Consider the following 57,671-nt stretch of genomic DNA (forward strand, 5'->3'; position numbering starts at 1 on the left):
CCATCCCGAACCCGGAAGTTAAGCCCTTCAGCGCCGATGGTACTGCATGGGAGACTGTGTGGGAGAGTAGGACACCGCCGGACATATATTAAGGGAAAGGCCCCGCCAGAAATGGCGGGGCCTTTCTTATTCCCCTGGCAGTGGTATTCCTGTAACGTCCTGAGATCTGGTGATTTCGTCATCGGACCGGGTGCGTGAACGGAGAAACATGGACAGGCGCAAGAGGCTTGTCGCGTCCATAACGGTGACCGCCCTGGTCACTGCGGGTGCGGTTACGTACGCGGTCGGTGGCGATTCGTCGGTCGAACCTGCAGCGGCAAAGCCTCCGCCGCCCGGGAAGGTCGTTAATCACGCCCTGCGTGACCTGCCTGGCGCTCCCGCCGGCAAGAAGGTCCTGGGCCTGCCCGCCACCACTACGGCTCCCTTCAGCCTTATCGGCGTGACGTGGGAGAAGCCGCGTTCGGAATTGCGCGGCACGGTCAAATTGCGCTCTCGCGGTGCGAAGTCCGGCGGTTGGTCGGCCTGGCGGTCCATTGAGCCGGAAGCCGTTGATGTCCCGGACTCCCGTGAGGCCTCCGCCGAGCGGCGGCGTGGTGGCACCAGCGGGCTGTGGGTGGGCCCGTCCAACGGGGTCGAGGTCCGGGTGACCGGGATGGGGAAGACGTTGCCCGCCGGCCTCCGGGTCGAGCTGGTCGACCCGGGCACGAGCACCACGACGACGGTCGGAGACTCGTCAGGCCCACGCGCCGCCGGTGAGACCGGTGAGGCGGGCGGGAACGCGCGCTTGGCCGCCGCCGCGGAGCCCATCGCGAGCCCGAGTCCCGGGACCACTCCGGCCGAGACGCCTGGTGCGACCGCGTCCCCAACGGAGTCCACCCCTTCCGCCTCCGCCAGCCCGGCACCGTCCACGAGCGCGCCCGCGTCGCCAGCGCCGTCCACGACGCCCGGCGGGGCGACCGAGAAGCCGCGCCTGAAGATGAGCGCGGTGACCGCACCCAAGCCGGCGATGGTCTCGCGTGCCGGATGGGCCGCGGACGAGTCATTGGTGAAGGCTCCGCCGACGTACGACACGACGGTCAAGGCCGCGTTCGTCCACCACAGCGCGACGGGCAACTCCTACACGTGCGCCGAGGCGCCGTCCGTGGTCCGCTCCGTCTTCCTGTACCACGTGCAGGGCCAGGGCTGGGACGACATCGGCTACAACTTCCTGGTCGACAAGTGCGGCACCGTCTACGAAGGCCGTGCGGGCGGCGCCGACCGTGCGGTGCACGGCGCGCACACCTACGGCTTCAATACCGACACCACCGGCATCACCGTTCTGGGGACGTACACGGCGGCGAACGATGCCAGTACCCCCGGTGTCGCGCCGTCCCAGGCCTCGCTGGACGCCGTCGCGAAGGTCGCGGCATGGAAGCTGGGCCTGTCCGGTGTCGATCCAGCGGCGAAGACCGTCCTGACATCGGCGGCGCCCAACGGGACGGGCGGGAAGTACCCGTACGGCCAGGAGGTCCAGCTCAACACCATCTCCGGGCACCGTGACGGATTCGCCACCGCCTGCCCGGGTGAGCAGCTGTTCGCGAAGCTGGGCGCCATCCGTGCCGCGGCCAAGGAGGTCACCTCGCCCGCGCTCGCCGCCACGGTGACCGGGGCGGAACTCGTCGGTGGCCGCTACTACACCAGGACCACGGCCACCGTGGGGTGGCAGCCGGAGGAGTCGGCGACGTACGAGGTCCTGGTGAACGGGGTCGTGGCGGCCAAGCCGGCGGCCGGAGCCTCCAGCGCCACGCTGACGCTCGCGCAGGGCACCCACGCCGTCAAGCTGCGGGCCACCGTCGGCGGTGCGATCGCGGAGTCTCCGGTTTTCACGGTCGTCGCCGACACGACCAAGCCCGTGTTCAGTACGCCTCCGGAGATGTACTTCAACCGCGGAACCACCGAGCTCGGCAGTGTTCCGATCTTCATCAAGTGGAAGGCCACGGACGCCAGCCCGCTGAAGTCGATCGGGGCCACATCACCGGCGGTCAGGACCTTTCCGCCCAGCACGACGCAGTGGGTCGGCAGGGCCAAGCCCGCGCGGACATGGACCTGGAACCTGAACGCGACGGACATCCTGGGCAACGTCGGGACCGGGTCCGTGTCCCGCAGCGCCTACCTCGTCTCGGAGTTCTCCGCCAAGCGCAGCAGCGGGTGGAAGAAGTCGGGAACGAAGTCGTACCTCGGCGGCGCGGGCCTCTACAGCGGCACGAGGGGCGCCAGCGCGACCTTCACCTGCACCTGCCGCCAGGTGGGGCTGATCTTCAAGACCGCGTCCAACCTCGGCGGCGTGTACGTCTACGTGGACGGCAAGAAGATCGGCCTGCTCAACACCTACTCGGCCAAGACCCTCTACCGGCAGCTGATCTGGAGGAAGGTCTGGTCGGGCAGCGGGAAGCACACCGTCAAGGTCGTGGTGGCCGGGACCTCCGGCCGTCCCCTGATCGGCCTGGACGGCCTCGCCTACGCCCGCTGAAGAACCTCGTCACGCCCCGCTGAGAACCTCGTCCGCGTTCGCTGGGCAAAGGTGACGGACGACAGGAAAAGGCCCCGCCATCGACCTGGCGGGGCCTTTTCCAATCGGTGAACCGGAACAGCGGCTACATCCGGCCCAGCGCGTCGGCGACGGCATCGGCGATGACGTTGAGGCCGGCGTCATTGGGGTGCAGGCCGTCGCCGGCGTTGTATTCAGGGTCTCGCAGATGGCCGTTCTGGTGCGGGTCCGGATCGAGCAGGGCGCGTTCCGGGTCGGCGACGCCGTCGAGCTCGCCGCTCGTTCTGATCCACTGATCGAGCTCGGCGCGGGTGTCCTCGCGAGGCGTCAGGCACCACCCCGGGAATCCCTTGAACGGGGTGACGGGTACTCCGATGACCTTGATATCGCGAGCGTGGGCGGCTCGGACGAGCTTGCGGTACGCGTCGATGAGCTGGGCGGCGCTCACCGGGTCTTCGACGGCCTCACATGGGTTGAAGAACGCGTCGCATCTGGTCGCGAGGATGTCGTTGACGCCGAGCAGGACCACGACGGCGCGTACGCCCGGCCGGTCGAGGGCGTCACGGGTGAAGCGTGCCAGCGCCGCCGGCCCACCGCACGTGGTCGGGCTGAGCATCTTGTTGGCGGCGATGCCGGTGTTGAGGACGCCCATGGGCCGTCCCTCCGCGGCGAGGCGTTCGGCCAGCTGGTCGGGGTAGCGGTTGTCGGCGTCCATGGTCGAGGAGGCGCCGTCCGTGATGGAGTCTCCGAAGGTCACCACCGCACCGCGCTGCCGTCCGCCGGTCACCTCCACTCCGGTCAGGAAGTACCAGGAACGGCTCGTGTCCTGCGCACTCGTGGGGAATGCGCCGCCCTGGTCGAACCGCTGATCGCCGGAGGCCCGGTAAGCGGTGGTCTTGGCGAAGGCGTGGAATGTGGCCGGCCCTGTGGGCTGGGCGAAGTAGAGGGTCACGGTCAGCCGTTCCAGCGGCGCGGACTTCATCGGGACCGCGTCGCTGACCATTTCACGGCCCGGCGCGATATGTGTTGAGGCCGACCGGTGGAATCGCAGGGGGAGCAGCGTGCCGGGACGTACCGAAGCCCCTTCCCCTGCCTTTCCGATGGTCGCACCGGTGATCTTCAGGGGCGTTGTGCCGTACAGGTTGGAAAGGCGGACGCGGAGTCTCGTTCCTCCAGTGGAGACCCGGATGACCTGCCGCACCGACTCTCCGGCGAAGCCTTTCTCCGCCCAGGTCGGCCCCTCGAAGGTCTCGGCGTAGGGCTGCTGGACGGCGGTCGCCCACGCGCCCACCCATCTGGAGTCGGGCGTCCGTTCCGCGGAGGCCGGAGTGACCGTTCCGGCAATGACCGTCCCGGCCAGGAGTGCGACCGCCACGGCCAGGATCGCCGGCGTGCGACCGCTCCTCTTCGTTCTCATGTGATGCCTCCGCGCTCGTCCCTCGTACGGGAAATGAATCACGGGATCTCCCCAGGTCAGGTGCCCCGCGACCGACCGGCCGCGGTTGCCATGCCTGAACAGTAGAAGCCCATCAGGAAGAGAACGTTCCTAATGAAACCCGGACTTGGAAGCGCGCAGAATCTGCGGATCTTGCTCGCGGACGGACCTCAGCCCGCCTGCTCGGCCCGTGCGGACCTCAGGCGTTGCGAGCGCGTCCGAAGGCCGGCCTGGGATCAAAGCCGAAGGCGAGACCCCAGGCTGATCGCGGAGCGATGCCAGCGCTCGCCGCATTCGCGACAAGCGACGAGCGCTAGCGAGGAGCGCGGCTCGCGAAGGCAATGAACGCGGTTAGATCTCTTCGCCGGTGAGGACCGCGTCGGCGTCGACGATGCGGTACGCGTAGCCCTGCTCGGCGAGGAAGCGCTGGCGGTGGGCGGCGTAGTCCTGGTCGAGGGTGTCGCGTGCGACGACGGCGTAGAAGCGGGCTCCCTGGCCTGAGGTCTTCGGACGCAGGAGCCGGCCGAGACGCTGGGCCTCTTCCTGGCGGGAGCCGTACGCGCCGGACACCTGGACGGCGACCGAGGCCTCGGGGAGGTCGATCGAGAAGTTGGCGACCTTGGAGACCACCAGGACGCTGATCTCACCGGTACGGAACGCGTCGTACAGGCGCTCGCGTTCCTTGACCCGGGTCTCGCCCTTGATGACGGGGGCGTCCAGCAGTTCGCCCAGCTCGTCGAGCTGGTCGATGTACTGGCCGATGACGAGGGTCTGCTCGCCGCGGTGCCGGTCGACCAGGGCCTGGACGAGGCGGGTCTTGGTGTCGGTGGTGGCGCAGAAGCGGTAGCGCTCTTCGGGTTCGGCGGTCGCGTAGGCGAGGCGTTCGGAGTCGGTGAGGGTGACGCGGACCTCGACGCAGTCGGCGGGGGCGATCCAGCCCTGGGACTCCATGTCCTTCCAGGGGGCGTCGTACCGCTTGGGGCCGATCAGGGAGAACACGTCGCCCTCGCGGTCGTCCTCGCGGACGAGGGTCGCGGTGAGGCCGAGCCGGCGGCGGGCCTGCAGGTCGGCGGTCATCCGGAAGATCGGCGCGGGCAGCAGGTGGACCTCGTCGTAGATGACCAGGCCCCAGTCGCGGGCGTCGAAGACCTCCAGGTGCGCGTAGGCGCCCTTCCGCCGCGTCGTCATGATCTGGTACGTCGCGATGGTGACCGGCCGGATCTCCTTCTTGCCGCCGGAGTACTCGCCGATCTCGTCCTCGGTGAGGGAGGTCCGCTTGAGGAGTTCCTGCTTCCACTGGTGCGCGGAGACCGTGTTGGTGACCAGGATCAGCGTGGTCGCCCCGGCCTTGGCCATCGCGGCGGCGCCGACGATGGTCTTGCCGGCCCCGCAGGGGAGGACGACCACGCCGGAGCCGCCGTACCAGAACGCGTCGGCGGCGTCCTGCTGGTACGGGCGGAGCGTCCAGCCGTCCTCGGCGAGCTCGATGGCGTGGGCCTCGCCGTCCACGTAGCCGGCCATGTCCTCGGCGGGCCAGCCGATCTTGAGCAGGGCCTGCTTGAGGGCGCCGCGCTCGCTGGGGTGGACGGCGACGGCGTCGTCGCCGATCCGCTCGCCGAGCATGCCCTTGATCTTGCGGGCGCGCAGGACCTCCTCCAGGACCGAGCGGTCGGTGGAGTGCATGACGAGCCCGTGCGTGGGGTCCTTCTCCAGCCGCAGCCGCCCGTACCGCGCCATCGTGTCGGCCACGTCGACCAGCAGGGCGTGCGGGACGGGGTAGCGGGAGAACTTCAGCAGCGTGTCGACGACCTGCTCGGCGTCGTGGCCGGCGGCGCGGGCGTTCCAGAGCGCGAGCGGGGTGACCCGGTACGTGTGGATGTGCTCGGGCGCGCGTTCGAGTTCGGCGAACGGCGCGATCTCCTTGCGGCATTCGTCGGCCAGGACGTGGTCGACCTCCAGCAGCAGGGTCTTGTCGGACTGGACGATCAGCGGTCCGTCGGACACGGCAGGCAGCCCCCATCAGGAGATCGGCGGTGGATGGCCCGTACAGCGGTTCCGGCGCCAGGTGGTGCAGGTTACCCGAGGTGAGGGGATCCGGCGGGACGCCGCTGAGGCGCTCTCCCTACAACGGCGCGGACCGCCGCACTCTTCCCTCGGGATCAGTAACCGGAGTAGTCCCTCGGTATCAGTAACCGGAGTAGTCGTCGGGGGAGTTGACGTCGATCACGATCATCACGGCGACGAACGCGACCTGCAGGACCAGCGCCACGGCGAAGATCGCCCAGCTCCAGATGGTCAGCGTGCGGGCGGACCGGGGATCGGTCTTGCTGCGGCTCATCGCCATGGCGGAGGTCACGATGCCGGGGATCGTGAAGACGTTGCAGCACATCGCGACGGCGACGCTGTTGCAGACCAGCGCGGCGATGGTGGATCCCTGGGTCTGGCCGCCGGTGTTGGGGACGCCGGGCGGCCCGTAGCCGTAGCCCTGCTGCCCGTAGGCCCCTTGCTGCCCGTACTGGCCGGCGGTGTCCCATCCCTGGCCCTGCGCTTGGCCGTACGGGTCGTTCCAGCCGGACGGATCTCCTCCGTACCCGCTCATCGGCCACCTCCACGAAGTGTTCGGAAGCCACCGGGTACCCGACCGGTGTACTGACATTTGACTGAGCAGGCTATCCGTAGGTTCATGCCCGGGTCATACGGAATAGCCACGGTTTCGTCCCGGGGGCTCGGGGTGCTCGGGCCACCGGCGCTCAGGACGGCTTCTCTTCGTCATCGAGCTCGGCGACGCCGGTGATGCGGTGCAGGGCGAACCGCTGGACGGCGGCGCGGGTGGCGTCGTACCCGGTCAGGAAGCCGCCCTCGACCCGTACCGGCTCCACGATGCGGCTGGACGAGCCGCCCTGCTGGTCCAGGTAGCCGATCCAGACCCGGATCCCCTGCTCCACGGCGGCGCGCAGCCGGTCGACCGTGGCGGCGGCGGGGGAACGGGGCGGATCCCCGGCCGGGGCGCCGGCGCGCAGCCGGGCGTGTTCGGCGCCGTGCCGGGCGGCCTCGTCCCCGGCCCGCAGCGCCCGTACCGCCGCGGAGATCATCGAGGCGTCGGCCTGCTCGGTGCCGACCCGGACCCGCATGATTTCGGCGGTCGGCGGCGGATCGGCGCGCAGCACGTCGGGCCTGGTCACGATGATGCCGCCGCCGGGCGCCTCGGCGACGGGGGCCAGGCCCATCGCGCGCAGCGCGGCCAGCAGCTCGGCCCGTTCCAGCCCGGAGGCCAGCACGCTCGGTGCGAGCCGGTGCAGCCGCAGCGCGTCCGAGCGCCGGTCGGCGAGGATCTCGTCGAGCGTCGCGGGCGAGTCGGAGCGGACGTAGGAGGACAGGGCGCCCACCCGCAGATGCCCGTGCCGGCGCGCCACGTCCTCGATCAGGTACGTGAGCGGCTGCGGCAGCGGGGTCGCCGAGTGCCGGGCCAGCAGCTGGGCCAGCTCCCCGGCGGTACGGCCCGCGTCCAGGGCCCGCCGGACGGAGGTGGGCGTGAAGCGGTACACGGTCGCGCCGCCGGTCGACTCGACCTCGGCGGCCAGCGACAGCTCCCGGGCCAGCTCGGTGACCAGCGGACCGGGCGCGATCGCGGTCAGGTCGGCCTGGATGAGGATCCGGTCCACCGGCTCGGGCAGGTACTTCTCCAGGGCCGGCTCGGGATCGCCGCCCTCCAGCAGGTCCCGGGCGTACGGAACCAGCTGCCCGAACCCGGTGATGCCCAGCACCGCCGCCTCCCGCAGCGTCCAGCCGACCAGCCGGTCGCGCAGCGGCCCGGCGCGGCGCGGGTGCAGCCAAGCCAGCCGGGTCGTGATCGCCTCGGCGTCCGCCGCCAAGCCGGGGTCGGCGTCGGCGAGGACCCGCAGGATCGCGGCGCGGGTGGGGGGCGCGCTGGTGCGCACGACCGCCTCGCTGAGCGCGTTGATCAGCCGGTCGCGGTCGTCGCGGCCCCCGGCCAGGCCGGGGGCCCGGTCGGTCTTCAGCCAGCCCCGGGCGAGCTCGGTCCAGCGTCCGGCGGTGTCGCGCATGAGCCACAGGTCGTACGCGGGCGTGGGCAGCCACTCGCCGTCCAGGTCGCCGCTGCGGGTCAGCAGGCCGGCGGCGTAGGCCACCTCGGCCAGCAGCGCCGCGTGCCACTCCTCGACCTCCAGAAGCGTGGCCGTCCCGCGCAGCTCGCGTACCGCCAGGCCGCCGCTGCGCAGTACGGGCGGCGGGTCGGTCCCCCAGCGTTCCAGCAGCTCCTCGGTGAGCCGTACGGCGGTGAACGCCTCACCGGCTGCGGTCCGTACGGCCAGATCATCCGCCGCACCGCTCCGCGAGCCGGAGGCGGAGCCGGAGGCCACGGCGGATCGGCCGGGCGTGAGGGCGCGGCCGGTCAGGGCGGGCGGCTGCGGGCCCACGTTCCGGAAGAGACGGCCTTTGCGCAGGTGGAGGGCCACTTCGCGGGGGAGGGTGACGGTGCGGTCGTCCTCGGCGGCCAGCAGGCCGCGGGCCAGCAGGCGTTCGATGGGAGTCGTGGCGGTGGCCACCCGTACGGGGCGCCTGGCATCGGCCACCCGGCCCACGGGAGGGCCCCAGGCGAGCTGCTCCAGAGCGGTCCTGGCCTCCGGGCCCGCGTCCTCGATCAGGGACTCGGGAGCCGACAGTACGGCGGCGAGGCGTTCCAGGAAGCGGCCGGAGTCGGGGAAGCCGCGCGGCTCCCGGCCGTCCAGGTCGATGATCAGCGTGGTGAGCCGGTCGAGGGGGTAGCCGGCGAAGGCCTCCTGGACGGGCGGGCCCAGACCGGCCGGATGCGGCAGTCCTTGCCGGACGCCGGGGGCGACGTTGTCGGTGTCGTCCCCCCAGACCAGCGCGTACCGGCGGAGCCGTTCGACGGAACGGGCCACCTCGCCGGCGGCCGTCCCCATGGCCTCGGCCAGGGCGCCGGGCGCCAGCGGGCGCGGCAGGACGAGCAGGGCCTCCAGTACGGCCAAGGAGAAGCGGTCGAGCCGGTCCAGGGCACGGGAGACGGTGGCCGGGGTCGAGGCGCGGGCGGCGAGGGCGGTCAGGTCGGCCGGGACCGGGCTGACCAGTTCCGGACGCGCGGACAGCAGCGCGCGCAACGCCTCGTCATCGCGTGCGCGCAGCCAGTCCGCGAACGTTTCCATCCCTCTCCCAACCTCAAGAGCGAGCGCGTGTGTTCCAGCACGCGCACCCATCAGCGTAGGAGTCCGTAGAGGTACCCGATGCGAGGTGGGCTATGAATGCGGGCGGTAACCACTTGAATCCACCTGTATGACCGGCGAACCGGCCGGCAAATCGACCGGCGGCCAACCGGCGAATCGGTCGGTGGCCCACCCCCGAACCGACCGGCGGCCGATCCGGCACGGAGCGCCGGTTCAGGTGGCGGGCGTCCGGTCCAGATGGAGCAGGCCGAGGCCGAGCCGGGCCCAGCCCGCGACGAACCGCTCCTCGTCGATGCGCGAGGGCGGCTCGTACATCGACTCGTTGGCCAGCCAGTAGTTGACCACCGCGCCGCCGAGGATGGCGGCGATCGTCGGCCAGTCCTCGTCGATGCCCTCGAACTCCGGCTGCCGGCCGAGCCACAGGGCGATGCCGTCGTACAGCGGGTTGACGATCCCCTCGCGCATCTCGGCCACCAGGTGCGGGAACTGGTCGAGATCGCGGAACAGCACCCTGATCAGGTCCTGCTCCTCGCGCATCTTGGCCAGGCCGACCTGGCAGGTCATCCGCAGCCGGACCTCCAGTGGCCGGTCCTCGAAGGCGGTGGCGTGCTGGAGCACCTCGCTGACCTGCCGCCGGGTGCGTTCGATGTGCTCGCGGATGGCGGAGGCGAGCACCTCTTCCTTGGAGCGGAAGTGGCGGTACAGGCCCCCGGCGCCGGGCGAGAGCCCGGCGGCGGCCTCGATCTCCGCGACCGAGGTCGCGGCGTAGCCGCGGTCGGCGAACAGCCGAAGCGATTCGCTCACGATCCGCTCGCGTGTGGATGGCGTCATGTGGTGTGTTCCTCCGCAAGAACACTAAGGCATGTTCGGCGGGCCTACCGGGCCGCCGGTCCCGGCACGCCCGAATTCGTGATGCGTCTCGCACCCGGCGGCGGGGGACTAAAGTTCATTCCTCCGCGCCCCTGTCGCCGGAGGGGGCGTCGCCGGAAGGGTCGACGATGTTCGTATCGCCGCATGAGGGGTGCCGTGGCGCCTTCCTGCCGGACAGCTTCGTCGTCCCCACTCTCGTCGCCGGGCCGCGCTTCCGGATCCGCCCCATCACCGTGCACGACGTCGTGAAGGACTACGGCGCCGTGATGGGCAGCCTGGACCGGCTGGCGGGCCGCTTCGGGCCGGAGTGGGGATGGCCGGACCGCGAGTTCACGTTCGAGCAGGCCCTGATCGATGTCGCCTGGCTGCAGAAGGAGGGCCAGCTGCGGCGCTCGTTCAGCTACGTGGTGATCACCCCCGACGAGGAGCGCCAGCTCGGCCGCATCCATGTCGCCCCCTCGGACGCGCCCGGGGCCGACGCCGTCGTGGTGTTCTGGGTACGCGCCGACGAGGAGGACTCCAGCGTGGAGAAGGAGCTGGAGGAGTTCGTCCGGGAGTGGGCCGTGACCGCGTGGCCGTTCGAGACCGTGCGCTTCCCCGGGCGCGACTGAGCGCCCGGGGGCGTCCACCGCGTCCGGGGAAGCGGGCCAGTCAGGCGAGCCGGCGGATCAGTCCCACCACGATCCGGCCGATGATCAGGTAGACCAGCGCGGCCAGCCCGTAGTTCACCGCCACCTCGAGCTTGTGGTCGGCGGGCTGGAACACGTCCCGGAACTGCCAGGCGAGGTCCCCGGCCCAGCCGGCCACCGTCCTGACCAGCTCGTTGGCGGTGTTGGCCTCGAACGCCACGAACACGATGTGCACCGCGAGCACCGCCACGACGACCGTGGTGAGCACGGAGACGATCGTGGCCAGCACGCGGGCCACGCGCTTGCGCGCGTCCGTGGCGAACCGCGGCATCCGGGACGCGCGGTGGTGCGAGGTGCCACCGGGCTCGGTGGTCGTGCCGGTCATGCCGGTCGTGGCGGTCTGCTGCGCGGGCGGCTTGTCGGGGGCTACGCGTTCGTCGGCCATGGCGCCCTCTCTCTCCGGGACGGGCGATGTACGGGGCGTGGTGCGGGGGGCTGGTGCCAGTGTGCTGCTTTGACGCGTCGTGGCGCATTCCATCCTTGTGTTTTCCCTGGTCGCAAGGTTCGTGGCGGCGGGCCCGGGTATATCGGGATCAAGGAACGCAGGTGCCAGGCGGCAGGACATTCCAGTTCTGATCCCACAGCTGGCAGCGAGACCATCGCACAGCGTTCGCGCACAAGACTCCCGCGCTCTCCTACTCGGATCCCGTCGCATCGCCACTACCGGGGGAGCGCGGGTGTGCGTGCGCCCGGGGATCACCGGGCGCCCCTCCCGCTCGCGTGGCAGAACCGCCATACCCTTCCCTTTACCCTGTGGAACGTGCTGGAGCCAGACGCCACGCGATTCGCCGGACCCGGTCCCGAGGGGGCCGGGCGTCCCGCGATCGGATTCGACCTTGATCTGACGCTCGCCGACACCCGGGCGGCGATCAGTGCCGTGTACGCGGCGCTCACCGCCGAGACCGGCGTGCCGATCGACACCGCCGCCGTGGTGACCCGGATCGGGGTACCGCTGGAGATCGAGCTGGCCTACTGGTTCCCCGCCACCGAGGTCCCGGCCATGGTCGAACGCTTCCGCGCGCTGTACGCGGGCATCGCCATCCCCGCGACCGTTCCGATGCCCGGGGCCGCTGCGGCTCTGGCGGCCGTACGCGAGCACGGCGCCCGTGTGGTCGTGGTGTCCGGCAAGAACCAGGTCGACACCGAAGGCACCGTGCGGTTCCTGGGGCTGGCGGTGGACGAGGTCGTGGGCGGACTGTTCGGCTCGGAGAAGGGTGCCGCGCTGCGCCTGCACGGTGTGCGCGCGTACGTCGGCGACCACACCGGCGACGTCGACGCCGCCCGGGCCGCCGCGGTGACGGCCGTGAGCGTGGCCACCGGCCCGTTCGATGCCCAGGCCCTGAGCGCGTACGGAGCGGACGTGGTGCTGCCCGATCTGCTCGCCTTCCCGGAGTGGCTGGAGGGCTTTGCGCTTGATCTTGCGGAGGGGGCCCGTTCCGGTGGATATTCGGGTGCCGCGAAGGCCCCGCGCCGGTAACTTCTGGGCCCCGAGGCACTAATCTTTACCCCAATTCAGGACGAGAGCTAACGAGGTCTCCCCGTGCCCACTGGCAAGGTCAAGTGGTACGACGCCGACAAGGGATTCGGCTTCCTCACCCGTGATGACGGCGGTGAGGTCTTCGTGCACTCCTCGGCGCTGCCCGGCGCGGTGGCGGGCCTCAAGCCGGGGCAGCGCGTGGAGTTCGGCGTGGTCGAGGGGCGGCGCGGGCAGCAGGCGCTGTCGGTGCAGGTCCTGGAGACGCTGCCGTCGGTGGAGAAGTCGGTGGCCAAGGCGCGCCGCAAGAAGCCCGACGAGATGGTCATGATCACCGAGGACCTGATCAAGCTGCTGGACGTGATCTCCAACACCTACCGCCGGGACAAGCATCCGTCCCCCGCCGAGGCCAAGAAGATCGCTACCGTACTGCGCGCGGTCGCCGACGACCTGCATCCCTGATCGGGCCGTCCGGTGGGCCGCCGGGCCGGGGACGGTGGTCCTTCCGGCCCGCGTGGGACGCGCGGGCACGGCGGACCGGCAGGACGACCAGGACCAGCGCCAGCGCCGCCGCGACGGCGGCCATCGCGACCCGGCCGTCCGCGACGATCGACAGGCCGAGGCCGAGCAGCCCGCCGAGCACCCAGACGAGCTGGTGCAGGGTCTCCGAGACCGCGAACGTGGAGGACCGCACCTCCTCGCCGATCTCCCGCTGGACGACCGCGTCCATCGACAGCTTGCCCAGGGACTGGCCGAGACCGGCCGCGGCGGCCACCCCGAGCGCCGTCCACAGCCCGAACAGGATCGCGGCGGCCGCGGCGGCGGCGGTGACGAACGCGAGCGTGCCCAGCACGATCGCGCTGGGCGCCCGCGCCTTCATCCAGGCGCCGAGCGCGGTGCCCGCCAAGCCTCCGGCGCCTGCGGCGGCGGCCAGCAGGGCGAGGGCGACATTGCTGGAGACGGGCTCGAACGGTTCCTCGCGCAGCAGGAACGCGAGATACAGGATCAGGAAGCCCGAGAACGCGCGCAGCGCCGCGTTCGCCTGCATGGCCTCCGCCACCGCGGGACCGAGGCTCGGCAGCGCCCAGCGGCGCCTACGGGCCCGCACAGGCCCTTCCGTGTGTTCTCCGCCCTCTGTGGCGTCCGCGTCCGGCGCCACCTCGGCGTCCGGCCCGATCTCGGCGTCCGCGGGAACGTCGGCGTGACCGGGCAGGCGCATGGTGAACACCGCGCCCGCCAGGAACGTCACCATCGCCAGCCGCAGCACCCAGTCGGCGCCGATGACCGTGGCGAGGCCGGCGCCGATCGGGACGGTGACCGAGGCGGCGATGAGCCCGGCGAACGCCGTCCGCGCGTTCGCCGTCACCAGCGTGATCTCGCCGGGCAGGACCCGGGGCGTCACCGCCGCCCGCAGCACCCCGAACGCCTTGGACAGCACCAGGACGCCGAACGCGGCGGGCAGGAACGTGACCTGATCGCCGTGCAGGACGGCGCCCGCCATCCCCCAGCACAGCAGGCCGCGCGCCGCGAACGTCCCGGCGATCGCGTACCTGCGGGCGTGCCGCATCCGGTCCAGGCCCGGCCCGATCAGCGGCGCGACCAGCGCGAAGGGCGCCATCGTCACCAGGAGGTAGAGCGCCACCTGGCCGCGCGCCTGCTCGACGTCCAGGCCGAAGAACAGCGTCCCGGCCAGCGCCACCGTGACCAGCGCGTCGCCGACCGAGTTCATCGCCGAGGTCTCGATCAGGGTGCCGAGGCCGCTGCGTCCCGCGTCGCCGGCGTGGGTGGCGCGCCGGCTGAATCCGCCCGCGCGGCGGGCGGCCCGGCCGGTGGCGCGGGCGGCCCCGGACGCGCCGCCCGCGACGGTGCGCACGGCTCGGCCGACCGCTTGGGCGCCTGCCCGTACTCCCATCCGGCCGCCTCCCTCCCCCCGCTTTCCAGGGGTACGTTCCCGCGCGCGGCCTTCCCTCACTCGCCCGTTCGCGGGACCTGACGGGCGAAAGCGGCGGGTGGTGTGCACGGCCATGCCGATCCATGGGCGAGAATTGGAGTGTGAGCCCACTCCGTCAGCCCAGCACCGCGCGTTCCACCGCCGCGCAGACCACCACGGGGGGTACCACCACGGGGCCCGCGCGCCGCACCCGTCCCCCCGCCATCGACCCCGCCTGCGCGGGTGCGGTCGACCTGGCCAGGGAGGCGGCAGAGGAGACGGCGAAGCCGCATCCCGTCGGCGAGCACCTCGGCCTGCGGGCCGAGGGAGACCGGGTGGTCACGCACTATTTCGGGTGCCTCGACCCGGGCTACCGGGGCTGGAGCTGGGCGGTCACCGTGGCGCGCGCGTCGCGCGCCAAGCTGGTGACCGTCGACGAGTGCGTGCTGCTCCCCGGCGACGACGCGCTGCTGGCGCCCGAGTGGGTGCCCTGGCTGGAGCGGCTGCGCCCCGGCGACCTCGGCCCCGGCGACCTGCTGCCGACCCCCGCCGACGACGTCCGGCTGGCCCCCGGCTACACCGAGGTCGACGACGCGCTCGACCGCGAGACGAGCTGGGAGCTGGGCCTCGGCCGCCCCCGGGTGCTGTCTCGGGAGGGCCGTTCCGAGACCGCCATGCGCTGGTACGACGGGATCGCCGGCCCGCGCGCGCCGATCGCGACCTCCGCTCCGGCACAGTGCTCCACCTGCGGTTTCTTCGTTCCGCTGGCAGGCGAGCTGCGCCAGGTGTTCGGTGTCTGCGCCAACGAGTACGCGCCCGACGACGGCCGCGCCGTCTCGGCCGACCACGGCTGCGGGGCGCACTCGGAGGCGGTGGTGATCCCGGCCGCGTCCGAGCACGGGCCGCCGGTGATCGACGAGCTCGACTTCGACATCATCCCGCTCGGATCGCTCCGCGACACCGAGGCCGAAGAGGCGCTGGGACACAGCTGATCGCCGACGTGACGAAGATCACGCACACTGATTTCGCCGGTGCCGACGAGCCCGGCGGCGACGACTCCGGCGCCGGCCGGCCCGGTGCCGCCGACCCGTTCGGTGCCGACCCGTTCGGTACGGGGCGGATCCGGGAGCGGGTGCTGCGCGCCTGGGCGGAGTCTCCGGCGCGGTTCCGCGAGGACGCCAACGCCGAGGAGGACCACGCCCTCGGCGGCTACCGCGACCGCGTCGTCATCGAGCTGGCCCAGAACGCCGCCGACGCCGCCGTGCGCGCGGGCGTCCCGGGCCGGCTGCGGCTGTCCCTGACCGAATCCGACGACGACTCTCTCAACGACGGCGTGCCGGTCGTGCTGACCGCCGCCAACACGGGGGCACCGCTCGACGCCGCCGGTGTCGAGGGGCTGTCCACGCTCCGCGCCTCCGCCAAGCGCGACGAGGCGGGCGCGGTCGGGCGGTTCGGTGTCGGGTTCGCGGCCGTCGTGGCCGTCAGCGACGACCCGTCCATCGCCTCGGCCGCCACCGGCGTCCAATGGTCGCTCTCCCGCGCCCGCGAGCTGGTGGCCGGGATCGCGGAGCTGGCCGGAGAGCTGGAGCGCCGCAACGGCCAGGTCCCCCTCCTCCGCCTGCCCTTCGCCACTGCGTCGCCTGAGGACGCCGCCGCGATCCCCGAGGGTTTCGACACCCTCGTACGGCTCCCGCTGCGTGACGAGGCCGCCGCCGCGTCCGTACGGGCCCAGCTCGACCAGGCCGGGCCCGCGCTGCTGCTCGCTCTGCCCGCACTCGAAGCCGTCGAGATCGAGATCGGCGGGACGATCGTCCGGACGCTGACCGCCGAGACGGCCGAGCCCGGTGCCGTGGTGATCGACGGCGTCCGCTGGCGTACGGCCGAGGCGCACGGCCCGACCCCGGTCGAGCTGCTGGCCGACCGGCCCACCGAGGAACGGGCCAGGCCGGGCTGGCAGATCCGCTGGGCCCTTCCCGAGGAAGGGCGCCTTCCCGAGGGTTTGCCCGCCGTCGTGCACGCCCCGACGCCCAGCGACGAGCGGCTCGGCCTGCCCGCGCTGCTGATCGCCTCGTTCCCGCTGGCCCCCGACCGCCGCCACGTCGCCCCGGGGCCGCTCACGGACTTCCTCGTCGAGCGCGCCGCCGATTCCTATGTCGCGCTGCTGCGCGAGCTGCCGGTCTCCCCGCGCCTGCTCGACCTGGTCCCCGGCCCCGTGGCCGCCGGTGAGCTGGACGCGCACATCCGCCGCGCCGTCCTCGCGAGCCTGCCCGACACCCCGCTGCTGCCCCTCGCCGAAGACTCGGACGCGAGAGTCCGGGGGCGCGACGCGGTGGCCGTCGACGGCCCGCCCGCGTTGATCGAGCTGCTCGCCGAAGTCCTGCCCGGGCTCCTGCCGGTGGGCTGGCCCGTACGACACCAGGCACTCAACGCCCTCGGCGTACGGCGCATGGAGCTGGCCGATGTCGTCGACGCGCTCGCCGGCCTGGAACGTCCGCCCGCGTGGTGGCGCCGCCTGTACGAGTCGCTCACCGGCGCCTCCACCGACGCGCTCGGCGCGCTGCCCGTGCCGCTGGCGGGCGGCGACCGGGTCGTACGGGGCCCGCGCGGCCTCCTCATCGCGGCGGATGGCGTCGAGCCGTCCCAGCTGGACGCCTTGGGCCTGCGCTTCGTCCACCCCGAGGCCGTGCATACGCTGCTCCAGCGGCTCGGTGCCGTCGAGGCGGGGCCGCACGAGGTGCTGGCCGATCCGGCCGTGCGCGCCGCCGTCGACGGCTCCTACGACGCCGACGACCCCGACGAGGTCGCGGCGGCCGTGCTCGGCCTGGTCGCGGCGGCCCGGCTCGATCCGGGCGAGCGGCCCTGGCTGGCCGAGCTGGCGCTGCCCGGCGCCGACGGCGAGCTGTACGCCGCCGGTGAGCTGCTGCTGCCCGGCAGCCCGCTGCGCGATCTCATGGCGGAGGACGCGCCGTTCGGGGTCGTCGCCGACGAGGTCGTCGACCGCTGGGGGACCGAGCCGCTGGTGGCGGCCGGTGTCCTGGACGGCTTCGCGCTCGTCCAGGCCGAGGACGTCAACCTGTCGGCCGTGGCCGATGGCGCCGACTCCCTCGATCTCGACGACGAGGACCAGTGGGCCGACGACGTCCTGGCCCGGCTCCCGCAGCAGGAACTGCCGCCGCTGGTGCCGGAGTTCCATGCCGTACGCGACCTGGAGCTGGTCGAGGACTGGGGCGCCGCGCTGCGCCTGCTGGCCGGGTCGCCCTGGCGGGGCGTGATCGTCCAGCCCGCGCACCTGATGCTCGCAGACGGCCGCCGGGTGGCGGTCCCCTCGTACACGGCCTGGTGGCTGGGCGGGCATCCGCTGTTCGACGGCCGCACGCCCGGCGAGTTCCGCCTCGGCAGCGACGACGATCTTCTTTCCGGCCTGTACGACGCCGTACCGTCCGACGCCCCCAAGGACGAGGAGCTGCTCCTCGCCCTCGGCGTCCGGACATCGCTGGCGGCGCTGCTCGCCGAGCCCGGCGGGGCCCATGAGCTGCTGGAACGCCTGGCCGACCCGTCCCGTACGGTCTCCCGCACGCATCTGAGCCGGCTGTGGACGGCGCTCGCCGACACGCCCGCCCTGGACGACGAGGACGCGATGGAGCCGCCCGAGCGCGTGCGCGCGATCGTGGACGGCGAGGTCGAGGTGGCCGACGCCGCCGACGCGCTCGTCCTCGACCGTCCCGACGCGCTGCCGCTGCTGGCAGGGCAGCCGCTGGTCATCGCCTCCGGCGGCCGCGCCGCCCGGCTGGCCGAGCTGCTCGACCTGCCGCTGGTGAGCGAGGAGGTGGCGGGCGCGATCGAGTCGTCAGGGGAGAGCCGCCCGGTGCCCGGTGCCGTACGAGCCGTACTGCCGGACGCCCCCGCGACCTACACGGCGCACGAGGAGCTCATCGTGGACGGCCGTCCCGTGCCCTGGTGGTACGGCGCCGACGGCCGGATCCACGCGGACGGCCCGCCCGGGCTGGCGCGCGGCCTTGCCTGGGCCGCCGACCGCTGGCCGGACCGCCTCCTGGTAGAGGCCCTGCTCCGCGACCCCGAAGCCCAAGCGACCCTGCAAGCCGAATCAGACCTAGCCGCCGACCCTCCCGGTTGACTCGTGGCGTGTTCGCAGTCGCGGGCGGGTGGTGCGGCCAACACGCCACGAGTCAACGGCTAGCTGGAGGTGCGTTCTTCGCGGGCGGCCTCCTGGCGCTGCCGGCCGGCCTGCAGGCGCGGGACGTACCAGACGCCGAACAGGCCGATCACGATGCCGGCCACGCAGACCCACAGCCACCACTGGTGCTGCTCGGAGAGGCCGGCGATCAGCAGGACGATCAGGGCGATCGCCCACCCCACGGTGCCCGCGGCGGCGATCCGGACGTCGTTGGTCGGCAGCGGCGGCGGATCGGGTCGGCGAGCTGGGCTCATCCGCTCAGCGTAGTCGGCGGGGGCGGTGACCAGCGCGTCCGGAACGCGGCGGCAGGCCGGACCGGATGTGATCGTTCTTACCCATCCGTTGCCAATTCGGTGCCGGTCAAGGCTTCCACCTGCGGTGGTCGGTCTGCCACAGTGCGCCCGTGACGGTCAAGAACGATGCTGCGCAGCCACCCGCCGCCCCCGGACCCGAGCCCTCCGGGCGGCTCGACCGGTTCTTCAAGATCACCGAACGGGGGTCCAGCCTCGGCCGCGAGGTCCGGGGCGGGCTGGCCACGTTCTTCACCATGGGCTACATCGTGGTGCTCAACCCGCTGATCATCGGGACGGTGGCCGACGACGACGGCCAGTTCCTCGGCGACCTGACCGAGCCGGGCGCGAGCATCCCGCTGGTGGCGGCGGCGACCGCGCTGGTGGCCGGCGTCCTCACGCTGGTGATGGGCCTGTTCGGGCGCTACCCCTTCGCGATGGCCGCCGGCCTCGGGCTGAACGCCGTGGTGGCGTTCACGCTCGCCGGCGTGATGTCGTGGGAGGACGCGATGGGCATCGTGGTCCTCGAAGGACTCGTCATCACGGTGCTGGTGCTGACCGGGTTCCGGGTGGCGGTGTTCCGGGCCATCCCGGCCGCGCTGAAGACGGCGATCGCGGTCGGGCTCGGGCTGTTCATCGCGCTGATCGGCTTCGTGGACGCGGGCTTCGTCCGGCGGGTCCCCGGCAGTGAGGGTGAGAACTCGATCCCGGTGCAACTGGGCTCGACCGGCAGCCTGTCCGGGTGGCCCACGCTGGTGTTCGCGGTCGGGCTGCTGCTGACCGCGATCCTGGTGGCCCGCAAGGTCAAGGGCGCCATCCTGATCGGGATCCTGGCCGCCACGGTCGTGGCGATCATCGTGGAGGCGCTGGCCAAGGCGGGACCGTACAACAAGGGAGTGGGCCCGGACGGCAAGCCGGTGATCAACCCCGACGGCTGGCAGCTGAACGTGCCGGCGCTGCCCGACAAGGTCGTGGACACGCCCGATCTGAGCCTGCTCGGCGAGTTCAGCCTGCTCGGCTCGTTCGAGCGGGTCGGCGCGACGGCGGCGCTGCTGTTCGTCTTCACGATCCTGCTGGCCGACTTCTTCGACACGATGGGCACCGTCGTCGGTGTCGGTGCCGAGGGCGACATGCTGGACCGGGACGCCAACCTGCCCGGCATCCGCAACGTGCTGCTGGTCGACTCGGTGGGCGCGGCCGCGGGCGGTGCCGGTTCGGTGTCGTCCAACACGACCTACGTCGAATCCGCGGCGGGCGTGGCCGAGGGCGCCAGGACCGGGCTGGCGAGCGTGATCACCGGGCTGCTGTTCCTGGTGGCGATGTTCTTCGCGCCGCTGGTGACGATCGTGCCGTTCGAGGCCGCCACACCGGCGCTGGTCGTGGTCGGGTTCCTGATGATGACGCAGATCAAGCACATCGACATGGACGACTACGACGTCGCGATCCCGGCGTTCCTCACCATGGTGCTGATGCCGTTCACGTTCTCGATCACCGCCGGGATCGGCGCCGGCTTCATCAGCTACGTGGCGATCAAGGTGGCCCGGCGCAGGTTCGCCGAGATCCATCCGCTGATGTGGCTGATCGCCGCGCTGTTCGTCCTGTACTTCACGCTGACGCCGATCAAGGAGGCGCTGGGCGTCGGCTGACCGCGCGGGCATGGCACGATTGGCGGGATGGGGTTCCCACCAGCGATCGGAGGGTGAAGTCCTGCGCGCCGCCGGCGAACCGTCGCGGAATGGTCCGACGCGGCGTATCGTTAGCAAAAGCAATGACTTCTGCGAACGACAATGAGCACGCCACCGAATCCACGCCGCCCTCAGGGCCGCTCCCCGGGCCGAGCTCCGGGACTGGCCGAAGACCTGCGCATCTCGATCGCCCGGCTGTCGCGCCGGCTGCGCACGCTGAGAGCCCCCGGGCCCGGCGGCGCGGTCGCCGGTCCGCTCTCGCTCACGCAGTTCGCCGCCCTGGCGGCCATCGAGCGGAACGGCTCGATGACGCCGCGGGAGCTGGCCGACCACGAGAAGGTGCAGCCGCCCTCGATGACCCGCGTGATCGCCTTCCTGGAGGAGCACGGACTGGTGGCGCGCAGCCCGCACCCGACCGACGGCCGCCAGGTGGTGCTGAGCGCGACGGAGGCGGGCCGCACGCTGCTGGGCGAGGAGCGGCGCAAGAAGGAGGCTTGGCTGTCCCAGCGGCTGGGCGAGCTGACCCCGGAGGAACGGGAGATCCTCCGCCGGGCGGCCCCGATCCTGGACAAGATCAGCCGGGCCTGACCGCCGAGCCCGGGCCGTCGGAGCCGTCGGAGCCGTCGGAGCCGTCGGAGCCGTCCGAGCCGGCGGAGCCGACGACCGGCGGCATGTTCCGGTCGCTGCGCACGCGCAACTACCGGCTCTACATCTCCGGCCAGATCGTCTCCAACACCGGCACCTGGATGCAGCGGGTCGCCCAGGACTGGCTCGTCCTGGAGCTCGCGCACGGCAGCGGTACGGCGCTCGGCATCACCACGGGCCTGCAGTTCCTGCCGATGCTGCTGTTCGGGCTCTGGAGCGGCGTGATCGCCGACCGGTACCCCAAGCGCCGGGTGCTGATGATGACGCAGGTCGCGATGGGCCTGCTGGCCCTGGTCCTCGGCGTCCTGGTGGTCACCGGCAACGCCCAGGTGTGGCACGTGTACCTGCTGGCCTTCGGCCTCGGCCTCGCCACCGTGATGGACAACCCCACCCGCCAGTCGTTCGTGGTCGAGATGGTCGGCCGCAAGGACCTGCCCAACGCCATCGCGCTCAACAGCGCCACGTTCAACGGCGCCCGCCTGCTCGGCCCCGCCGTCGCCGGTGTCCTGATCGCCGTGCTCGGCACCGGCCCCGTGTTCCTGCTGAACGCGGCGTCGTTCGGTGCAGTTCTGCTCAGCCTGTACCTGATGCGCGTGAGCGAGCTGCACGCCACCGAGCCGGTCAAGCGCGCCAAGGGGCAGCTGCGCGAGGGGCTCCGGTACGTGCGGGGCCGCCGCGACCTGATGCTCGTGCTCGTGCTGGTCCTCTTCGTCGCGACCTTCGGCATGAACTTCCAGTTGACCACCGCGCTGATGGCCCGCGAGGTCTTCCACAGCGGGGCGTCCTCGTTCGGGCTGGCCTCCAGCATGCTGGCGCTCGGCGCGCTCTCCGGTGCCCTGCTGGCCGCCCGCCGCGCCACCCGTCCCCGGATGCGGATGCTGGTCGGTGCCGCCGTCCTGTTCGGCGCGCTGGAGGTCGCGACCGGGCTGATGCCGTTCTACTGGTCGTTCCTGGTGCTGCTGGTGCCCACCGGCATCGCGATGATGACGTTCACCACCGCGGCCAACTCCACCCTGCAGCTGTCGGTGGCGCCCGAGATGCGCGGCCGGGTCATGGGGCTCTACATGTTCGTGTTCCTCGGTACGAACCCGTTCGGTGCCCCGATGATCGGCTGGATGGCCGAGCGCTTCGGGCCGCGGATGAGCATCGTCCTCGGCGGCCTGATCGCCCTGCTGGCCGCGCTCGTCGTCGGTGCCCTCGCCGCTCCCCGGGGCACCCTCGCCCGCGTCCTGCGACGGAACGGATGAGGCGGCGGGGACCCGTTGGTGTCACCCCGCGTCGATGCCAGGTTGCCTACGCGTGACAAAACGCCCTCCCTGCTGGAAAGCTGGTCGCGTGCCATCCCGGACGTTCCCATGAGGCTCTTCGTGGCGCTCGTACCGCCGCCGGACGTCCTCGACGAACTCGACGAGTTCCTCGCCGAGTACCGCACCGGCACGCCCGGGCTCCGCTGGCTCCACCGCGAGCTGCTGCACGTCACGCTGACGTTCCTCGGCGAGGTCGACGACCGCACGCTCGAGAAGCTGCTGCCCCGCCTCCAGCGCGCCGTCGCCCGCCACGAGCGGCTCGACCTGTCGCTGGCCGGCGCGGGCGCCTTCCCCGGCAACGGCACGCACGCCCGGGTCCTGTGGACGGGGCTGTACGGCGATCGCCGCAAGCTGATGAAGCTGGCGGCCTCCACCACGGCCGCCCGCCGCCGGGTCGGGATGCCCGCCGACAAGCACCCCACGTTCCGGCCCCACCTGACCCTGGCCCGCTGCCGTACACCCGTCGACGTACGGCCCCTGCTGGAGCCGCTGGCGGCGTTCGCGAGCAGCCCGTGGACGGCCGACTCCGTCCACCTGATGGAGAGCCGGCTCCCGGCCAAGGGGCGTACCGCCGTCGAGTACGACTCGATCAAGACCTGGTCGCTGCGCGCCCCCCGGGTCTGACCGCACGGGCAGTGACGGTCACAGCTCCGGCGGCGGGGGCGCGGGACGGTCGGCGTCCGGCGGCCCCCAGGGCAGCCCGTACCGCTCGCAGGCGCGGCGCAGCTCCTCCAGGTCGGGCGGGAAGCCCACCTGGCGCAGCACGCGCCCGGCGGGGCTCCACACGACCAGGCGGGGCATCCGGTCGGACGAGTCGTCGATGCCGACGCCGCCGACCCGCTCGCGGGTGAGGTCCCATTCGACCCGGCCGCGCTTGGTGACCACGGCGAGCCCGGCGGCCGACACGCGCAGCTGGGCGCGGTTGCGGTCGTACCCCCAGTAGCCGCCCAGCCCGATCAGCAGCCCGGCCGGCATCGACCAGCTCGCGGTGACCAGGACCCCGCCGAGCTCCGGGCCGAGCCACAGCGCGCCGAGGATGGCCACGAGTTGGCACAGCAGCACGCTCATCCCGTACGTCCCGATCCGGGACCGGCGGGTGGCGTCGAGCAGCGCGCCCGGGGCGCTCACCGGGCCGGCGGGCGGCGGCTCGGGGTCGGCGGCCGTGCTCGTGCCGCGCGGGGCCGCCAGCGCCGGTACGGTCTCGGGCTGCGGCGCCGACAGCGTGGAGACGGCCGAATGGAACGCGGCGCTCTGGTACGCGTCGTACTCGGCGTCCGTCACCGGCAGCCCCGCCCGGCGGGCGCCCTCGCGCAGGTCGGTCCGGGAGATCCGCAGCGCGGAGAGGGGGGCGGCGAAGAACTCCTCGCCGTCGGAGTCGTACAGCCGGACCCAGGCGTGCCCGGCGATGGTGAGCAGCTCGATCCCGCCGATCCGGTCCTCGGGCATCCGCAGCACGACGTCGCCCGCCGCGTCGGCCCAGCCGAGCCCGCCGTCGGCCACCACCAGGCGCCCGCCAGGCACTTGGGCGAAGATGTCGGGCAGCCCCTCCAGGCCGTACTCGGGGGTACGCGGCGGCCGCGCCCCCGGCGTGATCACGTGCAGGCCGTGGTCGTCGAGGGCGTGCGCCAGCTGGAACGGGTCGAGCCCGTGCGCGGGCAGCCGGGCCAGCAGCCGCAGCCGGTGGTCGAACGCCAGCACGGCCGGCTCGGCCCGGCGCGGCTCACCGGTGAGCGGATCGGGCCGCAGCCCGGGACCCACGACGAGCGCGGCGATGTCGGCGGCCGGGATCTCCAGGGAGTCGCGCGGCCCCGGCCGGCCCTTGACCCGCAGCCGGTCGCGGCTGATCGTCCACTCCACCCGGACGGCCTGCAGCAGCCGGCGCCGCGCGGCCAGTACCCCGGTGATCGCGGCCAGTGCCCAGCAGCCCGCCGCCAGCCGGGTCCCGAAGCCGTCGGTGCCCTCGACCGCGATCCGGGCGATCATGAACGCGCCGAGCAGCGCGCTGAGCCCGCCCAGCAGCGCGATCCTGCGCCGGCTCGGCAGCGGCGCCGGTGTCGCGAGCCGTACGCCACGGCCGGTGCCGCGCTCGCCCGGACCGGCCGGGGGCTCGTGGGCGGCGTTCAGCAGCCGCGCCTCCTGGTCGAGCAGGCGCTGCTCGGCGGTGTGGTGGCGGGGCAGCTTCAGGGTGACGCCGGGCGGGTCGTCCTCGTGCCCGGGAGCGGTCACGCCGAGCGCGCCCAGCGATCCCTCCAGGGCCGGCCCCTCGAGATCGGCGGCGTCGCCGTCCAGCAACTGGATCGGGATCCCGAGCCGCCGCGCCGTCACGAAGAAGGGAAGCGGCTCCATCCCCATCGAGTCGAGGGACCCGACGGACGCGCGGCCGAACTTGTGGAAGACCGTGAGGGCGCCGTCGCCGGTGGTGACGGCCAGCGCCTCGATCCGGGACCGCTCGTACCGGACCATGCCGAGCCCGCCCGGGCCGATCCGTTCCAGGCCCTGGCCCGACAGCCGCCAGTACGGCCGGGGCCGTCGGCGGCGCGCCTCGGGGGTCGCGCCCAGCGCCCACGGAACGGTCGCCACCAGCGCGATCAGCGCCGCCCAGAGCCAGAGCGGCCGGATCGGCAGCACCGCCAGCGCCACGGCCCCGAGCGTGAACGGCCCGGCCGCGACGGGCCGCCACCGGCCGCCGGGCCCGCGCAGGCCGACCAGCTCATGTTCCACGGTGCTCACGTTCACGCGGCTCGTCGTCACGGGGCTCGCACTCCACGGCGTTCATACTCCACGGGGCTCGTACTCCACGAGCGCATCCTCACACGGGTCCGGGACGGCCCGGCATCTCTCCGTCCCGATCCGACCTCGACCGCACCCACTTGCCACCATTCGGTCAGGTGCCGCCGTCCGGCCGGGCGCCCGCCCTTCATGATCGCCTACGGACGAGGCCGTAGCCGATCACCGCCGCGACGCCCAGCGCCAGGACCAGCCCCAGGCTCGCGGAGGTCGAGTCGCGGCGGCCGTCCTCGGCGCCCCCGCCGTCCCGCCCGGCGGCCGGCGAGGCGCTCGGCGACGGCAGCACCTCCTCCGGCAAGGGAACCTCGTAGACCGGCTGCGATGACCCCTCGGAGCCGGCCAGCAGCGACCGGCCGTCCGCCGAGTAGGTGATCGACTCGCCCTGCTTCTGCACGGGCAGCCCCACCGACTCCAGCGACTTGCCGGGACGGCCCTGCGCGTCCACCGCGTACACCCGGGAGCCGAAGTAGGTCCGGATGACGCAGGTACGGCCGTCGGGGGAGAACGCGCCGTCGGTGGCCATGCTCGGGGCGTCGGCGACCTTGCGCAGCTTGTTGAAGCCGCCGGTCCGCAGCTTGGCCGGCGCCTCGTACACCGCGCCACCGAACAGCTTGCTGGCGACGTAGAGCCGGTTGGTGCGCGGATTGATCATCATCGTCTCGGCGTTGCGCGGCCCGTCCTCGTACTTGAACCGGAACCGCGTCGCGTCCAGCGAGCGGGTGCGCAGCTCGGCCGGCTCGGTCACCCGGTAGACGGTGACGTACGGCCAGGCGCCGCCGAGGTTGTCGCCGATGTCGGCGACGTAGATGGCGGGACGGCCGCGCTCGTCCTCGCCCATCGCCATCGCCTCCCAGTCGCGCGCCCCGGCGCCCGGCAGGGTCAGCACCGCCCGGGTCTTGCCGTCGGGGCCCAGCGCGAAGATCTGCGCGACCCCGCCGGAGTCGTTGTGGGTGTAGACGACGCCCTTGTGCCGGCGGCTCACGCCCAGCCCGCTGGACTCGGTGATCCGGGAATCGGAGATTCTGAACGCGACCTTGTCCTCGGCCGCCGCGGGCGGCGCCCAGAGTAGGCCGGCCGCGGGGAGGGCGAGGGCGGCGGCCAGAAAGGTGAGAGCTGCGGCCGGCGGAGCACGGCGGGCTCCTCGGCGCGGGGGCGGACGCAGCGACATCCCTTGATCATCTCCCGTTCCCCGCCCGCCCGATCACGCGCCCCGGCACATTCCGCATGGCCGGATGCGGAAGGCCGCCGCTCAGCCGAGCAGCGAGCCGGCCACCACCAGCAGGACCAGAGCGGCCAGCACGGTGGGAAGCAGCCAGCGAGGCACACGATTCACGGATCCGAGCTTATTCGCCCGGACGGGACACTCGAACCGGGCGCCGATGATCTGCGTCTCATCCAGCATGTGCGGATTGTTCGGATTGTTGCGCTCGCCCCTGGCCGATCACCCTGGCCGGGCCTCGGACGCGTTCGTGGTGCTGGGCATGCTCGCCGAGGAGCGCGGCCGGGACTCCGCGGGGATCGCCCTGCTCAGCGACGGGGAGTGCCGGGTGGCCAAGGCGCGCGGGGGCTTCTCCGCGATCTGGCGCCCGGACCTGCTGGAGCCCCTGGACGCGTCCCCGCTCGCCCTCGGCCACACCCGCTGGGCGACCCAGGGCTCCCCGTACGAACTCACGAACGCGAGCCCGCTGCTGGTCTCCGGCGCCGCGGGGACGATCGTCGCCACCCACAACGGCGACATTGAGGCCGGCGCGCTCCGCGAGCTGCACGCGCTGCCGCGCCCGACCGGCACCACCGACAGTGAGCCGATCTTCCAGCTGCTGGCGGCGCGCAGTACGACCGCCGAGATCGCCGAGGCCCTGGCCTCCCTCGTGGGCCGCGCCGCCCTCGCCTGGGCGGACCGTGCCCGTCCCGGCCGCGTACGGCTGGCCCGCGCCGCGCTCAGCCCGCTGACCGTGGCCATCGACACCGAGCGGAACCTGTACTGGGGGTCCAATCCCCGCTGGTTCCGGGAGATCGAGCAGCACACGGCCGTCCGCTTCGCCACCGTGGTCATGCTCCGCGAGGGCACGTACCTGGAGGCCGGTCTCGTCCAGGGGCACCCCCACGTGCTGGCCCGCGCGAGCTTCACGCCCACCGCCCGCGCCTGGGACATGGACGACCGCGTCTGGACGGGCTTCACCCCGGCCGACCGCGACCGGGACCAGGCCACCCTCCACCACCGGGTGGCCCCCAGCCCCAGCGACCTCGTCCCTACGGCCGCGTAGCGATCAGCCCAGCCGCGAGACCACGTGGTCGACGCACGCGGTGAGTGCCTCGACGTCGGCGGGGTCGATCGCCGGGAACATGCCGACGCGCAGCTGGTTGCGGCCGAGCTTCCGGTACGGCTCGGTGTCGACGATGCCGTTGGCGCGCAGCACCTTGGCCACCGCCGCCGCGTCCACCTGGTCGGTGAAGTCGATCGTCCCGACCACGTTCGAGCGCTGGGCCGGGTCGGCCACGAACGGCGAGGTGTAGGAGGTCTTCTCCGCCCACGTGTAGAGCCGCTGCGCCGAGTCGGCGGTACGGGACGTGGTCCAGGCCAGGCCGCCCTGCCCGTTCATCCACTCGATCTGCTCGGCGAGCAGCAGCAGCGTCGCGACGGCGGGAGTGTTGTACGTCTGGTCCTTGGCCGAGTTGTCGACCACGGTCTTCAGGTTGAAGAACTCCGGGATGTAGCGGTCGGACGAGGCGATCTCGTCGATCCGGGCCAGCGCGGCCGGGGAGGCCAGCGCGATCCAGAGCCCGCCGTCGGCGGCGAAGCACTTCTGCGGCGCGAAGTAGTAGACGTCGGTCTCGCTCACGTCCACCGGCAGGCCGCCGGCGCCGGAGGTGGCGTCCACCAGGACCAGGGCCTCGTCGGCGGTGGTGCCCTCGGGACGCCTGATCGGCATCGCCACGCCGGTCGAGGTCTCGTTGTGGGTCAGGGCGTACACGTCGATGCCCTGCTCGGCGCGGGCCAGCGGGTGCGTCCCGGGGTCGGCGGAGATCACCGACGGGTCGCCGAGCCAGGGGGCGCCCTTGGCGACCTTGGCGAACTTGCTGGAGAACTCGCCGAACGTCAGGTGCTGCGACCGGTCGCGGACCAGGCCGAACGCCGCGGTGTCCCAGAACGCGGTCGTACCGCCGTTGCTGAGCAGGACCTCGTAGCCGTCGGGCAGCGAGAACAGCTGCGACAGGCCCTCGCGGACGCGGCCGACGAGGGACTTGACCGGCTTCTGCCGGTGCGAGGTCCCCAGGTAGGTCGAGCCGCTCTCGGCGAGCGCGGCGAGCTGCTCGGGCCGGACCTTGGACGGACCGCAGCCGAAACGGCCGTCGGCGGGCTTGAGGTCGTCGGGAAGGACAATGGCTGGTCTGGAGCTGTCGGTCACCCGCAAAAGGCTACTTGACCTGTGCCGAAGATCATGGATCGGGTTCACATGCCGAGACGCCGCCGGGCTCACCTGCGGCGGCGGCGCCGGGCCAGCCCGGTCAGGACGGCCATGACCGCGAGCGTCGCCAGGCACACGCCCGCGATGACGGCGGGCGGGTAGACCCACGCGTCGCCGCGGCGGCGCGCCTCCAGGGCCGTGGCGACCGAGTCGTACGCCAGGAAGCCCAGCAGCAGCGCCACGGCGGCCAGCGCGACGCGGCCGGAGAACGCGTTGGTACGGCGCCGCCGCTCCTCGCGCTCCAGCTCGTACCGCCGCAGTTGCTCGGCCGCGTCGGCGGCCGCGGCCGCTTCGGCCCGCGTGGGCGGCGCCGGGCGGGACGCGGGCGCCGCCGGCCCGATGTCACCTTCCAGTGGCTCGTCGAAGTCATCGGTCACACATCAATGATGGCAAACACCTTCCCAAGATCGGTCGGTGCTCGGTTACATGGCGCGGACGCTCGTACGAAAACGTCAGGAGGCGCCGGGTGACCACGGGGCATTCCGAGCCGCAGGGGGCGGACCGGTTCGAGGCGCTGATCAGCCTCTTCGAGCGGATCCGGGAGCGGCCGGGCGCGCGGGCCGGCGACCGGCTGCGCCCGCTGCTGATCGCGTTCGGTACGGAGGGCGAGACCCAGCCGGTCGCGCACGGCCTGGTGGAACGCTGCAGGAGCGATCCCGGCCCGGTCAGCCACATCACGTCCGGGCTGGACGATCAGGGCCGTCCCAGGCAGCACGCGTTCACCGACCTCGCCCTGCTGCTGCGGCATGTGACGCACGAGCTGTCCCAGCGCCGCCAGAGCCTGGAGCCGGGGCTGCGGTTCCCGATGCTGAGCATGGTGCTGTGGTTACTGGAACTGCGCCGGATGCGGCTGGAGCAAGCGCAGGCGGAGGGCGGCAGCAGGGCCGACCGGGACTTCGCCTCCGACGCCCAGCGCCAGCTGTGGCAGCTGGCGGGAGACCTGCGCGCCGCCGGTGACGACGGCGAGCGGCGCGGGCTGCTCGGCCGCGGCATCCGGAGCCGGCGCCGGATCGTGGTGCCCGCCGAGCGCCCCGGCCAGCAGGGCCGGCTCGCCTCGGCGCTGTCCTACCTGGACCAGATGGCCCCGATCGGCGTCGGCCTGATCGCCCTGGTCAGCGCCACCGCCGCCAGCACCCTGGACCTCGTCGCGGCGGCGGTCGCCGGCGGGGTCGGCCTGGCGTTCGTCCTCCTCCAGGTCACGGCGCGGACCCGGGACTGGTCCGGACGGCGGCGCTACCGCTGGTTCACCTCGCAGGAGCAGGACTACTTCCGGGGCAACCGGTCCTCGGACTTCCTCGGCTTCGCGCTGGACGTCGTCGACCGCGGCGAGACCTCTCCCGGCACGCCGCTGGACGACGAGCTGGAACGGCTGCTGGTCGCGGCGTTCCTGCACGACCTGCGCCAGACGTACCGGCGCGGCCTCTGGCGGGCGGCCTGGGCCCGCGTCCGCTACCCGGCCGTGGTCGTCGACCGGCTGCCCGACGGCGACCCGCACCGCGCGTGGAGCCGCCGCTTCATCGAACGGGTCGAGGAGCTGCGGCGCGAGCAGGAGCGGTTCGACCCGCTGGTCATCGCCGTGCTGCTCGGCTCCCGCGAGGAGGCGCGCACGCTGGCCCTCGCCGTACGGGCGCCGCTGGCCGAGCGGAGCGTGGCCGATCTCGGCGAGATGCGCGAGCAGCCGGACGGCAACCCGCTCTGGAACGAGCATCTGGCCGAGCGGCGGCGGGTGGCGGTCCTGGGCACCCGGCGCGAGTTCCGGGTGGACGCGGGACGCGGCGACGGCGCGTCCACCGAGCCCGTCTACCAGGGGCGGCGGCGGCCCCTGATGACGAGGCCGGCCGTGCCGTGGATCGTGGCCGGCGTCCTGCTCGCCGCGTCCGTCTCGGTCATCTCGTACCAGGCGGTGCGGTACTGCTCCCCGCTCACGGTCTGGCGCGCGGGCAACGGCGAGTGCGTGGGGATCAGCGACGGGTCGTACGTGTTCAACGACCGGCTGGCGGGCGTGGAACGGCGGATCGAGCGGCTCAACGACCAGGTGATCGCGTCCGGCAAGCCGCACGTCACGCTCGTCTACCTCGGCCCGATGACCACCGATCCGAAGAACCGCAACTCCGAGACCGACCTGCTGGCCGGCAACCACGGCGAGCTGGTCGGGCTGTCGATCGCCCAGCAGCGGCACAACGAGGCCGGCGGGCTGCCCCGGCTGCGGATCCTGCTGGCCAACACCGGCTCGCGGTTCCGGTACGCGCGGGAGATCGCCGCCAAGATCAGGGAACGGGCCGCCGGCGACCCCTCGATCGTGGCCGTCGTCGGGTTCGGGCAGAGCCGCCGGCAGACCGGGGAGGCCATCGACGAGCTGGCCAAGTCGGCGCTGCCGATGATCGGGACGACCAACACCTTCGACGGTACGGGCCGTTCCAGCGGCCGGTTCTCGCCGTACTACTTCCGGCTCGCCCCGCCGAACAAGCGGCTGGCCGAGCACGCCGCGTTCTGGGCCCGCAACGGCCAGGCCGGGGTGCGCGCCAGGACCGCCGACGTCTTCCTCGACACCAGCCAGGACGACGAGTACAGCCGCAACCTGGCCGCCGACTTCGCCGCCGCGTTCGGGCGGGACAAGGTACGGACGCTCGCGTACGCGGACCCGTCCCAGGTGTCGGCCAAGGTGCAGGAGGCGTGCACCAAGCCGTCCGACGTGTTCTATTACGCGGGCCGGTCGGACGAGTTCCAGCTGTTCGTCGACCGGCTGGCCAACACCTCCTGCGGGCGGCGCGTCGTGCTGGCGGGCGACGAGGTCACCAAGTACGTCAGCGACAACGCCAGGAAGATCGGCCGGACCGACTCGATCCGGCTGTTCTTCACCCCGCTGGCCGCCCGCGAGGCATGGGACCCGGCCTGGGTCGGCGGCGAGCCGCTGCAGATCTTCTACAGCTCGTTCGGGCCGGTGGTGGACGATCTGGTCGGCGCCGGCGCCCCGGCGAACGCGCGGCCGTCCCAGACCCACGCGGCGCTGGGCTACGACGCCGCCCGGGCCGTGATCGGCTCGGCCGAGCGGGTCTACGGCGAGAACGACCGGGCGCTGCCGGCGGCCGCCGCGATCCTGTCGGAGCTGACCGAGCCGGGCGAGGGCGCGCTGCCGCAGGGCGCCACCGGGCTGCTGCGCTTCGGCCCGCGCTCCGGCGGCCACCTGATCGAGGAGAAGCCGGTGCTGCTGGCGGCGGTACGGCCGCCGGACGGGAAGCTGCAGATGGTCGCGCTCTGCGGGCGGCTGGTCGGCAAGGCCCCGCCGGCACCGGCCGGCTGCCCGCGCTGAGCCGGAACGTGCCGGGCCGGAACGTGCCGGGCCGTGGAACGCGGCGAGGCCCCTGGCGGGAACCAGGGGCCTCGTGAGCTCGGTCGGGAGGGCGGGGGAAGTGTCAGGCGGCGTGGCGCTTGAGGGTCTCGGCCGCGCCCGCGACCTCGTCGATGGAACGCGTACCGGGGCCGGTGTACTTGGCGCTGGGGCGGACGAGGCGGCCGGTGCGCTTCTGCTCCAGGATGTGCGCGGCCCAGCCGGCCGTACGGCCGCAGGTGAACATGGCGGGCATCATCGCGGTCGGGACGTCCGCGAAGTCCAGGATGACCGCGGCCCAGAACTCGACGTTGGTCTCGATCGGGCGGTCCGGGCGGCGCTCGCGCAGCTCGGCCAGCGCGGCGTCCTCCAGGGCCTTGGCGGCGTCGTAGCGGGGGGCGTTCAGCTCCCTGGCGGTACGGCGGAGCACCCGGGCGCGGGGGTCCTCGGCGCGGTAGACGCGGTGGCCGAAGCCCATCAGCCGCTCGCCGCCGTCCAGGATGTCGGTGACGACCTTGCGGGCGTCGCCGAGCTGCTCGACCCGCTCGATCATCGGCAGCACCCGGGCGGGGGCGCCGCCGTGCAGCGGGCCGGACATGGCGCCGATCGCGCCGGAGATGCTGGCCGCGACGTCGGCGCCGGTGGAGGCGATGACGCGGGCGGTGAAGGTGGAGGCGTTCAGGCCGTGCTCGGCGGCGGAGACCCAGTACGCGTCGATGGCCTGCACATGCTTGGGGTCAGGCTCACCGCGCCAGCGGATCATGAACCGCTCGGTGATGGTCGCGCCCTCGTCGATCCGGGACTGCGGCACCATCGGCTGGGACACGCCGCGGGCCGACTGCGCCACGAAGGACAGCGCCGTGACGGAGGTACGGGCCAGGTCGGCGCGGGCCTCCTCGTCGGTGATGTCCAGCAGCGGGCGCATACCGTAGGCGGGGGCCAGGATCGGCAGCGCGCTCTGGACGTCCACCCGCACGTCGCCGGAGGTCACCGGGAGTACGTGCGGTTCCGCCGGGGCGAGGCCGGGGTCGAAGCTGTCGTCGACCAGCAGGCCCCAGGCATCGCCGAAGGAGACGCGGCCGACGAGTTCCTCGATGTCGACGCCCCGATAGCGGAGGGCGCCGCCTTCCTTGTCCGGTTCGGCGATCTCGGTCTCGAAGGCGACGACCCCCTCGAGACCGGGTTTGAAGTCGGACATGTCGTCCTGCCTTTCGTCCCCATAGTGATAAGGCGGTGCCGTGCCATTGAACCTTGTCGCTCCTACCGATGAGTACCCAGGTCCCTGCGAGATGCACAAACCCCAGGTGAGAGGCTCGTTCGCCGTGGAGAATCCGACTCCGGACCCCGCCGGGCTCCGGCGCACCTACGAGGGCGGTGAGCTGGCCGAGACCACGCTCCCGGCCGATCCGCTCGATCTTTTCGCCGCCTGGTTCGCCGACGCGGCCGCGCTCGCCGCGCTGGCCGAGCCGAACGCGATGGTGCTCGCGACGGCCTCGGCGCAGGCCGTACCGAGCGTGCGGACCGTCCTGCTCAAGGGGTACGGCCAGGACGGCTTCCGCTTCTTCACCAACCTGACCTCACGGAAGGGACGGGACCTCGCCGAGAACCCCCGGGCGTCGCTGCTCTTCCCCTGGCACTCGATGCACCGGCAGGTGATCGTCGCCGGCCCGGTCGAGCCGGTCTCCCGGGAGCAGGCGGCGGCGTACTTCCGGACCCGCCCGTACGGGTCGCGGCTGGGCGCCTGGGCCAGCGAGCACCAGTCCGGCGTGATCTCCGGCCGGGAGGAGCTGGAGGCCCGCTGGGCGGAGCTGGCCCACCGGTGGCCGGATCCGGCCACCGCTCCCGACGACGCCACGGCTCCTGGCGGGGCCGCCGTACGGGACGACGACGTCGTACCGCTGCCGGACTTCTGGGGCGGCTTCCGGGTGGTGCCCGAGACGGTCGAGTTCTGGCAGGGCCGTCCCAACCGCCTGCACGACCGGCTCTGCTACCGGCGCGTACCGGAGGACACCCCCGAAGGCGGCACGGCGTGGCGGATCGACAGACTCTCCCCATGATGGTGTTCAGCCCGTGATGGGGTTCAGCCCGTGAACTGGATCAGGCGGGCCGCGATCGACGTCCGGCCGCTGCGGCATGGACCGTTCCGGCGGCTCTGGCTCGGCCAGGGCGTCTCGTTCGTCGGCTTCCAGGTCACCGCCGTGGCGGTCCCCGTCCAGGTGTACGACATGACGCGGTCGTCGCTCTGGGTCGGGGTGCTGGGCTTCGTCAACCTCGTCCCGCTGATCGTCTTCGGGCTGTGGGGCGGCGCAGTGGCCGACCACATGGACCGGCGCCGACTGCTGTTCCTGTCGTCCTGCGTCACCTGGGTCTCCACGCTGCTCCTCCTCCTGCAGGCACTGCTCGGCGTGGAGAACCTCTGGCTGATCATGGCGGTGGTGGCGGTCCAGGCGTCCGGCTTCGCGGTGGCCTCGCCGACCCGGGCCGCGATCATTCCCCGGCTGCTCGACCGCTCCCTCGTCCCGGCGGCCAACACGCTCAACTTCACCGCCAGCACGGTCGGCATGCTGGCCGGCCCGCTGTTCGCGGGCGTCATCCTGGCCCGCTGGAACTACTCGGCGGCGTACGCGCTGGACGCCGTCCTGTTCACCGTGGGCCTGTACGCGGCGCTGCGGCTGCCGCCGATCCCGCCGCTGGGAGAGATCACCGGCTCGCCCGGGCTGCGCTCGGTGATCGAGGGCCTGCGCTACCTGTGGACGCAGCCCGTCCTGCTGATGTCGTTCGTGGTCGACATCATCGCGATGGGCGTCGCGATGCCCCGCGCGCTGTTCCCCGAGGTCGCCGACACCCGCTTCGGCGGCGAGGGCGCGGTCGGCTGGCTGTTCGCGGCGATGGCGTTCGGCGCGTTCGCGGGCGGCCTGATGTCGGGCTGGATCGGCCGGGTGCACCGGCAGGGCGCCGCTCTCGTCGGCGCCATCGCCGTCTGGGGCCTCGCCGTGGCCGCCGCCGGTCTGGCGCGGGAACTGTGGCTGGTACTCCTCCTACTGGCGGTCGGCGGGGCGGCCGACCTGGTGTCGTCGGTCTTCCGGCAGACCATGCTGCAGACGTACGCACCGGACGAGATGCGCGGCCGGCTCCAGGGCGTCTTCGTCGTCGTGGTCGCGGGCGGCCCCCGCCTGGGCGACGTACGAGCCGGAACCACCGCCGCCGTCGCGGGCGCATCGGTCTCCTGGGTAGGCGGCGGCCTCGCCTGCGCCGTACTGGTGGTGATCGTCGGCCTATGCGTCCCGGCACTCATGAAGTACGACACGAGAACGGCCCTGCAGTCCCCAGACGACAAGACACCACAAAAGAAACCGGAACAAGCCAAAGACCACGACACGTAGCGCCCCTCCCGCCGCGTTGACTCGTGGCGTGTTCGCCCTTCGGCGGCCGTGAAAAGGCGAACACGCCACGAGTCAACGGGAGAGGCGGGCGGTCAGCCTAGGGCTGTGGCGGCGATTCTCAGGTCGTTGACCAGGCCCTCGTACATGGTGTCGCGGTCGTCGGAGCGCAGGACGGCCGAGGGATGGATGGTCGCCAGCAGGCACATCTCGGCCCTCTGGCGACCGGCACTGGCGTTCGCGGAGGCGTCCTCGGAGGCGTTCGCGGCGGCGGGGGTGCCGATGAGGTCGAGGTCGGGGAGCGGGAACAGTTCGCCGCGCTGCTTGGTCACCCGGAACGAGGAGCCCAGAAGGGCCTTGCCGGCCGTCGCGCCCAGCGCGACGACCACGTCCGGCTCCAGAGCGCGCAGCTCCGCCAGCAGCCAGGGACGGCAGGCGCGCATCTCTCGGACGTTCGGCGCCTCGTGGATCCGGCGCTTGCCGCCACTCTCCTGGTGCTTGAACTTGAAGTGCTTCACCGCGTTGGTGATGTAGACGTCGCCGCGTTCGATCCCGGCCTCTTCCAGGGCCTTGTCGAGCAGGCGCCCGGCCGGGCCGACGAACGGCTCGCCCTTGCGGTCCTCCTGATCACCGGGCTGCTCGCCCACGAAGACGACCCGGGCGTGCGGGGCGCCGCCGCCGAAGACCGTCTGGGTGGCGTTCTCGTACAGCGTGCAACCCCGGCAGCCGGCCGCCGCCCGCCGCAGTGCCTCGAGGTCCGTCCGTGACGCCGGGTCATCAGGCAGGAACGGAGCGGCGTCTTGGGAAGAATTGGAGGTCATCGTGCGTTCCTCCGTACCCGTACCCGGGACCACCATGCCAGGGAAATGCGCGCGAGCCCCCCTGATGAGGTGGAGCGAAGTAGACTCAAGGCCACAGGACTGGAGGGAGCTGTGACCTCACACGGCTTGATCGATACCACGGAGATGTACCTCCGGACGGTCTTCGAGCTCGAAGAGGAGGGGATCATTCCCCTCCGTGCGCGCATCGCCGAGCGGCTCTCGCAGAGCGGGCCGACGGTGAGTCAGACGGTGGCCCGGATGGAACGTGACGGGCTGCTGCGCGTCGAAGGTGACCGGCACCTCGAGCTGACCGACGACGGACGCGGGCTCGCCACCCGGGTGATGCGCAAGCACCGGCTGGCGGAGTGCCTCCTGGTGAACGTGATCGGCCTGCCCTGGGAGGACGTCCACATCGAGGCCTGCCGGTGGGAGCACGTGATGTCGGAGGAGGTCGAGCGGCGCCTGGTCGCTCTGCTCGACAACCCGACCACCTGCCCGCACGGCAATCCGATCCCGGGCCTGGACGAGCTGGGCGGGCACGCCGAGGAGTCGCAGGCCGCGCCGGTGTCGGTGATGACCGCCGTGGCGACGGCGGGCGGCGCCCAGGCGGTGGTCCGGCGGATCAGCGAGCAGGTCCAGGGTGACAGCGTCCTGATGCTTAGACTCAAGCAGATCGGGATACAACCGGGGCGGGAGGTGACCCTCCGGGAGAGCGACGACGGGGTGCGGGTGACGTGTGACGACGAGGACGGCGGGCCGGCGAGCGAGCTTCCACGCGACATCGCCGAGCACGTGTTCGTCAGCAGGCGATGACCCGGCCGCGGGAGACGACGCCCCGCCGGCGGCCGATGGCCGGCCGGCGGGCGGTGCTTCCCGCGGCGTCCCAGTGTTCGGCGCCTCAGTGTTCAGAGTCTCAGTGTTCAGAGTCTCCGTGTTCAGAGTCTCCGTGTTCAGAGCCCCGGTGTTCGGTGTCACAGCGCTCGGCGTCCCGGTCTTTTCCGAAGATCTCCACACCGTGACCCCGATCTCACGTATCCCGGCGGGGAGTTCGTCGTTCAATACGAAGGAGACGCGCGCGGCATTCGCGATGCCGCGCGCGAAGGCATCGGGATCGACCGGGTGGCTTCGGTGAGCAGGGTGGGCACATGAAGCGATGGGGGGAGTCGCCGCTCGACGCACGCCTGCCGCCCGAGACCGTGCTGAACCAGATGGAGATGGCGGTCATCGTCTGCGACCGGTTCAGCAACGTCATCTACGGCAACTCCTTCGCGCGGCAGTTGTTCGGCTTCGGCGGCGAGATCATCGGCCACTCGGTGCTGTCCCTCGGTATCGCCGAGGAGGACCACGAGCAGGCCACCGAGCTGGCCCGGCACGTGCTCAAGGGCAACGTGTGGGAGGGCACCTTCTGCAACCTGCGCGCCGACGGCAGCACGGTCTACACCCGGGCCCACGCCGTCCCGCTGCGGCATCCCTCCGGCGCCGTCGACGGCGTCGTGATCTTCGCCCGCGAGGCGCTCCGCAGCAACCAGCGCGAGCAGGACCGCTACGGCCTGCTGGAACGGATCGGCGAGCGGCTCGGCGGCTCCCTCGAGCTGGAGACCACGCTGCGGCGGGTGGCCGACACGCTGGTACCGCAGTTCGCCGACCACTGCTTCATCGACCTCTACAGCGGCGACCGGCTCCACCGCCGGGTGTCGCGGCACGCCGGCGGCTGGGAGCCCCCGCCCGGCACCTGGGCCGCGGTCGGCGAGCCGGTGACGTACCCCGAAGGCCACTTCAGCGCCAAGGCGATGAGCCGCCGTGACGCGGTGCTCGTCGAGGACATGGTCCAGCACCGGTTCGACGCGCCGAGCGACTCCAGCAAGCGGCTGGGCGACGAGATGGGCATCACCTCGGTGATCTCGGCTCCGCTGCTGGTACGCGGCGAGCTGCTCGGCGTGATGAGCATGGCGCTGTCCAACCTCAGCCGGCGGGCCGACCCCCACTACGACGGCTTCGACCGCGACCTGCTGGGCGCGATCGCCAGCCGGGTGGCGCTGGCCGTCGACAACGCGCTGCTCTTCGAGGAGGAGCGCGAGACCGCGCTGGCGTTCCAGAAGCACCTGCTGCCCGGCGAGCGGCCGCCCAAGCTGGACGGCCTGCAGATCGCCTGGCGGTACGAGCCGGCCCGGCCGCTGGAGTCGCACGGGCACGGCATCCAGACCCAGGTGGGCGGCGACTGGTACGACGTGATCCCGCTGTCGGCCGGCCGGGTCGGGCTGGTGATCGGCGACGTGGAGGGCCGCGGTGCCCGCGCCGCCGCCGTGATGGGCCAGCTGCGGGCCGCGCTGCGCGCGTTCGCCCAGGACGACAAGCCGCCCGCCGACATCCTGCGCAAGCTCGACGAGTGGGTCCGTACGATGACCCGCCCGGAGCGGATGCGGTCCGGCTGGAACAGCGACGACCTGGTCCGCCCGCCGCTGGTCTCGTGCACGTACTTTGTGTACGACGCGTGGTCGCGGGTGCTGGAGTTCGCCAACGCCGGGCACGATCCGCCGCTGCTGATCGTCGACGGCGCGGTGAGCGAGCTGCCGTTCGAGAGCGAGGGCGCGATGCTCGGGGTGCGTGCCCCGGGGATGGGCGGCGAGATCTTCTTCTCCGAGGAGACCGCCGAGCTGAAGCCGGGCGCCACGCTGGTCCTTTACACCGACGGCCTGATCGACCGGCGGCCCAAGGAGAACGGCGAGTACCACACCCGCGAGGAGTCCCGCGAGCTGGTCCGCACGGCGATCGAGGCGGTGGCCCGCCGCGACGTGGAGAGCATCGCCAACGCCGCGTACGAGGCGGTCCCCGGCGACATCAACGACGACGTGGCGATCGTGGTGATCCGTACCTCCGGCGAGGAGCTCGGGGTCGAGGAGCGCACCTTCCCGGCCGAGCCGATCATGGTGTCGGAGGCCCGCCGGATGGCCGCCGACGCGTTCGCCTCCTGGGGGATGCACGACGAGCAGGCCGAGCTGGCCTGCCTGCTGGTGTCCGAGGTGGTCACCAACGTGGTGCTGCACGCCACCGTGACGCCCGTCCCGCGCCGCGAGCTGGTCCTGGACGGGCCGCCGCTGGTGCAGTTCAACACCGGCGACCTGCCCGGCGATCTCGGCGCCGATTTCGGCACGGGTGATTTCGGCGTCGGCGGCTTCGCGGGCGATCCCTCCGCGCCCGGCTTCGGGGCCGGCGCGTTCGACGAGGACGACTGGAACCTGGGCGCCGACCTGGGCCGGCGGGAGCCGTCGACCAAGGAGTTCCGGCTGCGGCTGCGGCGCGGCGCCGACGCGATCTGGGTCGAGGTCTTCGACTCCGACATGCGGCTGCCCCGGATCCGCAGCGCGGGCGAGACCGACGAGGGCGGCCGCGGCCTCTACCTGGTCGACCAGCTCGCCAGCCGCTGGGGCGCCCGTCCCATCGCCGACGGCAAGGCCGTCTGGTTCGAGCTCCCCCTTTCCTGACCGGAGTCCCGGCCCACTGCACTCGCCTGGCGGCTCGTTCCGTGACCGTGCCTTGTGCGAGCGCGGCATCGCTTCGCGATCTGGCCGGTGAGGCTCGCCGTCGGCTTTGCCTCTCCGGCCAGGTAGCGCGCTCGCGCGGTGGCTGAGGCCACTTTGAGACAGGCACTAGCCCCGAGGACTCAGATGGGCTCGGCGGCGACATGCGCCCAGGACTGGGTGAACCACAGCTCACCGCCGATGACGCGGGGTTTCGCGCCGGTACGGGGGCCGCCGTCCACCTCGTCCAGCAGCGCCGTCCGGATCCGGTCGGCGGCGTCCGGATCGCGGGCCCCGGCCAGCCACGGCTCCAGCGGGCGTTCGACGGTGAAGACGTCCAGCCGGCGGATGCTCGCCCCTGCGGACGTGATGAGCTCGGTCACCGCCGCGATCGACGGCGTACCGGGGTGGTCGGGATCGCGGAGCCGCTCGATCCGGTCCCGGTCCGGCTGCGCCAGGTTGCCCCGCACCAGATCGGCGATGATCAGCCGCCCGCCGGGCCGGCAGACCCGCAGCAGCTCGCGCAGCACGTGTTCCGGATTCCCCAGCGTGAAGAGCGAGAACCGTGCGGTGACCAGGGTGAAGCTGCCGTCACGGTACGGCAGCGCGGTCGCGTCGGCGCGGACCCGGACCGGATCGGGCGTCCCGCGCTTGCGGATCCTGATGTCGTCGCGGGTCGCGCCGTTCATCCGCTGCCCGTCCGGCAGGGTGTCGGGGCCGCGGCCCGTTCGCGCCCCGGTGGCCCGGGTCATGCTCGCGTCGCTGGCGATCCGGACCGGTCCCGTACCGAACGTCACGGTGTCCGTCCGGCCGTCGGCGCCGCGTCCGGAGCGCCGCGGCAGCGCGTCGACGGCGGTGACGTGGCGGACCTGGGGACCGAGCGCGTCCGGCATCGGACCGCGCCCGCGCGCGACGTCCAGGCAGACGTCGTCGGGAGACGGTTCGGTGAAGTCCAGGAGGCGCCGGAGATGCGGTGCGAGCGGAGCGCCGGGCTCCTGGGCGATCGTGGCCGGATGCGGCACGTCTGGTCTCCCTCGGCTCCGGTCGGCTTCGTGGTGCGGGGTACGCTCGCGCCGCCGGGCACGTGCGGCCGCACTGTCGGGGTGACATCGGGCCGTCCGGGGGCGTCGAGCGGGGGTTTCGAAGCCGTCTCGCTCCTTATGACTCACCGCCGGGACCGTTTGTTCGTCCCGAAAGGGAGAAAACGCCGTACCGGCCCCGGACGCTCATTCCAGGGACTGCCCCCAGAGGGCGAGCACCACGAGCACGAACACCACGAGCACCGAGACCCGGCCGGGCATCGGCAGCCGCATCCGCACGGCCGCCCAGCGCACGCAGAACGAGGCCAGCAGTGCGACGACGATGAGGGCGAGGATGCCTTCCATGGCCACCTTCGTTCGGGGGACGTGCCGCCTCCGAAAGCCTACGCCGCGACGGCGGATCCATGCCTCCCCGGCGAAGCCGGCAAGCTCCGGGTAAGGCGAGGGTTACCCCAAAGGTCGAGTTCCGTGCGGTACAGGGATAACCTCACGGACGTGGCAGATGCGAAGGAAGACCAAAAGCGCGACCAGGTGGACGATCTCATGGTGCAGGTGGCGCGGGGCAGGATCGCCCTCGGCGTCACGGCGTTCGCCGCCCCCGGACTCACCGCCCGCCTGATGGGCTCGGGCAAGGAGACCGACGGCGGCCGTGACCTGCTCACCCGGATGTTCGCCGCCCGCGAGATCGCGCTGGGCGCCGGCTACCTGTTGAGCAAGGAATCCGACCGCCCGCTGTGGGCCCGGCTCGGCCTGGTCGTCGACTCCCTCGACACCGTGAGCGGCCTGCGCTCCCGCAAGACCCTGCCGCTGTGGCGGGCCGCCGGAGCCGTGGCCCTGGCCGGCGGCGTCGCCGCCATCGGCGCCACCAAGGTCACCAAGGACATCATCGGCTGACGCCGAGCCCACCCCGGACCCCGGGCGGGATAACACGGTGATCTACGACCCGCTGTGGGTAGAGAACCCCCGTACCTGAGGGGCTGGGGGGTCGACATGAGCGTGGAGGGGACGGCGGCACCGGCGGAGTCGCCGTCGATGCCCGAGGGCCGGGACCTGTACGTGATCCTGGGCGCGCTCATGCTGGCGATGCTGCTGGCGGCGCTGGACCAGACGATCGTGTCCACGGCGCTGCCGACGATCGTGGGAGAGTTGGGCGGGCTCAACCATCTGTCCTGGGTCGTCACCGCGTACCTGCTCGCCGCGACGGCGTCCACGCCGCTGTGGGGCAAGCTGGGCGACCAGTACGGGCGCAAGCGGCTGTTCCAGACGTCGATCGTCATCTTCCTGATCGGGTCGGCGCTGTGCGGGCTCTCGCAGGACATGAACCAGCTGATCGCGTTCCGGGCGTTGCAGGGGCTCGGCGGCGGCGGGCTCATGGTGCTGGTCGTCGCCATCGTGGGGGACGTCGTCCCGCCCCGGGAGCGGGGCCGCTACCAGGGGCTGTTCGGTGCGGTCTTCGGTGTCTCCAGCGTGGTGGGGCCGCTGCTCGGCGGGTGGTTCGTCGACAACCTGACGTGGCGCTGGGTCTTCTACATCAACCTGCCGGTGGGCGTGCTCGCGCTGCTGGCGATCGCCGCGGTACTGCACGCGCCGTCCACGCGGGAGAAGCACCGGATCGACTACGCCGGAATCCTGCTCATCGTGGGCTGGGCGGTCGCGCTCGTCCTGCTGACCACCTGGGGCGGGACGTCGTACGACTGGGTCTCGCCGCAGATCATCGGGCTCGGGGTCGGCGCCGTGGTGCTGATCGTGGCCTGGATCATCGTGGAACGGCGCGCGGCCGAGCCGGTGATGCCGCCCCGGCTGTTCGCCCACCCGACGTTCACGCTGGGTTCGGCGATCAGCTTCGTGGTCGGGTTCGCGATGTTCGGCGCGCTGACCTTCCTGCCGATCTTCCTGCAGGTGGTGAACGGCGTCACCCCGACGATGTCGGGGGTGCATCTGCTGCCGATGATGGCCGGGATGCTGGTCTCCTCGATCGGCTCCGGCCAGCTGATCAGCCGTACCGGGCGCTACAAGCTCTACCCGATGCTGGGCACGCCGATCATCGCGGTGGCGCTGTGGTGGTGCTCGCGGATGGACGAGACCACCTCGACGCTGTCCACCAGCCTGCGGTTCGCGCTGCTGGGCTTCGGGCTCGGCCTGGTGATGCAGGTGCTGGTCATCGCCGTGCAGAACGCGATGGCGTACGAGGATCTCGGGTCGGCCACGTCCGGGGTGACGTTCTTCCGGCAGATCGGCGGCTCGTTCGGGGTGGCCGTGTTCGGATCGATCTTCAGTAACCGGCTGGCGCACAACATGGAGAACCTGATGCGGGACACCCAGCTCCCGCCGGGGTTCGATCCGGCCGCGGTGCAGGGTGATCCGGCCGCCATGGACCGGCTGCCGCCGCAGGTCCGCGGGGACGTCATCCACGCGTACGCGGAGTCGATCCAGTCGGTGTTCTTCTGGGCGGTACCGATCGTCGCGGTCGGCGTCGTCCTGACGTGGTTCCTGCGCGAGGTACCGCTGCGGGCGACCTCGCACACCCGCGACTACGGGGAGGGGTTCGGGGCCGCTCCCACGTTCCGTTCGTCCCAGCACGAGATCGAGCGGGCGCTGAGCGAGCTGATGCGCAAGGACCCCAAGGCCACGGAGCTGTACGCGCGGCTCGGCGAGCTGGCGCGGGTGGACCTGCCCGCCGGCAGCATGTGGGCGCTGTGCCGGATCGCCCGCGAGGGGCGGGTCGGGAGCGAGGAGCTCGCCGAACGCGCGGGCGTCCCGGTCGAGTGGGGCAGGCCGTACGTGGACCGGCTCGTCCAGGAGGGGTACGCCGTGCGGCTGGACGGCGAGGTCATCGCCACCGAGTCCGGCCAGGACGTGGCCGCGCGGCTGGTGAAGGCACGGCGCGCCGGTCTGGCCCGCCATCTCGACGGCTGGGAGCCTGAGGAGCATCCGGAGCTGGCCGAGCTGCTGTCCAAGCTGGCCACCGAGTCGATGGGGCACGACGCCGACACCGAACTGGTCCGGCCGCCCGGTTGAGCGCGGGCGGTGGCACGCGCCGTCGATCACGGTCATTCGAGACCGAGGTCATATGGCGTTGCGCCGGTGGGGATGTAATCTCATACTGACTAACCGAATCACACTCGGTTTCGGGACGGAACCAACCCCACACTTTGGAGGCGTAGTGGCCGAGGCGTACATCGTCGGCGCGGTCCGTACCCCCGTCGGCACCAAGAAGGGTGCCCTCAAGGACGTACACCCCGCTGACCTCGGGGCGCATGTGCTCAAGGAACTCGTCAACCGCACCGGGGTGGACCCGTCCGCGGTCGAGGACGTCATCATGGGCTGCGTCATGCAGGTCGGCCCCCAGTCGCTCGACATCGCGCGTACCGCGTGGCTGTCGGCGGGCCTGCCGGACAACGTGCCCGGCGTGACCATCGACCGGCAGTGCGGTTCCTCGCAGCAGGCGGTCCACTTCGCCGCCCAGGGCGTCCTCTCGGGCACCCAGGACCTGGTCGTGGCGGCCGGCGTCGAGCAGATGGCGATGGTGCCGATGGGCTCCTCGGTCGCCATGGCGCTGGAGAAGGGGATGCCCTTCCCGTACGGCGAGGGCTGGGGCGAGCGGTACGGCAAGCAGGAGGTGTCGCAGTTCCGCGGCGCCCAGCTGATGGCCGAGAAGTGGGGCCTGTCCCGTACGGACATGGAGGAGTTCGCGCTCGAGAGCCACCGGCGCGCGGCCAAGGCCATCGAGGCCGGCCACTTCGACCGGGAGATCGCGCCGCTGGCCGGTCTGGCCCGGGACGAGGGCGCGCGCCCCGACACCACGATGGAGAAGATGGCCGGGCTCAAGCCGCTGCGCGAGGGCTGGGCCCTCACCGCCGCGGTCGCCTCGCAGATCTCGGTCGGCTCCTCCGCGCTGCTGATCGCCTCCGAGGAGGCCGTCAAGCAGCACAACCTCACCCCCCGCGCGCGGATCCACACCCTCGCGGTGTGCGGCTCGGACCCGGTCTACATGCTGACCGGCCCGATCCCCGCCACCGAGAAGGCGCTGGCCAAGAGCGGGCTGAAGATCGACGAGATCGACGTCTTCGAGGTGAACGAGGCGTTCGCCCCGGTGCCGATGGCGTGGGCCAAGGACACCGGTGCCTCGCTGGAGAAGACCAACCCCAACGGTGGCGCGATCGCGCTGGGCCACCCGCTGGGCGCCACCGGCGGCGTGCTGATGACCAAGCTGCTGCACGAGCTGGAGCGCACCGGCGGCCGGTACGGCCTGCAGACGATGTGCGAGGGCGGCGGCCAGGCCAACGCCACCATCATCGAGCGCATCTGATCCGTAGGGCGCACGGTCTGTAACGAGCAGGGCAGGTACGAGCAGGGCCTGTAACGAGCAGAGTCTGCAACGAGCAGGGCTTGTAACGCGGCACGGCGGGCGGGGACATCGGTCCCCGCCCGCCGTTCCGTTTCCCGGCCCAGCTTTCTGTGCTCAGCTTTCTGGGCTCAGATCTCCGGGCTCAGGATTCTCAGCTCAGGTTCTTCTGCATCACGTCCCACTCGGTGTCGCACAGGCCGCAGTCAGGCCCGACGAACAGGCTCTTGGCGGTGAGGTCTCCCTTGAGCCGCCACTTCAGCCAGGCGGACCCGACCCGGCCGAACTCGCCGCCGTTGGGCTCGCTGAACGTGCCGAAGTGCCCGACGTCGAGGTTGCCCATGAAGGCCGGCAGGCGGGCGGGCAGCCGGTTCCAGTCGTCCCTGGCGTTCTCGTACGCGATGTCGGAGGGCCCGCCGGCGATGTAGACGATCGGGGCGTGCAGCCGGGCGAGTTGGGGGTTGTCGGAGTCGTCGAGCATCCCGCTGTTGAAGATGCCCGTGGTGGTGATCCGCGGGTCGGCGGAGGCCTCGTACGCCTCCAGGCCGCCGCAGGACTGGCCCATCACCGCGATCTTGGTTGTGTCGATCTTGCCGCGGTACTTGCTGAACGTCCGGGTGTTCTCGGCGATCGCCCAGTCGATGGCGTCGGTGAGCATGCCGGCGTTCGTACTGCCGGAGCCGCCGGGCCTGCCGTTGGCGATGACCAGGATGCCGTGGGAGGCGAACTCCTTGAGGATGTTCTCGAACCAGGTGCCGTCGGCGCGGCAGGCGCCGTTGCCCCAGGCGACGATCGGCATCTTGATGCCGGACGGCAGGGTCTCGGGCCGGTAGATGGTGTGGTTGCGGAGCCGGAAGGTCGTCTCGTAGTCGGCGGGGTAGGGGCCGGTACCCCCTGGCGCCGCGTAGGCGGGGGCGGCCGGCGCCTGCAGGATCGCGCCGGCCAGGACGAACGCGAGGCTCGCGGTGATCGCCCGCCGGATGGTCCGGCTGAGTCTCATGGTGGGGCCTCCCTGGAGGTGGGGACCGGCAGGGATGCGGGTGGGGGAGTGACAGGTGACAGTAATCTGCCGGTCGATGGTCAACATGTCACCGGACGAGGGGACCGGCAACGGCTCGGCCGCCGGACTGGCGAAATTCGGCAACGCCGGTCCGCGGAACTTGTGACCGCCCACATCGGCCCGGGCGGCGTGCGGCGGGACCGTAAAATGGCCGCCATGACGAGCCCAGAAGCGGCGGGCGCCGGTACGGGCGACGGCCGGGGGAGTGTCCAGGAGGACGTCCAAGGGCAGGTCAGCCTCCCGAGGACGCAGAGCGGCTCCCAGCCGCAGAACCTGCTCATGACCCTGCTCGGGGACTACTGGCACGGACGGACCGAGCACGTGCCGTCGGCCGCCCTCGTCGCGCTGCTGGAGGAGTTCGGCATCTCGCCGTTCGCCGCCCGCGCGGCCCTGAGCCGGCTGACCCGCAGGGGCGTACTGGAATCGTCCAGAACGGGCCGCCGGACCCACTACCGGCTGTCGACGCAGCCCTCGGCCGCGGCGGCGCTCGACCAGGGCATGCGGCGCATCACGTCGTTCGCGACCGCCTCCCGCCCGTGGGACGGGACCTGGCGCGTAGTGATCTTCTCCGTACCCGAAGAGCGGCGCGACGTCCGGCACGCCGCCCGCGGACGGCTGCGGTGGCTCGGCTTCGCCCCCCTGTACGACGGGGTCTGGATCTGCCCCCACGACCGGGAGGCGGAGGCGGTCGGCGCCCTCGCCTCGCTGGGGGTACGGCAGTACACCAGCATGACCGCGCAGGTGCCGCCAAGCAGCCCGCAGGGCCTCGCCCCGATCGAGGCATGGGACCTCGCCAGGCTCAGGGCGCGCTACGACGAGTTCGTGACCACATGGGAGGCGATGCTGGAGCGCGTACGGGGAGGGGCGCTGCGCGAGGACGAGGCGCTGCCGGTCCGCACCGAACTCATGTACTCCTGGCTGTACTTCCCCAGCCTGGACCCTGAACTGCCCGCCGAACTGCTGCCGGCCGACTGGCCGCGCGCCCGCGCCTACGAGGTCTTCGCCGAGCTGTACGACGCCCTCGGCCCGCTCGCCGAGTCGCGCGTCCGAGGGATCATCGCCCGCTTCGCGCCTGAGCTGGCCCCGCTCGTCCGCTACCACCCCCACCAGGGCCCCTGAACGGTACGGCCCATCCCGCCCGTACGATCTCCCACCCGTACGATGGCCGGCGGACGGGAGATCTCGCCTCCCGCCGTTCGCTTCCGTTCATGTCGCGTGTGTGCGCTGAGGAGTCGTGATGGACGAGACGATCCTGTACGAGGCGTCCGAGGGGATCGCGCGCATCACGCTGAACCGCCCGGAGGCGCGCAACGCGCTCAGCGACCAGATGATCGGCGAGCTGCTGGCCGCGTTCGACCGGGCGGGCGCCGACGAGGCCGTACGGGTCATCGTGCTCACCGGGGCGGGCGACCGGGCCTTCTGCGCCGGGGCCGATCTCGGGGGCCTGGGCGCGACGCAGGCGGCGGGCGGATCGGTCGCCGATCCGGACGCGATCCGCGCCAGCGCCCCGTACAGGCTGTTCACCGCGTTTCCCAAGCTCGGCAAGCCGATCATCGCCCGGCTGGCCGGGCACGCGGTGGCGGGCGGGCTGGGGCTGGCGGCGGCGTGCGACCTGGTGATCGCCGCCGATGACGTCACGCTGGGCACGCCCGAGGTGAACGTGGGGCTCTGGCCCATGATGATCATGGCGATCATCAACCGGAACGTGCCGCCCAAGCAGGCGTTCAAGCTCTACTACACCGGCCAGAAGATCAGCGCCGCCGAGGGCCGGGAGATCGGCCTGGTCACCGAGGTCGTGCCGCGCGCCGAGCTGGACGCCCGGGTGGACGATCTCGCCCGCACGATCGCCGCCAAGAGCCCGATCGGGCTGCGCAAGGGCCGCGAGGCGTTCTTCGCGATCGAGGGCCGTCCGCTGGAGGACCAGGTGGAGCACCTGCTCGGCGAACTGGTGGAGCTGGCCGCGACCGAGGACGCCAAGGAGGGCATCACCGCGTTCCTGGAACGCCGTACCCCGGACTTCAAGGGCCGCTAGACGCCTCCCCAGGCCGTTGCGTGGTGGAGCGGGCGGCGCGGTGAAGCGGGTCAGGCCATCGTGAGGCTGAGGGTGCGCTGGATGCGGGCGGCGGTGGCGTGCATGCGGCCGATGGACGCTTCGATCTTGGGTAGCCGGCCGGCCCGTACGGAGACCGCCAGGGCGCCCACGACCGAGCCGGTGGCATCGGTGACCGGGACCGCCGCGCAGCCGGTGCCGATCGCGTACTCCTCGCGGTCGAGCGAGACGTCGCCGGGTGCCCGCAGCAGGGCGAGCAGCTGCCGGGGGTCGGTGAGGGTGTGCGGGGTCAGATCGACCATGGGATGCCGGGCCAGGTAGTCGCGCCTGCGGTCCTCGTCGAGCTGGCCGAGCACGCACTTGCCGATCGCGGTGGCGTGCGCGGCGTCGGCGAAGCCCACCCACAGGTCGACTCGGGGGGCGCGCGGGCCGTCGGCCACGTCCACGATCTGGATCTCGTCGTCGACCTGCATGGCGAAGTAGGCCGCCGCGCCCATCTCGTCGCGCAGCGCGACCAGGGTGGGCCGGACGCGGGCCAGCACCTGCTGGGTGCGGCCCTGGCCGTTCAGCGACTGGACGCGGTCGCCCAGCACCCACAGCCCGTCCGACAGGCGCGTCGCGTAGCCTTCGTGCGCCAGCGTGCGCAGCAGGTGGTACGTGGTCGCGAGCGGCAGGCGGGCCTCGCGGGCGAGCTGCTTGGCCGGGGCGCCGCCCGGGTGCGAGGCCACCGCCTCCATGAGTCGCAGCGCGCGCTGCACCGAGGCGATGAGAGTCGGTTTCCGTGTCTCATCCATCACGCACAGCGAACCCCTCTGGCCTCGTGCGGTCAAGGCCTTTGGCGATACTGCCCTTATTGGATCATTTTCCGTGCCGCCGTAACCCGGAATCGGGAAAGTCGATCCCCGTCCCGGCGTTATGGAACGCTCCGCGGTCGCAAAGGGCGGCCGAAAGTCCGGCAAGATCGCAATGATGGTTCCGGTTGGGTCTGCTCAAGCGGGCGACCGGGGAGTAACTTCGCGATTGACCCGCACCCGCGTCGAACTTCGCGTCGAGGAGCCGGCATGACCGAGCCGAGCCGTAAAACCGCCGAAAGCCCCCAGAGCGGGGGCGTGGACGAGCGCACCGCCCGCAAGGTCGCCGAGGAGGCCAGGGACGCCGAATGGCGCCTGCCGAGCTTCGGCAAGCAGCTCTTCCTGGGCGACTTCCGCCTCGATCTCGTCCATCCCCATCCGCGTCCCGACGAGGAGTCCCGGCGTACCGGCGAGGAGTTCCTGGAGCGGCTCAGGGAATTGTGCGCCACAAAGATCGATCCCGCCGAGATCGAGCGGACCGCGCGCATTCCGGACGGCGTCGTCCAGGAACTGCGGGAGATCGGCGCGCTCGGGATGAAGATCCCGAAGCGGTACGGCGGGCTCGGCCTCGGCCAGCTGCATTACGGCCGGGCGCTGATGATCATCGGATCGGTGAATCCCGCGCTCGGCGCGCTGCTGTCGGCGCACCAGTCGATCGGCGTACCGCAGCCGATCAAGCTGTTCGGCACCGCCGAGCAGAAGGAGACCTGGCTGCCGCGCTGCGCCCGCGAGATCAGCGCGTTCCTGCTGACCGAGCCGGACGTGGGCTCCGATCCGGCCCGGCTGCGCGCCAGTGCCGTACCGGACGGCGACGAGTACGTGCTGGACGGCGTCAAGCTGTGGACCACCAACGGCGTGGTCGCCGACCTGGTCGTCGTGATGGCCCGCGTTCCCAAATCGGAGGGGCACCGGGGCGGCATCTCGGCGTTCGTGGTCGACATGTCCACGCCGGGCATCACGGTGGAGAACCGCAACGCGTTCATGGGCCTACGCGGCCTGGAGAACGGCGTGACGCGCTTCCACCAGGTCCGCGTCCCGGCCGCCAACCTGATCGGGTCCGAGGGCGCCGGGCTGAAGATCGCGCTCACCACCCTCAACACCGGCCGGCTCTCGCTGCCCGCGATCTGCGCGGCGTCCGGCAAGTGGGCCACGAAGATCGCGCGAGAGTGGAGCAAGGAGCGGGTCCAGTGGGGCCGCCCGGTCGGCACGCACGAGGCGATCTCCCGGAAGGTGGCGTTCATCGCGGCGACCTCGTACGCGATGGAGGCGATGCTCGACCTGTCCAGCCAGCTGGCCGACGACGAGCGCAACGACATCCGGATCGAGGCCGCGCTGGCCAAGCTGTGGTCCTCGGAGATGGCCTGCCGGGTCGCCGACGAGCTGGTCCAGATCCGCGGCGGGCGCGGCTACGAGACCGCCGAGTCCCTGGCCGCCCGCGGCGAGCGGGGCGTACCGGCCGAGCAGATCCTTCGCGACCTGCGGATCAACCGGATCTTCGAGGGCTCCACCGAGATCATGCACCTGCTGATCGCCCGCGAGGCGGTGGACGCGCACCTGTCGGTGGCCGGTGACATCATCGACCCCGAGGCGTCCAGGGAGGACAAGGTCAAGGCGGCGGCCCGCGCCGGCGGCTTCTACGCGCGCTGGCTGCCCACGCTGGTGACCGGCGCGGGGCTGCGGCCCGGCGCGTACCCCGAGTTCGGCCCGCTGGCCCGGCACCTGCGCTACGTGGAGCGGGCCTCGCGCAAGCTCGCGCGCTCGACGTTCTACGCGGCCGGCCGCTGGCAGGGCCGGCTGGAGTACAAGCAGGGCTTCCTGGGACGCATGGTCGACATCGGCGCCGAGCTCTACGCGATGAGCGCCGTGTGCGTCCGGGCCCAGGCCGACCTCGACGAGAACGCCGCGCCGCTGGCCGGGGACTCGGCGACGGCTCCGGGACGGTCCGGCCTGCGGCTCGCGGACGCGTTCTGCCGGCAGTCCCGGGTCCGGGTCGAGGAGCTGTTCGACGGGCTCTGGCGCAACACCGACGATCTCGACTCCAAGCTGGCCGGACAGGTCCTCGCGGGCGAGTTCACCTGGCTGGAGGAGGGCGTGCTCGACCCGTCCATCCCCGGGCCCTGGATCGCCGAGGCCGAGCCCGGCCCGAGCGAACGGGACACCGTGCACCGCACGATCGGTTAGCACGGGCGGGCAGCGCGGGCGGCTGACCCAGGCGGCCGGTACGGGCCCGTTCGGTCGACACGGGCCCGCTCCGGGGTGGAAAACAGCGCCTGCGGCATGCCGCCCGGGCCGCTGTGGGTAGACTGACGCGACTTTGTGCCCGAGACCGGCCTGGCCCCTTCGAGGTGTCGGCCCGCCGGTCCGGCGAACGCCAGGCCGCACGTCGAGCCGAACGGCGGCGAGCGGCCCAACGCACCCAGCGAGCGGGAAGTAATGTCACCAGGTCAGAAAAAGTCCATCACCGGTACCCTCGTGAACCTTCTCGGGAGCGGTCCGCGATCAACGCCCGCCGCGCCCGCGTCCGGGGACGGCGACCTCGTCCAGCCGGCGGCCGGTGAGGGCGCGCTGGAGAACCACCTCGGTGGTGACGAGGCCCGCAACTACCGCAAGTACGAGTACGAGACGATCGCCCCGCACGTCGGCCGGTCGCTGCTGGAGATCGGGTCCGGCCTCGGGCACTTCTCCGAGCAGTTCGCCGGGCGGCTCGACTACCTCGCCGTCAGCGACAACGACCCGTACTGCGTGGGCGAGCTGCGCAAGCGGTACGACGGCAACGACGACGTCGAGGTCCTCGACCTGGAGCTTCCCGCCGAGATCGACATCCGGCAGAAGGTCGACACCGTCGTCATGATGAACGTGCTGGAGCACATCAAGGACGACGTCCAGGCCCTGAAGGACCTGGCCTCGGTCACCGAGCCCGGCGGCCGGATCGTCATCTGGGTGCCCGGCTACATGCAGCTGTACGGGGACTTCGACCGCAAGGTCGGGCACGTCACCCGCTACACGCCCGCCACGCTGAACGCCTCGGTCCGCGCCGCCGGGCTGCTGCCCGAGGTGCTCAAGCCGATCAACTTCCTGGGCGGGATCGCCTGGTGGGCGGCCGTCCGCCGCGGCGGCGCCGGCTACCCGGACCCGAAGCTGGTCAAGATCTACGACCGGACCGTGATCCCGGCGACCCGCCTCATCGAGCGCGTCGTCCGCCCGCCGTTCGGCCAGACCGTCCTCTGCGTGGCCCGCGTCCCTCGCGCGTCTTAAACGTCCCGGCCCACTGCACTCGCCTGGCGGCTCGTTCCGTGACCGTGCCTTGGGCGAGCGCGGCATCGCTTCGCGATCTGGCCGGTGAGGCTTGCCTTCGGCTTTGCCTCCCCGGCCAGGTAACGCGCTCGCGCGGTGGCTGAGCCACTTTGAGACAGGCCTTAGAACAAGGACAGCCGGTGGGCTGTCGCGGCCGCTTCGCCGCGGCTGTGGACGTCCAGCTTGGCCAGGATGTTGGAGACGTGCACGCTGGCGGTCTTGGCGGAGATGACCAGCGTGGCGGCGATGTCACGGTTGCTCTGGCCGTCGGCCACCAGCCGCAGCACCTCGAACTCGCGGGGCGTGAGCCCCAGCGGCACCGAACCGGCGGGACGGCGCAGGCGGGCGGACAGCCTCTCGATCGCCTCGCACAGGAGCCGGGCCTCCAGCGAGTGGGCGAGCTCGGCGGCGCGGTCGAGGCGCTGGGACGCCGTCTCGTGGTCGCCCCGGGCGAGCGCGTTCTCGGCCGCGCGCAGCAGCGACTCGGCCATGTCGTAGGGCCGTCCCAGCTCTTCCCAGGCGGCGGCGGCGGCGTCCCAGGCCGCCAGGTCATCGGTGCCGCGCACGCGGGCCGCGTACGCGTCGAAGGTCAGCCGGTGCGCCTCCTGGGACGGGCTGTCGGTGGACAGGCCGGCCGCCCGCTCCTCGATCAGCGGGAACGCGGGCGCGCCGTCGATCACCGCCGCGTCGCCCAGTTCGGCGCACGCCTCGGCGCCGATCACCAGCACCGGCCACGCGTACCGGGCGTCGTCGGGAAGGCCCGGCGTGGCGACCACCCCGCCGACGGCCTGCAGCGCCTCCGCCGGCCGGCCCTCGGCCATCCGGACCCGTGCCTCCAGGCGCAGCGTGGCGAAGTAGTCCTGGGTCTTCACCCAGCGCGTCTTGAACTCCATGGTCTCGTGCGCCTCGCCGAACCGGCTCCGGGCGGCGGCCAGGTCGCCGCGGGCCAGATCGATCTCCCCGGCCTTGATGAGCAGCGACGTGCGGGTGGTGACCACCGGGTCCTGCTCCATCGCCTGGCGCAGGACGGCGCGCGCCTCGTCCCAGCGGCCCAGCGACACCAGGGGCTCGACGAGGTTGATGCCGAGGAACGCGCCCTGGGTACGGGCGACGCCGAACTCCTTGGCCTGCTCCATCCCCCGCCGGGCGACCGCGACGGCCTCCTCGTGCCGCCCGGCGCCCTCCAGGAAGTGCGACTTGATCACCGCGTGGCGGAGCTGCACCCGGTGGTTGCCCGACCTGCGGACGGCCGCGTCCACCTCCTCCAGCAGCGCGTCACCGCCGTCGTACGGGACGTCCACGCAGAACAGCGTGCTCAGCGCGTCGGCCTCCGTGGTCGCGTCGCCGATCCGCCGGGCGATCTCCAGCGACTCGTTCGCCGCCTGCCGGGCCATCGGGATGTCGGTGGTGAGGCGCACGTACTGCGCCAGCGCCGACAGCGTCCGCGCGCGCAGCTCGGTGGGCGGGTCGGGCGGCAGGCAGCGGGCCGCTTCCTGGAGGTCCTCCACGAAGCCGGGCCGGGCCAGGTGGTGGTACATCCGGCCGCGCCGTACGAGCAGGGCGGCGCGCCGTTCGTTCACCGCCTCGCCGGTCCCGATCGCGCGCAGCGCCGCCGTGGCCAGCTTGATGCCGCGGTCGAGCTCGCCGGCGTCGTCGGCGGCGGCGGTGGCCTGCTCCACCACGTCGACGTGCTCGGCACCGATCCGTTCGGCCGCGTCCGGTACGCGCTCCCACAGCTCCAGGACGCGTGACAGCATCGCGAGGCACTCGGCGTAGGCGAGGGCCTTGCGGGCCTCGCCGGCGGCGCGCCAGGAGCTGACCAGGGCCCAGGTGGCGTCGTGCGCGGAGTTCCAGTGGTGGCTGAGCTCCACCCAGAGCCGCCCGGCCGGCACCAGTCCAGGATCCTTCTCCAGCGCCTCGGCGTAGCGGGCGTGCAGCCGGGTGTTCTCGCCGGGGAGCAGGTCGTCGTGGATGGCCTCGCGGATCAGCGCGTGCCGGAACGCGTAGCCGTCACCGTCCACGACCAGGACGTTGGCCGCGACGGCGGGCCGCAGCACGCGGGTCAGCCGGGTGTCGTCGAGCCCCGACACGGCCGCCAGCAGCGCGTGCTCGATCCGGGTGCCGCCGCCGCTGGCGTCGCGCAGGACGTCCTGGGTCTCGTCCGGCAGCCGCTGGACGCCCGCGAGCAGCAGGTCGCGCAGCGACTCCGGAAGTTCGGCGCAGTCGCTCTCCAGCAGGAACTCCACGAACAGCGGGTTGCCCTCGCTCCGCGCGTAGATCTGCTCCAGTGATCTTGCCGTCGGCTCGGTGCCCTGGATCCCGGCCACCTGGCGCGCGACGTCCGTACGGGACAGCCTGGCCAGCTCAAGCCGGTGCACCCGGTCGACCCGGGACAGCTCGGCGAGCAGCGGCCGCAGCGGATGGGCGCGGTGCAGCTCGTCGGTCCGGTACGTGACCACGATCAGCAGGGGCGCGGTGTCGGCGTTGCGGATGAGGAAGGCCAGCAGGTCCCTGGTGGACCGGTCCGCCCAGTGGGCGTCCTCGATGACCAGCACGATCGGGCCCTGCTCGGCCAGCCGTTCCAGCAGGATCAGCACCAGCTCGAACAGCCGCGCGCGCTCCTCCCCGGAGGCCGCCTCGGTCTCCGGCTCGCCGAACTCGGGCAGCAGCCGCGCCAGGCCGCTCGTGTCACCCCGGGGCAGCAGCCCCGCGACGCCGTCGATGCCGATGTCGCGGACCAGCCCGCGCAGCACGGTCGTGAACGGGGCGAACGGCAGCCCGTCCGAGCCCAGCTCGAGGCAGCCGCCGACCAGCACCCTGGAAGGCGCGCTGACGGAGGCGCCGAACTCCCGGACGAGCCGCGTCTTGCCCAGACCGGCCTCACCACCGACCAGCACGGCACCGGGTGCGCGGACGAGCGCCTTCTCGAGATCTTCCAGCTCGGCCGTCCGGCCGACCAGCATCGCACGTACGCTCACGAACCAAGCATGCCAGGGAAGTCAGACAAACTGGACGAATTTTCAGTCCGCCCAGCCCTGGCCCCGGTGCTCGTCGAGTTCGGCGATGGGCCCGGCCGGCAATGCCGGATGCACGGCGGTACGCACGGGTACCCCCACGGTCCCGTTCTCGACCACGCCCCGGTACCGGAAATGCCGGTGCTCCATCATCTCCGCCCGGCTCAGCAGCGGCGCCACCGGAGCCCCGGCCGCTTCGAGCAGCCCGAGCGCCTCGTCCCGTTCCAGCCTGGCGACGGCCGCCGCGATCGCCTCGTCCAGCTCGCGTACCCGCGCGCGCCGTTCGGTGAACGGGACGTCCGCGAACTCCTCGAGCCCCAGCGCCCGGCACGTCGCCTCCCAGAGCCGCTGCTCGGAGACGACGCCGACCGTGACTGCCTGCCCGTCCTTCGTCGGGTACACCCCGTACCCCGGCACCGGTCCCGGCCGGTACTCGGTCACCCGCTCCCGCGCGCCGTGGGCCTCCGGAACGGTGGCGACCCAATGGGCCACCACATCCGCCATCCCCAGGTCGATCCATTCCCCGATCCCGGTCGCCCGCGACTTCAGGCATGCCGCGGTGATCGCGAACGCGGCCATCGTCGCCGCCGCCATGTCCGCCACCGGCAGCTCGTCCGCGTCCGGCGACACCGCGTCGGGCGGCAGCGACGCCGAATAGGCCCGGTAGTTGACGTCATGGCCCGGCACCGCCGACAGCGGCCCGCGCGCCCCGTACCCCGACAGCGAGCAGTAGACCAGCCCCGGATTGATCGCCAGCACGGACTCGTGCCCCACCCCGAGCCGGTCGGCCACGCCCGGCCGGAAGCCCTCCACGAACACCTCGGCCTCTCTCGCCAGCTCCAGGCACCGCGCCTGGTCGGCCGGGTCCTTGAGGTTGAGGACGACGCTGCGCTTGTGCTGGTTGAGCACGTCGAAGTGGCTCCGGAACATCCGCATCGGCTCGCCGCCGGGCGGCTCCACCTTGATCACGTCCGCGCCCTGCTGGGCCAGCAGCTGCGTGGCGTACGGACCCGGCCGCCACATCGTCAGATCCAGCACCCGAAGCCCGTCCAGCAACGCCATCCGCATCTCCCTAGATCACTCCCACGCTGCCGCCCCGCCCCACCCCGAGTCAAGCGCCCGCTTGGTCGAGACGCCCGCTTCCGTTGACTCGTGGCGTGTTCGCCTCTGGCCATGTCGTTACAGGCGAACACGCCACGAGTCAACACCCCTGGCGCGCCGGTGCCGGGCGGCCGGACGGCGGGCCTCAGCGGGGGTTGAGGAGTTCGGTGATCCGGAGCGGGCCGTCGGTGCCGTGGCCGAGGCCGATGACACGGCGTGCCAGGCCCTCGGCCGCACGCATCACACTCGCGTCGATGCCGTGGGCCTCGGACAAGTGGACGATGTGGGCCATGGACGACGCCGCCGAGGTGATGGGGTTGATCTCGTCGACGTAGTTCCCCTTGTCCACGTCCGCCGCGCTCTCCTGGAAGAGCGGCGGCAGGATCGTCGCGATCCCCCCGGCGAAAGGCGCCAGCTCCTGCGCGGTGATGCCTTCCGCCCTGGCCACGGCCAGGGCGTGCGCGTAGCCCGCCATGGCGGTCCAGAAGATGTCGAGCAGGGCGATGTCGTACGCGGCGGCCCGGCCGATGTCCTCGCCGAGGTGCGTCTGGGTGCCGCCCAGGGCCTCCAGCGTCGGCCGGTGCTCCTGGTAGAGCCCCTCCGGGCCGCTGTACAGGAGAACCGAGCCCGGCGTTCCGATGGTCGGGGTCGGCGTCATGATCGCGCCGTCCAGGTAGCCGATGCCGTGCTCGGCCGCCCAGGCCGCGGTCGCGCGGGCCCGATCGGGAGTGTCGGCGGTCAGGTTGACCACCGTGCGGCCCTTCAGCGCGCCGGTGACCGGTCCGCGCCGGACGATGGCGTCCACCGCGTCATAGTCGAGGACGCAGACGACGATCAACGGGCTCGCGGCGACCGCGGCTTCGGGTGACTCGGCGCGGACGGCGCCTCGTCCGATCAGGTCCCGGTCCTTGCCCGGCGTGCGGTTCCAGACCGTCGTCGGGCGGCCGGCGTTCAGGAAGGCGGCGGCCAGCGCCCGGCCCATCGGGCCCAGGCCGATCACGGTCACGGGGGCGGCGTTCAGTTCGGACATGCTGGCTCCTCTTCGTCGGGAGCTCCATGTTCGAGAGAGCCGCTTCGGATCCGCTACGGGTTCGCCCACGGCAGGGAACCCGCTGCCCGAAGGACGACGGCGAGGTGCACGCACTTCGACACCGGCCCGGGCTTCAGCCGAGCGTTCCGTTGACCATGGCGCGGGCCAGTGCACGGGTGTTCGTCTCGCTCAGGTGCTCGGGCGGGCCGGTCAGGAGGCCGAACAATGTGTTCGCGTACAGCTGGATGAGCGTGCGGACGTCCTCCGGCGAGGTGTCGAGCCCCAGGAGCCGGTGCTGCCGGATGGTGAACTGCACCGAGGTCTCCATCAGCTGCGC

At 72.2% G+C, this 57,671-nt stretch carries 46 protein-coding genes and 1 rRNA gene (1 of these 47 running past the window's edge); 24 read left to right on the top strand and 23 right to left on the bottom strand.

Annotation, left to right across the window (positions count from 1 at the left end; translation table 11 throughout):
• Positions 1 to 83, top strand: a 5S ribosomal RNA gene (rrf, locus tag ACH34Q_RS14295); the annotation flags it as partial.
• Between the two features lie 569 nt (positions 84 to 652).
• Complete coding sequence (locus tag ACH34Q_RS14300) at positions 653 to 2,509, top strand: peptidoglycan recognition protein (protein WP_395983375.1); 1,857 nt, start codon at positions 653 to 655, stop codon at positions 2,507 to 2,509.
• 124 nt (positions 2,510 to 2,633) lie between these two features.
• On the opposite strand, the gene ACH34Q_RS14305 is transcribed toward ACH34Q_RS14300, so the two are convergent.
• From ACH34Q_RS14305 to ACH34Q_RS14325, 5 genes are all read right to left on the bottom strand, one after another.
• Complete coding sequence (locus tag ACH34Q_RS14305; RefSeq protein ID WP_395983376.1) at positions 2,634 to 3,944, bottom strand: GDSL-type esterase/lipase family protein; 1,311 nt, start codon at positions 3,942 to 3,944, stop codon at positions 2,634 to 2,636.
• 369 nt (positions 3,945 to 4,313) lie between these two features.
• A complete protein-coding gene (locus ACH34Q_RS14310) occupies positions 4,314 to 5,966 on the bottom strand; it encodes a DNA repair helicase XPB (protein ID WP_395983377.1) in 1,653 nt (550 codons plus the stop codon).
• Between the two features lie 181 nt (positions 5,967 to 6,147).
• Positions 6,148 to 6,561 (bottom strand): hypothetical protein, encoded by a 414-nt coding sequence (locus tag ACH34Q_RS14315; protein WP_395983378.1) that lies wholly within the window; start codon positions 6,559 to 6,561, stop codon positions 6,148 to 6,150.
• Positions 6,562 to 6,712: 151 nt separating this feature from the next.
• Complete coding sequence (locus ACH34Q_RS14320; protein ID WP_395983379.1) at positions 6,713 to 9,145, bottom strand: helicase-associated domain-containing protein; 2,433 nt, start codon at positions 9,143 to 9,145, stop codon at positions 6,713 to 6,715.
• Positions 9,146 to 9,376: 231 nt separating this feature from the next.
• Positions 9,377 to 9,994: a TetR/AcrR family transcriptional regulator gene (locus ACH34Q_RS14325; protein WP_395983380.1), complete on the bottom strand. Its 618-nt coding sequence runs from the start codon at positions 9,992 to 9,994 to the stop codon at positions 9,377 to 9,379.
• A 167-nt stretch (positions 9,995 to 10,161) separates the two neighbouring features.
• On the opposite strand from ACH34Q_RS14325, the gene ACH34Q_RS14330 reads away from it, so the two are divergent.
• Complete coding sequence (locus ACH34Q_RS14330) at positions 10,162 to 10,644, top strand: GNAT family N-acetyltransferase (RefSeq protein ID WP_395983381.1); 483 nt, start codon at positions 10,162 to 10,164, stop codon at positions 10,642 to 10,644.
• A gap of 40 nt (positions 10,645 to 10,684) precedes the next feature.
• Here the strand turns inward: ACH34Q_RS14330 and ACH34Q_RS14335 are convergent, their stop codons facing one another.
• On the bottom strand, positions 10,685 to 11,107 hold the full coding sequence (locus ACH34Q_RS14335) for a hypothetical protein (RefSeq protein WP_395983382.1): 423 nt from the start codon (positions 11,105 to 11,107) through the stop codon (positions 10,685 to 10,687).
• A 375-nt stretch (positions 11,108 to 11,482) separates the two neighbouring features.
• Here ACH34Q_RS14335 and ACH34Q_RS14340 point away from each other — a divergent pair, with 375 nt between their 5' ends.
• Together ACH34Q_RS14340 and ACH34Q_RS14345 are read left to right on the top strand one after the other, a co-directional pair.
• Positions 11,483 to 12,199 (top strand): HAD family hydrolase, encoded by a 717-nt coding sequence (locus ACH34Q_RS14340; protein ID WP_395983383.1) that lies wholly within the window; start codon positions 11,483 to 11,485, stop codon positions 12,197 to 12,199.
• Positions 12,200 to 12,262: 63 nt separating this feature from the next.
• Complete coding sequence (locus ACH34Q_RS14345; protein ID WP_395983384.1) at positions 12,263 to 12,658, top strand: cold-shock protein; 396 nt, start codon at positions 12,263 to 12,265, stop codon at positions 12,656 to 12,658.
• Here the strand turns inward: ACH34Q_RS14345 and ACH34Q_RS14350 are convergent.
• Positions 12,618 to 14,108 carry an MFS transporter gene (locus ACH34Q_RS14350; protein WP_395983385.1) on the bottom strand — a complete coding sequence of 497 codons (1,491 nt, stop codon included), beginning with the start codon at positions 14,106 to 14,108 and terminating at the stop codon, positions 12,618 to 12,620. The two genes, ACH34Q_RS14345 and ACH34Q_RS14350, sit on opposite strands and share 41 nt — an antisense overlap.
• Before the next feature lie 242 nt (positions 14,109 to 14,350).
• Here ACH34Q_RS14350 and ACH34Q_RS14355 point away from each other — a divergent pair, with 242 nt between their 5' ends.
• Positions 14,351 to 15,118, top strand: coding sequence for a DUF3027 domain-containing protein (locus ACH34Q_RS14355; protein WP_395983702.1), 768 nt, complete (start codon positions 14,351 to 14,353; stop codon positions 15,116 to 15,118).
• Positions 15,119 to 15,246: 128 nt separating this feature from the next.
• Positions 15,247 to 18,261: a sacsin N-terminal ATP-binding-like domain-containing protein gene (locus tag ACH34Q_RS14360; protein ID WP_395983703.1), complete on the top strand. Its 3,015-nt coding sequence runs from the start codon at positions 15,247 to 15,249 to the stop codon at positions 18,259 to 18,261.
• Positions 18,262 to 18,320: 59 nt separating this feature from the next.
• Here the strand turns inward: ACH34Q_RS14360 and ACH34Q_RS14365 are convergent, their stop codons facing one another.
• Positions 18,321 to 18,575, bottom strand: a complete 255-nt coding sequence (locus ACH34Q_RS14365) for a DUF2530 domain-containing protein (protein ID WP_395983386.1) — start codon at positions 18,573 to 18,575, stop codon at positions 18,321 to 18,323.
• Between the two features lie 149 nt (positions 18,576 to 18,724).
• Between ACH34Q_RS14365 and ACH34Q_RS14370 the strand changes: the two genes are divergently transcribed.
• The 4 genes from ACH34Q_RS14370 to thpR all read left to right on the top strand — a co-directional run bounded on the left by ACH34Q_RS14370 (position 18,725) and on the right by thpR (position 22,872).
• Positions 18,725 to 20,257, top strand: a complete 1,533-nt coding sequence (locus ACH34Q_RS14370) for an NCS2 family permease (RefSeq protein WP_395983387.1) — start codon at positions 18,725 to 18,727, stop codon at positions 20,255 to 20,257.
• Between the two features lie 141 nt (positions 20,258 to 20,398).
• Complete coding sequence (locus ACH34Q_RS14375; protein WP_395983388.1) at positions 20,399 to 20,884, top strand: MarR family winged helix-turn-helix transcriptional regulator; 486 nt, start codon at positions 20,399 to 20,401, stop codon at positions 20,882 to 20,884.
• A gap of 83 nt (positions 20,885 to 20,967) precedes the next feature.
• Positions 20,968 to 22,188, top strand: a complete 1,221-nt coding sequence (locus ACH34Q_RS14380) for an MFS transporter (protein WP_395983389.1) — start codon at positions 20,968 to 20,970, stop codon at positions 22,186 to 22,188.
• Positions 22,189 to 22,296: 108 nt separating this feature from the next.
• Positions 22,297 to 22,872, top strand: a complete 576-nt coding sequence (thpR, locus tag ACH34Q_RS14385; RefSeq protein ID WP_395983390.1) for an RNA 2',3'-cyclic phosphodiesterase — start codon at positions 22,297 to 22,299, stop codon at positions 22,870 to 22,872.
• 18 nt (positions 22,873 to 22,890) lie between these two features.
• On the opposite strand, the gene ACH34Q_RS14390 is transcribed toward thpR, so the two are convergent.
• The 3 genes from ACH34Q_RS14390 to ACH34Q_RS14400 all read right to left on the bottom strand — a co-directional run bounded on the left by ACH34Q_RS14390 (position 22,891) and on the right by ACH34Q_RS14400 (position 26,437).
• Complete coding sequence (locus ACH34Q_RS14390) at positions 22,891 to 24,999, bottom strand: hypothetical protein (protein ID WP_395983391.1); 2,109 nt, start codon at positions 24,997 to 24,999, stop codon at positions 22,891 to 22,893.
• A gap of 166 nt (positions 25,000 to 25,165) precedes the next feature.
• Complete coding sequence (locus tag ACH34Q_RS14395; protein ID WP_395983392.1) at positions 25,166 to 26,203, bottom strand: hypothetical protein; 1,038 nt, start codon at positions 26,201 to 26,203, stop codon at positions 25,166 to 25,168.
• Positions 26,204 to 26,284: 81 nt separating this feature from the next.
• Positions 26,285 to 26,437, bottom strand: coding sequence for a hypothetical protein (locus ACH34Q_RS14400; RefSeq protein WP_395983393.1), 153 nt, complete (start codon positions 26,435 to 26,437; stop codon positions 26,285 to 26,287).
• A gap of 7 nt (positions 26,438 to 26,444) precedes the next feature.
• On the opposite strand from ACH34Q_RS14400, the gene ACH34Q_RS14405 reads away from it, so the two are divergent.
• A complete protein-coding gene (locus tag ACH34Q_RS14405; RefSeq protein ID WP_395983394.1) occupies positions 26,445 to 27,299 on the top strand; it encodes a class II glutamine amidotransferase in 855 nt (284 codons plus the stop codon).
• A 3-nt stretch (positions 27,300 to 27,302) separates the two neighbouring features.
• Here the strand turns inward: ACH34Q_RS14405 and serC are convergent, their stop codons facing one another.
• Positions 27,303 to 28,442, bottom strand: coding sequence for a phosphoserine transaminase (gene serC / locus ACH34Q_RS14410; protein WP_395983395.1), 1,140 nt, complete (start codon positions 28,440 to 28,442; stop codon positions 27,303 to 27,305).
• 68 nt (positions 28,443 to 28,510) lie between these two features.
• Entirely contained in the window at positions 28,511 to 28,879 is a 369-nt protein-coding gene (locus ACH34Q_RS14415) for a hypothetical protein (protein ID WP_395983396.1), read from the bottom strand.
• Between the two features lie 89 nt (positions 28,880 to 28,968).
• Between ACH34Q_RS14415 and ACH34Q_RS14420 the strand changes: the two genes are divergently transcribed.
• A complete protein-coding gene (locus tag ACH34Q_RS14420; protein WP_395983397.1) occupies positions 28,969 to 31,812 on the top strand; it encodes a hypothetical protein in 2,844 nt (947 codons plus the stop codon).
• A 103-nt stretch (positions 31,813 to 31,915) separates the two neighbouring features.
• Here the strand turns inward: ACH34Q_RS14420 and ACH34Q_RS14425 are convergent, their stop codons facing one another.
• Positions 31,916 to 33,028 (bottom strand): citrate synthase 2, encoded by a 1,113-nt coding sequence (locus ACH34Q_RS14425; protein WP_395983398.1) that lies wholly within the window; start codon positions 33,026 to 33,028, stop codon positions 31,916 to 31,918.
• A gap of 91 nt (positions 33,029 to 33,119) precedes the next feature.
• Here ACH34Q_RS14425 and pdxH point away from each other — a divergent pair, with 91 nt between their 5' ends.
• Both pdxH and ACH34Q_RS14435 read left to right on the top strand, forming a co-directional pair.
• Positions 33,120 to 33,887 carry a pyridoxamine 5'-phosphate oxidase gene (pdxH, locus tag ACH34Q_RS14430; protein ID WP_395983400.1) on the top strand — a complete coding sequence of 256 codons (768 nt, stop codon included), beginning with the start codon at positions 33,120 to 33,122 and terminating at the stop codon, positions 33,885 to 33,887.
• A 30-nt stretch (positions 33,888 to 33,917) separates the two neighbouring features.
• Complete coding sequence (locus ACH34Q_RS14435) at positions 33,918 to 35,213, top strand: MFS transporter (protein ID WP_395983401.1); 1,296 nt, start codon at positions 33,918 to 33,920, stop codon at positions 35,211 to 35,213.
• A gap of 92 nt (positions 35,214 to 35,305) precedes the next feature.
• On the opposite strand, the gene ACH34Q_RS14440 is transcribed toward ACH34Q_RS14435, so the two are convergent.
• Positions 35,306 to 36,097: a UdgX family uracil-DNA binding protein gene (locus tag ACH34Q_RS14440; RefSeq protein WP_395983704.1), complete on the bottom strand. Its 792-nt coding sequence runs from the start codon at positions 36,095 to 36,097 to the stop codon at positions 35,306 to 35,308.
• A gap of 45 nt (positions 36,098 to 36,142) precedes the next feature.
• Between ACH34Q_RS14440 and ACH34Q_RS14445 the strand changes: the two genes are divergently transcribed.
• Positions 36,143 to 36,844, top strand: coding sequence for a metal-dependent transcriptional regulator (locus tag ACH34Q_RS14445; protein ID WP_395983402.1), 702 nt, complete (start codon positions 36,143 to 36,145; stop codon positions 36,842 to 36,844).
• Between the two features lie 332 nt (positions 36,845 to 37,176).
• Entirely contained in the window at positions 37,177 to 39,513 is a 2,337-nt protein-coding gene (locus ACH34Q_RS14450; protein WP_395983403.1) for a SpoIIE family protein phosphatase, read from the top strand.
• Between the two features lie 179 nt (positions 39,514 to 39,692).
• On the opposite strand, the gene ACH34Q_RS14455 is transcribed toward ACH34Q_RS14450, so the two are convergent.
• Positions 39,693 to 40,571, bottom strand: coding sequence for a class I SAM-dependent methyltransferase (locus ACH34Q_RS14455; RefSeq protein WP_395983404.1), 879 nt, complete (start codon positions 40,569 to 40,571; stop codon positions 39,693 to 39,695).
• 204 nt (positions 40,572 to 40,775) lie between these two features.
• On the bottom strand, positions 40,776 to 40,934 hold the full coding sequence (locus ACH34Q_RS14460) for a hypothetical protein (RefSeq protein ID WP_395983405.1): 159 nt from the start codon (positions 40,932 to 40,934) through the stop codon (positions 40,776 to 40,778).
• Between the two features lie 150 nt (positions 40,935 to 41,084).
• Between ACH34Q_RS14460 and ACH34Q_RS14465 the strand changes: the two genes are divergently transcribed.
• The 3 genes from ACH34Q_RS14465 to ACH34Q_RS14475 all read left to right on the top strand — a co-directional run bounded on the left by ACH34Q_RS14465 (position 41,085) and on the right by ACH34Q_RS14475 (position 44,898).
• Entirely contained in the window at positions 41,085 to 41,483 is a 399-nt protein-coding gene (locus ACH34Q_RS14465) for a hypothetical protein (RefSeq protein WP_395983406.1), read from the top strand.
• Between the two features lie 96 nt (positions 41,484 to 41,579).
• On the top strand, positions 41,580 to 43,607 hold the full coding sequence (locus ACH34Q_RS14470; protein WP_395983407.1) for an MFS transporter: 2,028 nt from the start codon (positions 41,580 to 41,582) through the stop codon (positions 43,605 to 43,607).
• Positions 43,608 to 43,752: 145 nt separating this feature from the next.
• A complete protein-coding gene (locus ACH34Q_RS14475; RefSeq protein WP_395983408.1) occupies positions 43,753 to 44,898 on the top strand; it encodes an acetyl-CoA C-acetyltransferase in 1,146 nt (381 codons plus the stop codon).
• A gap of 190 nt (positions 44,899 to 45,088) precedes the next feature.
• On the opposite strand, the gene ACH34Q_RS14480 is transcribed toward ACH34Q_RS14475, so the two are convergent.
• Complete coding sequence (locus ACH34Q_RS14480; protein WP_395983409.1) at positions 45,089 to 45,934, bottom strand: alpha/beta hydrolase; 846 nt, start codon at positions 45,932 to 45,934, stop codon at positions 45,089 to 45,091.
• Positions 45,935 to 46,150: 216 nt separating this feature from the next.
• Between ACH34Q_RS14480 and ACH34Q_RS14485 the strand changes: the two genes are divergently transcribed.
• Positions 46,151 to 47,113 (top strand): PaaX family transcriptional regulator C-terminal domain-containing protein, encoded by a 963-nt coding sequence (locus ACH34Q_RS14485; protein WP_395983410.1) that lies wholly within the window; start codon positions 46,151 to 46,153, stop codon positions 47,111 to 47,113.
• A 118-nt stretch (positions 47,114 to 47,231) separates the two neighbouring features.
• A complete protein-coding gene (locus tag ACH34Q_RS14490; protein WP_395983411.1) occupies positions 47,232 to 48,026 on the top strand; it encodes an enoyl-CoA hydratase/isomerase family protein in 795 nt (264 codons plus the stop codon).
• 50 nt (positions 48,027 to 48,076) lie between these two features.
• Here the strand turns inward: ACH34Q_RS14490 and ACH34Q_RS14495 are convergent, their stop codons facing one another.
• On the bottom strand, positions 48,077 to 48,838 hold the full coding sequence (locus ACH34Q_RS14495) for an IclR family transcriptional regulator (protein ID WP_395983412.1): 762 nt from the start codon (positions 48,836 to 48,838) through the stop codon (positions 48,077 to 48,079).
• Positions 48,839 to 49,105: 267 nt separating this feature from the next.
• Here ACH34Q_RS14495 and ACH34Q_RS14500 point away from each other — a divergent pair, with 267 nt between their 5' ends.
• Positions 49,106 to 51,076 carry an acyl-CoA dehydrogenase family protein gene (locus tag ACH34Q_RS14500; RefSeq protein ID WP_395983413.1) on the top strand — a complete coding sequence of 657 codons (1,971 nt, stop codon included), beginning with the start codon at positions 49,106 to 49,108 and terminating at the stop codon, positions 51,074 to 51,076.
• Positions 51,077 to 51,367: 291 nt separating this feature from the next.
• The gene (locus ACH34Q_RS14505) at positions 51,368 to 52,150 is read left to right on the top strand and encodes a class I SAM-dependent methyltransferase (RefSeq protein WP_395983414.1); all 783 of its coding nucleotides are present in this window, start codon (positions 51,368 to 51,370) and stop codon (positions 52,148 to 52,150) included.
• Between the two features lie 161 nt (positions 52,151 to 52,311).
• Here ACH34Q_RS14505 and ACH34Q_RS14510 read toward each other — a convergent pair whose 3' ends face one another.
• The 4 genes from ACH34Q_RS14510 to ACH34Q_RS14525 all read right to left on the bottom strand — a co-directional run.
• The gene (locus tag ACH34Q_RS14510) at positions 52,312 to 55,167 is read right to left on the bottom strand and encodes an AAA family ATPase (RefSeq protein WP_395983415.1); all 2,856 of its coding nucleotides are present in this window, start codon (positions 55,165 to 55,167) and stop codon (positions 52,312 to 52,314) included.
• Positions 55,168 to 55,209: 42 nt separating this feature from the next.
• The gene (locus ACH34Q_RS14515) at positions 55,210 to 56,265 is read right to left on the bottom strand and encodes a CaiB/BaiF CoA transferase family protein (RefSeq protein WP_395983416.1); all 1,056 of its coding nucleotides are present in this window, start codon (positions 56,263 to 56,265) and stop codon (positions 55,210 to 55,212) included.
• A gap of 184 nt (positions 56,266 to 56,449) precedes the next feature.
• Positions 56,450 to 57,334 carry an NAD(P)-dependent oxidoreductase gene (locus ACH34Q_RS14520; protein ID WP_395983417.1) on the bottom strand — a complete coding sequence of 295 codons (885 nt, stop codon included), beginning with the start codon at positions 57,332 to 57,334 and terminating at the stop codon, positions 56,450 to 56,452.
• Positions 57,335 to 57,467: 133 nt separating this feature from the next.
• Positions 57,468 to 57,671, bottom strand: the end of a protein-coding gene (locus ACH34Q_RS14525; RefSeq protein WP_395983418.1) for a TetR/AcrR family transcriptional regulator. It continues 375 nt past the right edge of the window; the window shows 204 of its 579 coding nt (coding positions 376–579); its start codon lies beyond the right edge, outside the window; its stop codon occupies positions 57,468 to 57,470.

It is taken from the genome of Actinomadura sp. 9N407 (genome assembly GCF_044326315.1).
Classification (GTDB): domain Bacteria; phylum Actinomycetota; class Actinomycetes; order Streptosporangiales; family Streptosporangiaceae; genus Spirillospora.

Bases quoted from the DNA above. Each gene is read 5' to 3' on its own strand.
- ACH34Q_RS14300 (WP_395983375.1), top strand. From the start codon at position 653: ATGGGGAAGACGTTGCCCGCCGGCCTCCGGGTCGAGCTGGTCGACCCG.
- ACH34Q_RS14305 (WP_395983376.1), bottom strand. From the start codon at position 3,944: ATGAGAACGAAGAGGAGCGGTCGCACGCCGGCGATCCTGGCCGTGGCG.
- ACH34Q_RS14315 (WP_395983378.1), bottom strand. From the start codon at position 6,561: ATGAGCGGGTACGGAGGAGATCCGTCCGGCTGGAACGACCCGTACGGC.
- ACH34Q_RS14320 (WP_395983379.1), bottom strand. From the start codon at position 9,145: ATGGAAACGTTCGCGGACTGGCTGCGCGCACGCGATGACGAGGCGTTG.
- ACH34Q_RS14325 (WP_395983380.1), bottom strand. From the start codon at position 9,994: ATGACGCCATCCACACGCGAGCGGATCGTGAGCGAATCGCTTCGGCTG.
- ACH34Q_RS14330 (WP_395983381.1), top strand. From the start codon at position 10,162: ATGTTCGTATCGCCGCATGAGGGGTGCCGTGGCGCCTTCCTGCCGGAC.
- ACH34Q_RS14335 (WP_395983382.1), bottom strand. From the start codon at position 11,107: ATGGCCGACGAACGCGTAGCCCCCGACAAGCCGCCCGCGCAGCAGACC.
- ACH34Q_RS14350 (WP_395983385.1), bottom strand. From the start codon at position 14,108: ATGGGAGTACGGGCAGGCGCCCAAGCGGTCGGCCGAGCCGTGCGCACC.
- ACH34Q_RS14365 (WP_395983386.1), bottom strand. From the start codon at position 18,575: ATGAGCCCAGCTCGCCGACCCGATCCGCCGCCGCTGCCGACCAACGAC.
- ACH34Q_RS14375 (WP_395983388.1), top strand. From the start codon at position 20,399: ATGAGCACGCCACCGAATCCACGCCGCCCTCAGGGCCGCTCCCCGGGC.
- ACH34Q_RS14380 (WP_395983389.1), top strand. From the start codon at position 20,968: ATGTTCCGGTCGCTGCGCACGCGCAACTACCGGCTCTACATCTCCGGC.
- thpR (WP_395983390.1), top strand. From the start codon at position 22,297: ATGAGGCTCTTCGTGGCGCTCGTACCGCCGCCGGACGTCCTCGACGAA.
- ACH34Q_RS14395 (WP_395983392.1), bottom strand. From the start codon at position 26,203: ATGTCGCTGCGTCCGCCCCCGCGCCGAGGAGCCCGCCGTGCTCCGCCG.
- ACH34Q_RS14400 (WP_395983393.1), bottom strand. From the start codon at position 26,437: ATGCTGGATGAGACGCAGATCATCGGCGCCCGGTTCGAGTGTCCCGTC.
- ACH34Q_RS14425 (WP_395983398.1), bottom strand. From the start codon at position 33,028: ATGTCCGACTTCAAACCCGGTCTCGAGGGGGTCGTCGCCTTCGAGACC.
- pdxH (WP_395983400.1), top strand. From the start codon at position 33,120: ATGCACAAACCCCAGGTGAGAGGCTCGTTCGCCGTGGAGAATCCGACT.
- ACH34Q_RS14450 (WP_395983403.1), top strand. From the start codon at position 37,177: ATGAAGCGATGGGGGGAGTCGCCGCTCGACGCACGCCTGCCGCCCGAG.
- ACH34Q_RS14460 (WP_395983405.1), bottom strand. From the start codon at position 40,934: ATGGAAGGCATCCTCGCCCTCATCGTCGTCGCACTGCTGGCCTCGTTC.
- ACH34Q_RS14470 (WP_395983407.1), top strand. From the start codon at position 41,580: ATGAGCGTGGAGGGGACGGCGGCACCGGCGGAGTCGCCGTCGATGCCC.
- ACH34Q_RS14480 (WP_395983409.1), bottom strand. From the start codon at position 45,934: ATGAGACTCAGCCGGACCATCCGGCGGGCGATCACCGCGAGCCTCGCG.
- ACH34Q_RS14485 (WP_395983410.1), top strand. From the start codon at position 46,151: ATGACGAGCCCAGAAGCGGCGGGCGCCGGTACGGGCGACGGCCGGGGG.
- ACH34Q_RS14490 (WP_395983411.1), top strand. From the start codon at position 47,232: ATGGACGAGACGATCCTGTACGAGGCGTCCGAGGGGATCGCGCGCATC.
- ACH34Q_RS14495 (WP_395983412.1), bottom strand. From the start codon at position 48,838: ATGGATGAGACACGGAAACCGACTCTCATCGCCTCGGTGCAGCGCGCG.
- ACH34Q_RS14500 (WP_395983413.1), top strand. From the start codon at position 49,106: ATGACCGAGCCGAGCCGTAAAACCGCCGAAAGCCCCCAGAGCGGGGGC.
- ACH34Q_RS14515 (WP_395983416.1), bottom strand. From the start codon at position 56,265: ATGGCGTTGCTGGACGGGCTTCGGGTGCTGGATCTGACGATGTGGCGG.
- ACH34Q_RS14520 (WP_395983417.1), bottom strand. From the start codon at position 57,334: ATGTCCGAACTGAACGCCGCCCCCGTGACCGTGATCGGCCTGGGCCCG.